The organism is Actinomyces sp. Z16 (assembly GCF_003111765.1).
In the GTDB taxonomy this organism is placed as follows: Bacteria; Actinomycetota; Actinomycetes; order Actinomycetales; family Actinomycetaceae; genus Actinomyces; species Actinomyces glycerinitolerans.
Map to the genome: position 1 here is coordinate 2,823,815 of NZ_CP027862.1, position 56,973 is coordinate 2,880,787.

At 67.9% G+C, this 56,973-nt stretch carries 50 protein-coding genes (1 of these 50 running past the window's edge); 20 read left to right on the plus strand and 30 right to left on the minus strand.

Translation table 11 applies throughout. From position 1 onward, the window contains the following. The 6 genes from pta to C3B71_RS15965 all read left to right on the plus strand — a co-directional run. A protein-coding gene (pta, locus tag C3B71_RS11825) for a phosphate acetyltransferase (RefSeq protein WP_108968277.1) crosses the window boundary here: on the plus strand, positions 1–2,020 show its 3' portion. It extends 35 nt beyond the left edge of the window; only the last 2,020 of its 2,055 coding nucleotides appear in the window; its start codon lies beyond the left edge, outside the window; it ends in the stop codon at positions 2,018–2,020. Positions 2,021–2,118: 98 nt separating this feature from the next. Then, entirely contained in the window at positions 2,119–3,303 is a 1,185-nt protein-coding gene (locus C3B71_RS11830; RefSeq protein ID WP_108968279.1) for an acetate/propionate family kinase, read from the plus strand. 246 nt (positions 3,304–3,549) lie between these two features. Beyond that, the gene (locus tag C3B71_RS11835) at positions 3,550–3,924 is read left to right on the plus strand and encodes a hypothetical protein (RefSeq protein ID WP_108968281.1); all 375 of its coding nucleotides are present in this window, start codon (positions 3,550–3,552) and stop codon (positions 3,922–3,924) included. 68 nt (positions 3,925–3,992) lie between these two features. Continuing rightward, on the plus strand, positions 3,993–4,241 hold the full coding sequence (locus tag C3B71_RS11840) for a hypothetical protein (RefSeq protein ID WP_108968283.1): 249 nt from the start codon (positions 3,993–3,995) through the stop codon (positions 4,239–4,241). After that, positions 4,238–5,506: a C2 family cysteine protease gene (locus C3B71_RS11845; RefSeq protein ID WP_108968285.1), complete on the plus strand. Its 1,269-nt coding sequence runs from the start codon at positions 4,238–4,240 to the stop codon at positions 5,504–5,506. Before C3B71_RS11840 ends, C3B71_RS11845 begins: the two co-directional genes overlap by 4 nt. A 727-nt stretch (positions 5,507–6,233) precedes the next feature. Beyond that, on the plus strand, positions 6,234–6,386 hold the full coding sequence (locus C3B71_RS15965) for a hypothetical protein (protein WP_159097687.1): 153 nt from the start codon (positions 6,234–6,236) through the stop codon (positions 6,384–6,386). Positions 6,387–6,944: 558 nt separating this feature from the next. On the opposite strand, the gene C3B71_RS11850 is transcribed toward C3B71_RS15965, so the two are convergent. The 6 genes from C3B71_RS11850 to C3B71_RS11875 all read right to left on the minus strand — a co-directional run bounded on the left by C3B71_RS11850 (position 6,945) and on the right by C3B71_RS11875 (position 14,185). Beyond that, the gene (locus C3B71_RS11850) at positions 6,945–7,544 is read right to left on the minus strand and encodes a ribonuclease H family protein (protein WP_108968288.1); all 600 of its coding nucleotides are present in this window, start codon (positions 7,542–7,544) and stop codon (positions 6,945–6,947) included. A gap of 665 nt (positions 7,545–8,209) precedes the next feature. Beyond that, on the minus strand, positions 8,210–8,476 hold the full coding sequence (locus C3B71_RS11855) for an HPr family phosphocarrier protein (RefSeq protein ID WP_073328472.1): 267 nt from the start codon (positions 8,474–8,476) through the stop codon (positions 8,210–8,212). Positions 8,477–8,632: 156 nt separating this feature from the next. Beyond that, positions 8,633–10,009, minus strand: a complete 1,377-nt coding sequence (locus C3B71_RS11860) for an ABC transporter substrate-binding protein (protein ID WP_108968290.1) — start codon at positions 10,007–10,009, stop codon at positions 8,633–8,635. A gap of 10 nt (positions 10,010–10,019) precedes the next feature. Then, positions 10,020–10,961 carry a carbohydrate ABC transporter permease gene (locus C3B71_RS11865; RefSeq protein ID WP_108968292.1) on the minus strand — a complete coding sequence of 314 codons (942 nt, stop codon included), beginning with the start codon at positions 10,959–10,961 and terminating at the stop codon, positions 10,020–10,022. A gap of 16 nt (positions 10,962–10,977) precedes the next feature. Further along, complete coding sequence (locus C3B71_RS11870; protein ID WP_073328464.1) at positions 10,978–11,886, minus strand: carbohydrate ABC transporter permease; 909 nt, start codon at positions 11,884–11,886, stop codon at positions 10,978–10,980. A gap of 115 nt (positions 11,887–12,001) precedes the next feature. After that, positions 12,002–14,185: an alpha-galactosidase gene (locus C3B71_RS11875; RefSeq protein ID WP_234415898.1), complete on the minus strand. Its 2,184-nt coding sequence runs from the start codon at positions 14,183–14,185 to the stop codon at positions 12,002–12,004. Between the two features lie 322 nt (positions 14,186–14,507). On the opposite strand from C3B71_RS11875, the gene C3B71_RS11880 reads away from it, so the two are divergent. Continuing rightward, positions 14,508–15,164, plus strand: a complete 657-nt coding sequence (locus tag C3B71_RS11880; protein WP_073329255.1) for an HAD-IA family hydrolase — start codon at positions 14,508–14,510, stop codon at positions 15,162–15,164. Positions 15,165–15,388: 224 nt separating this feature from the next. Continuing rightward, entirely contained in the window at positions 15,389–15,994 is a 606-nt protein-coding gene (locus C3B71_RS11885) for a GtrA family protein (protein WP_073328461.1), read from the plus strand. A gap of 70 nt (positions 15,995–16,064) precedes the next feature. Here C3B71_RS11885 and C3B71_RS11890 read toward each other — a convergent pair whose 3' ends face one another. Beyond that, on the minus strand, positions 16,065–16,784 hold the full coding sequence (locus C3B71_RS11890; RefSeq protein WP_108969886.1) for a peptidyl-tRNA hydrolase: 720 nt from the start codon (positions 16,782–16,784) through the stop codon (positions 16,065–16,067). Between the two features lie 85 nt (positions 16,785–16,869). On the opposite strand from C3B71_RS11890, the gene C3B71_RS11895 reads away from it, so the two are divergent. Then, positions 16,870–17,499, plus strand: a complete 630-nt coding sequence (locus C3B71_RS11895; protein ID WP_108968295.1) for an HAD-IA family hydrolase — start codon at positions 16,870–16,872, stop codon at positions 17,497–17,499. A 45-nt stretch (positions 17,500–17,544) separates the two neighbouring features. Here C3B71_RS11895 and C3B71_RS11900 read toward each other — a convergent pair whose 3' ends face one another. The 4 genes from C3B71_RS11900 to C3B71_RS11915 form a co-directional block, all read right to left on the minus strand. Continuing rightward, positions 17,545–18,132: a GNAT family N-acetyltransferase gene (locus C3B71_RS11900; protein ID WP_108968298.1), complete on the minus strand. Its 588-nt coding sequence runs from the start codon at positions 18,130–18,132 to the stop codon at positions 17,545–17,547. Continuing rightward, positions 18,129–18,563, minus strand: coding sequence for a VOC family protein (locus C3B71_RS11905; protein WP_108968300.1), 435 nt, complete (start codon positions 18,561–18,563; stop codon positions 18,129–18,131). Before C3B71_RS11905 ends, C3B71_RS11900 begins: the two co-directional genes overlap by 4 nt. A 111-nt stretch (positions 18,564–18,674) precedes the next feature. Further along, positions 18,675–20,408, minus strand: a complete 1,734-nt coding sequence (locus tag C3B71_RS11910; RefSeq protein ID WP_199912505.1) for an amino acid permease — start codon at positions 20,406–20,408, stop codon at positions 18,675–18,677. 9 nt (positions 20,409–20,417) lie between these two features. Continuing rightward, positions 20,418–21,824 carry a glutamate decarboxylase gene (locus tag C3B71_RS11915; protein ID WP_108968302.1) on the minus strand — a complete coding sequence of 469 codons (1,407 nt, stop codon included), beginning with the start codon at positions 21,822–21,824 and terminating at the stop codon, positions 20,418–20,420. 529 nt (positions 21,825–22,353) lie between these two features. On the opposite strand from C3B71_RS11915, the gene C3B71_RS11920 reads away from it, so the two are divergent. From C3B71_RS11920 to C3B71_RS11930, 3 genes are all read left to right on the plus strand, one after another. Then, the gene (locus tag C3B71_RS11920) at positions 22,354–22,980 is read left to right on the plus strand and encodes an NAD(P)-dependent oxidoreductase (RefSeq protein ID WP_073328446.1); all 627 of its coding nucleotides are present in this window, start codon (positions 22,354–22,356) and stop codon (positions 22,978–22,980) included. Between the two features lie 359 nt (positions 22,981–23,339). After that, on the plus strand, positions 23,340–24,827 hold the full coding sequence (locus tag C3B71_RS11925; RefSeq protein ID WP_146752328.1) for a DUF3824 domain-containing protein: 1,488 nt from the start codon (positions 23,340–23,342) through the stop codon (positions 24,825–24,827). 902 nt (positions 24,828–25,729) lie between these two features. Continuing rightward, positions 25,730–26,935: a hypothetical protein gene (locus tag C3B71_RS11930; protein WP_108968306.1), complete on the plus strand. Its 1,206-nt coding sequence runs from the start codon at positions 25,730–25,732 to the stop codon at positions 26,933–26,935. Between the two features lie 11 nt (positions 26,936–26,946). Here the strand turns inward: C3B71_RS11930 and C3B71_RS11935 are convergent, their stop codons facing one another. From C3B71_RS11935 to C3B71_RS11980, 10 genes are all read right to left on the minus strand, one after another. Next, a complete protein-coding gene (locus C3B71_RS11935) occupies positions 26,947–30,588 on the minus strand; it encodes a DEAD/DEAH box helicase (RefSeq protein WP_108968308.1) in 3,642 nt (1,213 codons plus the stop codon). A 101-nt stretch (positions 30,589–30,689) separates the two neighbouring features. Beyond that, positions 30,690–35,855 (minus strand): DUF4011 domain-containing protein, encoded by a 5,166-nt coding sequence (locus tag C3B71_RS11940; RefSeq protein ID WP_234415899.1) that lies wholly within the window; start codon positions 35,853–35,855, stop codon positions 30,690–30,692. A 162-nt stretch (positions 35,856–36,017) separates the two neighbouring features. Then, positions 36,018–36,233, minus strand: coding sequence for a hypothetical protein (locus C3B71_RS11945; RefSeq protein WP_108968310.1), 216 nt, complete (start codon positions 36,231–36,233; stop codon positions 36,018–36,020). 70 nt (positions 36,234–36,303) lie between these two features. After that, the gene (locus C3B71_RS11950; protein ID WP_108968312.1) at positions 36,304–37,926 is read right to left on the minus strand and encodes a TROVE domain-containing protein; all 1,623 of its coding nucleotides are present in this window, start codon (positions 37,924–37,926) and stop codon (positions 36,304–36,306) included. Positions 37,927–38,844: 918 nt separating this feature from the next. After that, positions 38,845–39,435: a DUF1349 domain-containing protein gene (locus C3B71_RS11955; RefSeq protein ID WP_108968314.1), complete on the minus strand. Its 591-nt coding sequence runs from the start codon at positions 39,433–39,435 to the stop codon at positions 38,845–38,847. Positions 39,436–39,497: 62 nt separating this feature from the next. Continuing rightward, positions 39,498–40,373, minus strand: a complete 876-nt coding sequence (locus C3B71_RS11960) for a DUF5131 family protein (protein ID WP_108968316.1) — start codon at positions 40,371–40,373, stop codon at positions 39,498–39,500. 279 nt (positions 40,374–40,652) lie between these two features. Then, positions 40,653–41,636 carry a hypothetical protein gene (locus C3B71_RS11965; RefSeq protein ID WP_146752327.1) on the minus strand — a complete coding sequence of 328 codons (984 nt, stop codon included), beginning with the start codon at positions 41,634–41,636 and terminating at the stop codon, positions 40,653–40,655. Positions 41,637–41,768: 132 nt separating this feature from the next. Continuing rightward, positions 41,769–42,173, minus strand: a complete 405-nt coding sequence (locus tag C3B71_RS11970) for a type II toxin-antitoxin system VapC family toxin (RefSeq protein ID WP_199912506.1) — start codon at positions 42,171–42,173, stop codon at positions 41,769–41,771. Positions 42,174–42,182: 9 nt separating this feature from the next. Then, complete coding sequence (locus tag C3B71_RS11975; protein WP_108968324.1) at positions 42,183–42,464, minus strand: type II toxin-antitoxin system Phd/YefM family antitoxin; 282 nt, start codon at positions 42,462–42,464, stop codon at positions 42,183–42,185. A 259-nt stretch (positions 42,465–42,723) separates the two neighbouring features. Next, complete coding sequence (locus C3B71_RS11980; RefSeq protein ID WP_108968326.1) at positions 42,724–43,695, minus strand: diaminopimelate dehydrogenase; 972 nt, start codon at positions 43,693–43,695, stop codon at positions 42,724–42,726. Positions 43,696–43,857: 162 nt separating this feature from the next. On the opposite strand from C3B71_RS11980, the gene C3B71_RS11985 reads away from it, so the two are divergent. Beyond that, the gene (locus C3B71_RS11985; protein ID WP_108968328.1) at positions 43,858–44,379 is read left to right on the plus strand and encodes a DUF4256 domain-containing protein; all 522 of its coding nucleotides are present in this window, start codon (positions 43,858–43,860) and stop codon (positions 44,377–44,379) included. Between the two features lie 41 nt (positions 44,380–44,420). Here the strand turns inward: C3B71_RS11985 and C3B71_RS16520 are convergent, their stop codons facing one another. Beyond that, a complete protein-coding gene (locus C3B71_RS16520; protein WP_234415900.1) occupies positions 44,421–45,449 on the minus strand; it encodes a type II toxin-antitoxin system ParD family antitoxin in 1,029 nt (342 codons plus the stop codon). 33 nt (positions 45,450–45,482) lie between these two features. Here C3B71_RS16520 and arfB point away from each other — a divergent pair, with 33 nt between their 5' ends. Then, positions 45,483–45,923: an alternative ribosome rescue aminoacyl-tRNA hydrolase ArfB gene (arfB, locus tag C3B71_RS11995; RefSeq protein ID WP_073328413.1), complete on the plus strand. Its 441-nt coding sequence runs from the start codon at positions 45,483–45,485 to the stop codon at positions 45,921–45,923. 44 nt (positions 45,924–45,967) lie between these two features. Here the strand turns inward: arfB and C3B71_RS12000 are convergent, their stop codons facing one another. Next, complete coding sequence (locus tag C3B71_RS12000; RefSeq protein ID WP_108968330.1) at positions 45,968–46,402, minus strand: GNAT family N-acetyltransferase; 435 nt, start codon at positions 46,400–46,402, stop codon at positions 45,968–45,970. A 262-nt stretch (positions 46,403–46,664) separates the two neighbouring features. Further along, positions 46,665–47,498 (minus strand): MerR family transcriptional regulator, encoded by an 834-nt coding sequence (locus tag C3B71_RS12005; protein ID WP_073328407.1) that lies wholly within the window; start codon positions 47,496–47,498, stop codon positions 46,665–46,667. Positions 47,499–47,611: 113 nt separating this feature from the next. Here C3B71_RS12005 and C3B71_RS12010 point away from each other — a divergent pair, with 113 nt between their 5' ends. Then, complete coding sequence (locus C3B71_RS12010) at positions 47,612–47,845, plus strand: type II toxin-antitoxin system Phd/YefM family antitoxin (protein WP_108968332.1); 234 nt, start codon at positions 47,612–47,614, stop codon at positions 47,843–47,845. A 236-nt stretch (positions 47,846–48,081) separates the two neighbouring features. Here C3B71_RS12010 and C3B71_RS12020 read toward each other — a convergent pair whose 3' ends face one another. Together C3B71_RS12020 and C3B71_RS12025 are read right to left on the minus strand one after the other, a co-directional pair. Further along, positions 48,082–48,819 carry an alpha/beta fold hydrolase gene (locus tag C3B71_RS12020; protein ID WP_159097688.1) on the minus strand — a complete coding sequence of 246 codons (738 nt, stop codon included), beginning with the start codon at positions 48,817–48,819 and terminating at the stop codon, positions 48,082–48,084. 109 nt (positions 48,820–48,928) lie between these two features. Continuing rightward, complete coding sequence (locus C3B71_RS12025; RefSeq protein ID WP_199912507.1) at positions 48,929–49,957, minus strand: NADP-dependent oxidoreductase; 1,029 nt, start codon at positions 49,955–49,957, stop codon at positions 48,929–48,931. Positions 49,958–50,798: 841 nt separating this feature from the next. Between C3B71_RS12025 and C3B71_RS12030 the strand changes: the two genes are divergently transcribed. Then, positions 50,799–51,236, plus strand: coding sequence for a winged helix-turn-helix transcriptional regulator (locus C3B71_RS12030; RefSeq protein WP_108969895.1), 438 nt, complete (start codon positions 50,799–50,801; stop codon positions 51,234–51,236). Positions 51,237–51,261: 25 nt separating this feature from the next. On the opposite strand, the gene C3B71_RS12035 is transcribed toward C3B71_RS12030, so the two are convergent. Both C3B71_RS12035 and C3B71_RS12040 read right to left on the minus strand, forming a co-directional pair. Continuing rightward, a complete protein-coding gene (locus C3B71_RS12035; RefSeq protein WP_108968338.1) occupies positions 51,262–51,561 on the minus strand; it encodes a HigA family addiction module antitoxin in 300 nt (99 codons plus the stop codon). An 8-nt stretch (positions 51,562–51,569) separates the two neighbouring features. Continuing rightward, a complete protein-coding gene (locus C3B71_RS12040) occupies positions 51,570–51,851 on the minus strand; it encodes a type II toxin-antitoxin system RelE/ParE family toxin (RefSeq protein WP_108968340.1) in 282 nt (93 codons plus the stop codon). 158 nt (positions 51,852–52,009) lie between these two features. On the opposite strand from C3B71_RS12040, the gene relB reads away from it, so the two are divergent. Together relB and C3B71_RS12050 are read left to right on the plus strand one after the other, a co-directional pair. After that, positions 52,010–52,216, plus strand: a complete 207-nt coding sequence (gene relB, locus C3B71_RS12045; RefSeq protein ID WP_234416267.1) for a type II toxin-antitoxin system RelB family antitoxin — start codon at positions 52,010–52,012, stop codon at positions 52,214–52,216. Continuing rightward, positions 52,213–52,497 (plus strand): type II toxin-antitoxin system RelE family toxin, encoded by a 285-nt coding sequence (locus tag C3B71_RS12050; RefSeq protein ID WP_108968344.1) that lies wholly within the window; start codon positions 52,213–52,215, stop codon positions 52,495–52,497. The genes relB and C3B71_RS12050 overlap by 4 nt, the downstream gene beginning before the upstream one ends. A 9-nt stretch (positions 52,498–52,506) precedes the next feature. Here C3B71_RS12050 and ychF read toward each other — a convergent pair whose 3' ends face one another. Then, positions 52,507–53,592 carry a redox-regulated ATPase YchF gene (ychF, locus tag C3B71_RS12055; protein ID WP_108969897.1) on the minus strand — a complete coding sequence of 362 codons (1,086 nt, stop codon included), beginning with the start codon at positions 53,590–53,592 and terminating at the stop codon, positions 52,507–52,509. A gap of 69 nt (positions 53,593–53,661) precedes the next feature. Between ychF and C3B71_RS12060 the strand changes: the two genes are divergently transcribed. Beyond that, the gene (locus tag C3B71_RS12060) at positions 53,662–54,978 is read left to right on the plus strand and encodes a DNA recombination protein RmuC (RefSeq protein ID WP_108968347.1); all 1,317 of its coding nucleotides are present in this window, start codon (positions 53,662–53,664) and stop codon (positions 54,976–54,978) included. Positions 54,979–55,138: 160 nt separating this feature from the next. Further along, positions 55,139–55,798: a hypothetical protein gene (locus C3B71_RS12065; RefSeq protein ID WP_108968349.1), complete on the plus strand. Its 660-nt coding sequence runs from the start codon at positions 55,139–55,141 to the stop codon at positions 55,796–55,798. A 79-nt stretch (positions 55,799–55,877) separates the two neighbouring features. Here the strand turns inward: C3B71_RS12065 and C3B71_RS12070 are convergent, their stop codons facing one another. Further along, complete coding sequence (locus C3B71_RS12070; RefSeq protein ID WP_181574796.1) at positions 55,878–56,921, minus strand: 4-hydroxy-3-methylbut-2-enyl diphosphate reductase; 1,044 nt, start codon at positions 56,919–56,921, stop codon at positions 55,878–55,880. Positions 56,922–56,973 lie beyond the last annotated feature (52 nt).

The window sequence follows — 56,973 nt, forward strand, 5'->3', positions numbered from 1 at the left end:
CGGTACCGGCAAGTCGACCGTGGCCCTGGGCCTGGTCGCCTCCCTGACGAAAGTCGTGGCGAAGGTGGGTGTGTTCCGCCCCTTCGTCGCCTCCCGTGACAACGAGCCCTTCCTCGACCTGCTGCTGCGCCGCTGCGGCTCCACCACCCCGGCCGCGCAGTGCATCGGCGTCACCTGGGACGAGTTCCACGCCGACCCCGACGAGTCCTTGTCCCGCATCGTGGACGCCTACCGGGCCGTCGCGCGCGATCACGACGTCATCATCATCGACGGCTCGGACTTCTCCGACGTCGTCGGGAATCCCGAGCTGGAGCTCAACGCCCGCGTAGCCGCGAACATCGGCGTGCCCGTGCTGCTGGTGGTCTCCGGGCAGGGCGACCCCGAGGATGTGCGCGGCAGCGTGGAGGTCTCCATGGCCGAGATCGCCGACAACCACGCCCGCACCGTCGCCGTCGTGGCCAACAAGTGCCCGGCGGACACGCGCGCCGATGTGGCCGCCGCCCTGGCCGACCTGGAGGGCGTGACCACCACGACCCTGCCCGAGGTGCCTCTGCTGAGCGCCCCCTCCGTACGCGAGGTGATGAACGCAATCGACGGCACTCTCATCAGTGGTGACGAGGCCCTGCTCGACCGCGAGGCGGAGGGCGTACTGATCGCCGCCATGGATGTCTCCCACGTGCTGGAGCGCCTGGATGAGGGGCAGGTGGTGATCGTCCCCGCCGACCGCTCCGCCGCCCTGATCTCGCTGGCGGCCGCGCAGGCCTCCGCCGGCTTCCCCAACCTTTCCGGCCTGGTCCTCAACGGCGGCTTCAAGGTGGCTCCGCACGCGCTGCGCCTGATCAAGGGCCTGCGCCTGCCGCTGCCGGTTATGACCTCGCCGCTGGACACCTTCGCGGCCGCCTCCGTTGCCGGCCCCCTGCAGGGCGGGCTGGGCCAGGCATCGTCCCGCAAGCTCGACGTCGCCGTGACCACCTTCGAGCAGGAGGCCGACGTCGACGGCCTGCTGGCCGCCCTGGAGGTGGAGCCCAGCGAGGTGGTCACCCCCATCATGTTCCAGGCGGAGCTGATCGAACGCTCCCGCGGCGACCGCAAGACCATCGTGCTGCCCGAGCCCGACGACGACCGCATCCTGCGTGCCGCCGACGTCATCGCCCGCCGCGGCATCGCCGACCTGATCCTGCTGGGTGACGAGGCCACGGTGCGGGAACGCGCCGCCGAACTGGGTCTGGACATCTCCGCGGCCCGCGTCGTATCCACCACCGACCCCGAGCTGCTGGAGAAGTACGCCGTCGAGTTCGCCCGCCTGCGCGCCAAGAAGGGCGTCACCCTGGAGCAGGCGCGCGACCGGGTGCAGGACGTGTCCTACTTCGGCACCATGATGGTGCACATGGGCGACGCCGACGGCATGGTCTCCGGGGCGGCCCACACCACCGCCCACACGATCGTGCCGTCCTTCCAGATCATCAAGACCAAGCCGGGCACGTCCATCGTGTCCTCGGTGTTCCTGATGCTGCTGGAGGACCGGGTGCTGGTGTACGGCGACTGCGCCGTCAACCCCGACCCGACCGCCGAGCAGCTGGCCGATATCGCCATCTCCTCCGCGGAGACCGCCCGCCAGTTCGGGGTGGAGCCTCGGGTGGCCATGCTGTCCTTCTCCACCGGTACCTCCGGCAAGGGCGCCGATGTGGACAAGGTGCGCGAGGCCACCGAGATCGTGCGGGCGAAGGCCCCCGAGCTCGCCGTGGAGGGCCCCATCCAGTACGACGCCGCCATCGACCCGACCGTGGCCGCCAAGAAGGCCCCCGGTTCGGAGGTGGCCGGCCGCGCCAACGTGTTCATCTTCCCCGACCTGTCCAGCGGCAACATCGGCTACAAGGCCGTGCAGCGCTCCTCCGGCGCCGTCGCCATCGGCCCGGTGCTGCAGGGCCTGAACAAGCCGGTCAATGACCTGTCCCGCGGCGCGCTGGTGGAGGACATCGTCAACACCGTGGCCATCACCGCCGTCCAGGCGCAGGCCTGACCCAGTGCCCCGGCGACCCCGCCGGGGCACTGCCGGCTTCGGCCGGATCCCATCCCGTTTCCCCGTCCGTCAGAACCCGACCGTATGAAAGGCTCATTGTGACCACCCGGACCGTCCTCGTCATCAACTCCGGCTCCTCCTCCATCAAGTACCAGCTCGTCGACCCGGACTCCGGCCAGTCCCTGGCCTCGGGCCTGGTGGAGCGCATCGGTGAGGAGACCGGCACGATCATTCACCGGCACGCCGGGGAGAAGACCCAGTTGGACGAGCCGGTGCCCGACCACGGCTACGGCCTGTCCGAGGTGCTGCGCCTGTTCGACGAGAAGGGCCCGACCCTGTCCGAGGCGAACATCGTGGCCGTGGGCCACCGCGTGGTCCAGGGCGGCCGCTACTTCTCCGGCCCGGCCCTGGTGGACGAGGACGTGATCGCCAAGATCAGCGAACTGGTGCCGCTGGGCCCGCTGCACAACCCCGCCCACCTCAAGGGCATCGAGGTGGGCCTGGAGCTGCTGTCCGACGTGCCGCACGTGGCCGTATTCGACACCGCCTTCTTCCAGGACCTGCCGGAGGAGGCCGCCCGCTACGCCCTTAAGCGCGAGGTCGCCGACAAGTACTCGATCCGCCGCTACGGCGCGCACGGCACCAGCCACCAGTTCGTCTCCGGTGAGGTGTCACGCATGCTGGGGCGCGACGACCTCAAGCAGATCGTGCTGCACCTGGGCAACGGCGCCTCCGCCTCCGCCGTCGTGGCCGGACGCGCCGTGGACACCTCCATGGGGCTGACCCCCCTGGAGGGCCTGGTCATGGGCGGGCGCACCGGTGACATCGACCCGGCGGCGGTGTTCCACCTGGGCCGCGTGGCCGGCATGAGCGTGGACGAGATCGACTACCTGTTCAACCGCGAGTCCGGCATGAAGGGCCTGGCCGGGGACAACGACATGCGCGAGGTGTGGAAGCGCATCGACGCCGGCGAGCAGGACGCCCGCGACGCCATGGACATCTACCTGCATCGTCTGGTCAAGTACGTGGGCGCTTACACCGCCGTCATGGGCGGCCTGGACGCGCTGACCTTCACCGCCGGCATCGGCGAGAACGACGACCGGCTGCGCGCCGAGCTGGTGGAGCGCCTGGGATTCATGGGGATGCGGATCGACGCCGACAAGAACTCTGTCCGCTCCGGCGACGGACGTATCATCTCCACCCCGGACTCGGCCATCGCCGTGCTCGTCTACCCCACCAACGAGGAGCTGGCCATCGCCCGCCAGGCCATGACGCTCATCTGAACGCATGCCTCGCCGATCCGGCTGGAGACAAGGACGGCCCGTTCCCGGCCCAGTGGCCGGGAACGGGCCGTTTACTGCCGTCCGCCCACGGACCAGCTTGGGGCGATCCCGGCAAGGCCCAGACGGAGTCATGACAGAACACTGTCGGCAACAATTCGACGCTACACTGCGACCGTATCGAGACCAATCGGCTTGACGGTGCGTCCTTCTGGCCGTGCCCCTGTTCCGACGCGATGGAGGTTCCTGATGGTGTTGCAGGTTGTTCCTGAGGAGCTGGGGCGTGTGCGGGGGTTTCTGGAGAAGTGTGAGGCGTCGTTGGGGCGGGTTTACGTGAACACCGGTGGTGAGGGTGCTTTTGGTGTGCCGGTGCTGGTGTGTGCGGCGGCACGGTTCGCCTACCATTTCGAGGACCGGGCGACCCAGGGCGCGTCCCGCGCGGTTGAGCTGGCCGACGGGTTGGTGGTGGCTCAACGGAACTTTACGAACACCGATGACGAGGCCGCCGACGGTGCGCGAGCCCTTGGCGAGTCCTCGCACCGGTTCGGTCACGCTCGCTCCAACGGCATCGTGATCGATCGCGGCACCGGGCGCGTGGTCAGCTACCACGGCCTGACCCACTGAGCCCTAAACCCCCTTGCAGCGCGCGGCCGTGCGCGCCCGCCCTGCCAAGCGTGAAGGATCCTTGCCCCATGAGTCCCTTGTCCATGTCCTCACCGGCCACCGGGCCGGTCTCGACCGCCGCCGCCATGGGAATCGGCGGCATCCTGGTGGGGCAGGTGCCGGGCGATCCGGCGGTTGTTCGTGCCGTTGCCACCGACTGGAAGCAGACCGCCCACAGGTTCTGGGAGGCGGCGGACCTGTCGGACTACGCCCGTGGTGCCGCGCCGTCATTCCAGGGGTTACGGCCGATGCCTTCAGGCGTGGTGCTCGGGAGTTGACCGGTGCGTTGGAGCGGGACGCGCTGGACCTTGAGGCCGGCGTGGCTCATTTGGAAGCCTACGCCCGCGTCCTTGACCGTGCCAGTGCCGCGGCCGACCAACTGCGGGAGTTCGCTGGCCGGACCGTGCTGGCCGCCTTGGGGACCCCGGCGGCCGGGATCGTGGCCGCAGCGGTCGTACCCGCCATCGCCCAGGCCTGGGCCGGCATCCTCGCCGAAGTCAACCTCGCCGCCACCCACACCGCAGCATCCCTGAACACGGCCTCGAGTGCGGGCGTGGACGCGCGAGGTTCAGGGCTGCTGTCCCAGGGCGGCAAGAACAAAGCTGACGATGTCGACTATACGAAAGACAAGACCGAGCTGACTGATACCGATATTGAGCGGATTAAGCGGCAGTTGGACGGCAGCGAGGACTGGAACGACGTTGACCAAGGGTTGCTCAGTGACTGCTATCTCATGGCTACGCTCCAGGCCTATTCATGGACCGATGAGGGCAAGCAGGTTCTGCGCGAGAACGTCAGATGGGATGAGGCCAGGCAGGCGTTCATTGTTACGCTCTACGACGACGGCGAGAAGGTGGAGGTGGAAGTCACCGATGTTTACACCAACGGGAATGGGAGGACTGACCTCATCGCCGTGTATGAGCGCGCCTACGGCAAGCACTTCGGGGACGAGGCAATCAGGTCTGGTGGGCGCCCGGAAGACGCAATCGGAGCCATTTCAGGAAATGAGTCAGAAACCGTGACAACCGCTGGTCGGAGATGGGGAATCGCCCCTCAACAGCAACATGAATACACAGGCGACGAGTGGAGAACGATCGAAGAGGCCGTTGAGGCTGGCAAACCTGTCGTTGCAGGAACTTCGGGCGGCGACTTCAGTGACGGCGATCAGGTTGACGCCTGGGCGGACACGGACGATGATGGCGTGATCCTCAGGGAAGACGAGGACGAGGGCGTCACCGTCGGCGAGGGGAAGAGAAGTTGGCGACCGGACGTCACCCCGGGCGCAGAGCCGGATGAGGAAGGCCAATACCGAGTCGTCGGCGGAGACTACGAGGGAGAAGGAAAGCGGTCCGCTCACGCGTACACCGTGGTTGCTATCGACGACGAGACTGTAACACTATATAACCCGTGGGACCGCAACGACGCCGCTAGTGACTACTCCACACCACCCGAAGACCTCGGAGACGGCTACATGCGGATATCCAGAGAGGACTACGAGAAGTACTTCGATGCTACGACAATAGAGAAAGGTGAGAGCAACTAGTGTCATACAAATTATCGTTATTGACAATCTAGTAGCGTGCGCATTCAGCTTCTTCTTGCGGGCGACAGTTTCTTACGCCGTCTTCAAATTCAAGCACGAAGTAAATCCTGTTTCCGCCGCCGAGTTTCCCCTCGATCCCAGGTACCCAAGTCAGTCTGTTCGTGTCAATTAGTGGAGCGGGATCAACCCGCACTAGTGTCATACGCCCCAAGCCCTCCACATCAACCGACTCCCCTAGCCGCAGCTCGTAGACATGCTCAACGCGTTCCAAATCAGTCCAGCGTAGACGGGCAACCCACTCATGCCGTTCCGAGCGTAATCCGGCCGACCTCACTGAACCTGTGGTCGTGAACACCGCATCAAGTGAGCCTCCTTGTACCATGACCTGGTCCGGCTCAGTTCCATCTGGTAAAGGTACGGAGCGTAGTGCGGGTCTGGTCCACCAAATCCACCCGCCCGTCAGCGCGGCGGCTACCAGTAACAGTGCTACCACGGCCATCAGGACGCGCTTCTTGGGCATCATGGGCCTTCTTGCCATGAGGGTGCCTCCGGGTTGTTACCAGTCAGTTCTGATGTCCTCATAATAGCGCATCCTGTTGTGCTACTCGCACTCGCCGTCTAGCAATGGCATCTCGATAATATCCGTTGTGCGCCGACCGCGCCCGGTCGATCATGTTCGCCGTGCCAAGTAGTCATATGAACGGTAGTAGCCATCTACGACGAAACCGTGACCCTACATAACCCGTGGGCGCACAATAAGACCGTCGGCGACTACTCCACACCGCCCGAAGACCTCGGAGACGGCTACATGCGGATATCCAGAGAGGACTACGAGAAGTACTTCGACACCACGACTATAGAGAAGGACGAGGAAGACTAGATGCCGTGCAGATAATCGATGCCAACAGCTTAGTAGTGACCGCAATCTATTTCTTCCCGGGGCTGCATTCTCTAACGCTGTCTTCAAGTTCAAGTACGAAGTGTATCCTGCTCCCGCCGCCGATATTCTGTTCTACGCCAGGCAGCCAAGAAAACTTGTTCGGATCAATAAGCGGAGCAGGATCAACCCGCACTAGCGTCATGCGCCCCAAGCCCTCCACGTCAACCGACTCCCCGAGTCGCAGCTCGTATACATGCTCAACGCGCTCCAAATCCGTCCACCTCAAACTCGCAACCCACTCGTGATACTCGGAACGTATCCCAGCCGACCTGACCGTACCGGCGTTAGTGTGCAAGCTTGGCAATGACGGGCCAACCACCATGTATTGTCCCTTCGGGCCAGGGAACCGATCGCAGTGCGGGTCTGGTCCACCAGATCCACCGCTGATCAGCAGCGCCGCTGCGATCAGCACCGCTACGGCACCTGTCAGGATAGGCTTTTAGACACCTCTCGCCCCCATCACATTCGAAACGAATGCCCTTCTGTGCTGTCCTCTGCTCAGAAGAGCAGTGCGTTGCCCGCGGGATTCCGCCGCTCACGCTCGGCCTCCTGGCCGCCAGTCTTGGACACGGGCTGTGCCGATTCAGCGCTTTCTCCCGCACCAGGAACGGGCGCATTCCCGCCGGGACGGGTCCAGCCGGGGCCTGTCGGCACACTGGCGCCCCGCTGATAGGCGGTGGCGGCGGCGCGGGCGCGCTGGTCGGCGGCCTCGTTCAGGGGGTGGCCGACATGCCCGCGTACCCACTCGAAGCGCACCTTGCGTCCGCGCATGGCCGCGTCCAACTGCTTCATGAGGTCGTCGTTGAGGACCGGCTTACCGTCGCCCTTGCGCCAGCCACGTTTCTTCCAGCCATGAATCCACTTGGTCAGGGAGTTGATGACGTACTGGGAGTCGGCCTGGATGAGCAGTTCCTCGCCTGCCAGGCCTGCCTGCGCCGTCGCATGCAGCAGCTCCAGCACGGCGGTCAGCTCGCCGCGATTGTTGGTGGAGTTCTCCCAGCCGCCCGCGGCCCAGCAGTCCTCATCCACATACCAGGCCCAGCCGGCCGGGCCGGGATTTCCCAGGGCGGAGCCGTCCGCCGCAGCAATGATCGTCATGGGCGCACCCTACCGGCTCGGTCCACCTTCCTCTCTCTCACCTCACTGCGGCAGGCCGGCCGAATGCCGAGGTACATCGATATGGCGAGTTATCGGCGCAAACATGTGTGCAGGATCAAGGTTCTTCGTTGACTTGGCGGGGAAAGTCGGAGCCAATTAACAGTGGGGCATGATTCAGCACGCCTCGCACTAACACAGGCCGCGTTTTGCACGACCTCGGGCCGCGTTCCACGACCTTGGTGCCTGTTGCACGACCACCCCGGGGTCGTGGAAAGCGCACCAGGGTCGTGCAGTGTCGCCCAGGGTCGTGCAAAGCCACCCCGGCCCCCGACGCCGAACACCACCACCCACACAAAACCCCGGCCGAACGAACCAGTCGGCAGACCACAACACGCCCCAACCACACACATCCGCGCCGATAACCCGGCCTCCCCACGACACGCCGGCCTACAGCACCGCATTCGCGCCGATAACCCACACTCACACCGACAATCCCCTGCCGGCGGTACGGGACCGGCGAAATGAGCGAAGCCCCCGGGACCTTGTGGGTCCCGAGGGCCATCGCCGTGGCTCTTACCGGCGCCGTCCCGCTGCAAAGGACGCGCCACCTGCGAACCCGTCTCAGGGAGGCGGGCGCAGGTGGCGCGTCTTGTGCGGTTAGTGCGTCAGGCGTCGAGGTCGGTCTCGAGCAGGGCCTTGAGCTCCTCCAGAGCACCGTCGGCACCGTCGGCGTCGGAGGCGAGGGTGACGACGTCGCCGAAGCCGGCACCGAGCGTCATGACGCCCAGGATGGAGGAGGCGTCAACGGGAGCGCCGCCCTCCTTGGCGATGGTGACGGGAACACCCTTCTCGGCGACTGCCTTGACGAAGGTCGCGGCGGGGCGGGCGTGGAGGCCGACCTTGGAGGCGATAGTGGCGGTGACCTGGGCCATGTGTACTCCTTTGAGAAAACCGGGTTCGGCGTCCGCGGTGCGGGACTGCACCTGTACGCCGATGCGAGCCAGCGCGATGGCTGGTGTCGGGTTCACACTACCCGACTTCGCCTGCCTACGGCAGCGAATATCGCCACGAATACGAGCGCGGGACGCTCAGTTGCCGTGGGCCGAGGTCTCGAACAACAGATTGACCTGATCGTTGTACCCGGTCAGTGTCGACGCCGACACCCGATCCACCCAGACCGCGTCGACCGCGGGCGTGATGATCGCGTTGACGTCGGCCCCAAAGTAGGTCAGCGGGAAGAAGAAGGTCTGCCCACCCTCCTCCAGGTGCACAGTGAACGGGTCAGTTGACAGTCCGGTCTCCTCGAACACCTCGATGGCCTTCTCCGTGGAGGAGGAGATCGCCGGGAACACAATCCCATAGGAGGCGACAATGTCCTGCGCCTCGGCCGTGCCCAGGAACGCGACCCACTGCGCAGCCAAGTCGATCTTGTCGGAGTCCTTGACAATCGAGTCGCCCAGGCCGTTGAACAGGGAGGCGCGGTTGCCATTGGGACCGATCGGGGTGGGCGCGATGCCCACGTTGACATCCAGGCCCGCAAAGGTGTTGAACATCCAGGCCCCATGAATCGCCATGGCGATGGACCCCGAGCCGAGCTGAATGTCGGTGCTGGTGGCGTCGGAGAAGGCCCCGTTGGGGTTCAGGTAGCCCTTGTCCACCAGTCCGAAGTACCAGTCCAGCGTGCGCTGGAACTCTTCCTCATCATAGCGGTAATGGGTGCCCCAGGTCTCCTTGTCCGCGTAGTGCCAGTTCCCCACCGTGGCGGTGAAGGGGCTCCACTGGGTCTGACCGTCGTTGGACCCGGAGTTCTGAATGCCGAGGCCATACACCTTCACGTGCTTAGGGTCGAAGCCCTCCTCATCACCGCGCACATTGTTTTGGTCGATGGTCAGGCGGGCCAGGATCCGCTCGAAGCTACCGCCGTCCTCGAGGTTCCAGTCGCAGTTCTGGATCTCCTCCTCGGAGATACCGGCGTCGGCGAGCATGTCCTTGTTGTAGAACAGCGCCACGGTGTCCCAGTCCTTGGGGCAGCCGTACTGGTGGCCGTCGTCGCCCTTCCACAGGTCCAGCAGTCCCTCCTGGAAGGCGGACTCGTCAACCCCGGACCAGGCCGGCTGCTCATCAAGCGGTACGAGCACGTCCAGGTCGACGAACTGGGCGAATCTGGCGATGTGGTCGACGAATACGTCCGGGCCAGTGCCTGCGATGAATCCGGCCGTCAGCTTGGTCCAATAATCGTTCCAGCCGATCTGGGTGATGTTGACGGTGATACCCGTCTTCTCCTTAAAGCGCTCCGCGCAAGCCTGATACGCGGGCTCCTGGCTGGCGTCCCACAGCCAGTAGTCGATTGTCTGGGACGCAGAGTCGTCGTCGCCGTGAGAGCAGGCCGCGAGCGTCAGCGCCGTGGCGCCGGCGAGCGCGCCGGTCAGCAGGCTCCGGCGAGTGAGCATGAGCTTGTTGTTCATCTCGCGTTCCTCACTTGATTCCGGTGAAGCCGATGGAGTTGACGATGCGCTTGGCCGCCACCATGAACAGCAGCAGCATCGGGAGGGCCGCCACGAGCGTGGCGGCCATGAGTCCGGACCAGTCGGTGCCGGAGGTGGGCGCCTGGGACCGGAAGACAGCCACGGCCACCGTCAGCACGCGGGAGGAGTCCGTGTAGGACACCAGCAGGGGCCAGAAGTAGTCGTTCCAGGCGGTGATGTAGGTGATGATCGCCAGGGTGGAGATCGGTGCGCTGGCCATCGGCAGGATCAGCTGGAAGAACACCCGGATCTTGGAGGCGCCGTCGAGCAGGGCGGCCTCCTCCAGTTCTCGGGGGATGTTCATGAAGAACTGGCGCAGGAAGAACACCGCGAACGGCGTCATGAACATGGTCGGCAACGCCACGCCCAGCAGGTTGTCGATGAGTCCGATCTGCTTGACCAGCACGAAGTTGGGCAACAGCGTGAAGATCGAGGGCACCATCAGGGCTGCCAGGAACAGGGTGAACACCGCGTCCCGGCCGCGCCAGCGCAGGCGGGCGAAGGAGTATGCGGCCATGGCGGAGAAGAACACCTGGCCGGCGGTGACCAGCGTTGCCACGATCACCGAGTTGCGCAGGTAGATCCAGAAGTTCATGGAGGCGCCGGAGCCGCCGTCGGCCAGGGCCTCCTCGGTGGACTGCATGCCGAACACGCGGGCGAAGCCGCGCAGGTTGAAGTCAACCGGCAGGATCGAGGTGGGGTCGGAGGTGATCCCGGCGTTGGAGGACAGGGCGGTGCGCAGCACCCAATAGAAGGGCAGGATCGTAATGACGATGATCAGGGCCATGAAGATCCAGGCGATCACCCGCCCCACGGAGATGCCGTTCTTGCGGGTGCGGCGGCTCTCGGCTGCGGGGCTCGCATCGGGGGCGGTGGTGGTCAAAGCGCTCATGCTTGCTCGTCTCCTCTCAGTCCAGGTCCGTCTCGCCCGCACGGGTCATGCGGTACTGGAGAATGGTGATGGCCGCCAACACGATGAGCAGCCCCACCGCCATGGCGGAGGCGTAGCCGAACTGGAAGCGGCTGAAGGCCATGTCGTAGATGTAGTACTGCAGCACGCGGCTGGCGTTGACCGGGCCGCCCTGGGTGGTCACCGAGACGGTGTCGAAGACCTGGAAGGAGCCGATCATCGTCATGATCAGCACCAGCGCCAGGATGGGGCGCAGCAGCGGCACCGTGATCTTCCAGAACATGGTCCACTCGCTGGCGCCATCCATCTTGCCGGCCTCGTAGACCGTCTCCGGAATGGACTGGAGCCCCGCGAAGATCAGCAGGGCGGTATAGCCCACGTGGCGCCACACGTTGATCAGGGCGATGGTGGGGATGGCCAGGGCGGAGGAGAAGAAGTTGACGCTCTCCCCGGTGATGGCGGAGATGATCTCGTTGGAGATGCCCAGCGTGTTGTCCAGGATCCACAGCCAGAGCATGGCGACGACGACGTTGGACACCAGGTAGGGGGTCAGCACGATCGAGCGCACCAGCGTCGACTGGGTCAGCCGCTGCATGAGCACGGCGATCACCAGCGCGAGGATGGTCTGGAGGCCGATGTTGATCAGCACGTACTCCAGCGTCACCTTGACGGCGTTCCAGAAGATGGAGTCGCCGATCATGCGCTGGTAGTTGCTCAGGCCAATGAACTGCTCCGGGGTCAGCAGGTTGTACTCGGTGAAGGACAGCCAGATGCCCCGGATCAGGGGCCAGATGTAGAAGGCGACCAGGCCGATGCCGGCGGGAATGATGAAGGCGATGCCGAGTAGGCGGTCATCCTTCGGTTTCCTGCGCAGCGCCGGTCCTGCGGCGGCGGTCGCTGTGGACATGGGCGATACTCCGTTCCTGGCGGGATTTGGATCGGGAAATACAGGTTGGTGGTCAATCGCTCCGGTGCGACGACGCAGCCAGGGTCAGGCGGCGCGCCCTTGGGCGCGGGGCGGCTCAGACGGCGGTGACGCGCACGAACAGCATGTGGTCGGGGTGGATGACGGGCAATGACAGGCCGTTGTTCACCAGGTACGAGCCCGGCAGGACCACCCCCTCGGGGCGGGTCCAGGCGGCCTGGTAGACGTGGCCCGCGTACAGGGGCGCAGCCAGTTGCACCCGGTAGGTGCGCTGCGGGTCAAGGCCGGGCAGGGGCCGGGGAGCACCGGGCCAGGTGAGCGCCTGTCCCAGGCTGGTCAGTCCGAACAGGGCGTCGGAGCGGTCCGGGGCGACGACGCCCTGAATGCGTACGACATCGTCCTCGTCGACGTCGGCGTGGACGACGGTGCCGGAGTGCAGCAGGGGGCGCAACTGCTTGTGCATGCCGATCAGCTCCGCCAGGCCCTGCTTGTCGGCGTCGCTGGCGCTCAGCAGGTCCCACTCCACGCCCATGTGCCCCCACAGGGCGGTGGCCGCACGGAAGGAGATGTCCAGGCTGCGCAGCGTGGTGTGGTCGCGCCCGGAGCCGACGTGGGTGCCGATCAGTTCGGGCGGAAGTAGCAGCATGGTGCCGCGGTTGATGTTGGCCCGGTCGTGGGCGTCGTTGCAGTCGGAGGTCCACACGCGCTGGGTGTGCTCGATGATCCCCAGGTCGATGCGGCCGCCGCCGCCGCAGCAGGACTCGATCTCCAGGTTCGGGAAGCGCTCGTGGAGGGCGTCCAGTAGCCGGTAGAGGGCGAGGGTCTGGTCGTGGATGGCCGGGGCGCCGTAGCGGGTGCCGAGTGCGGCGTTGGGGGCCATGTGCCCGGCGGCAAGCACCGTGGAGTTGTGGTCCCACTTGATGTAGGCCAGGTCCAGGCGCTCCACCAGGTCGCTGATGGCACCGAACAGGTAGTCCCAGGCGCCCGGGGCGGTCAGGTCCAGCACCCGCTGGTGGCGGTGCTCGACGGCGCCGCCGGCCCCGTCGGACAGGATCCAGTCGGGGTGGGTGCGCGCCAGCTCGGAGTCGCGGTTGATCATCTCTGGCTCGAACCACAGTCCCAGCTCCATGCCCAACTCGCGCACGTGCTGCGCCAGCGGCTCCAGCCCGGTGGGCCAGACCTCCGGGGAGACCTGCCAGTCGCCCAGGCCGGAGGTGTCGTCGCGGCGCGAGCCGAACCAGCCGTCGTCGACGACGAAGCGTTCGATGCCGATGGCGGCGGCCTCGTCGGCCAGGGCCTTGAGCTTGTCCAGATCGTGGTTGAAGTAGACGGCCTCCCAGATGTTCAGCAGCACGGGTCGCGGGCGGGCGGGGTAGGAGGGCAGGGCCCGCACGTGGGCGTGCGCCCGGGCGGCGAGTGCATCCAGGCCCTCCCCCCAGGAGCCGACCACCCACGGGCTGGTGTAGCTCTGGCCGGGGCCGAGCACGATCTCACCGGGGTGGAGCAGCTCCCCGGCCCCCAGTAGCCGATAGCCCTGGGCGGGGTGGGCGGCCAGGGCACGGGTGTTGCCGGACCAGGCGAGGTGTACGGCGTGGACGCGGCCGCGGCGCCATCCGAAGCCGGCGGTGCCGGCGACCAGCCAGGTGACGGCGTCGTGACCGGTGCGGCCCTCCCAGGACTCGCGCAGGCGGGTGCCAGGGGTGAAGGGTGTGCGCACCGGCTGCCGTTCGAAGGCGTGGTGGCCGGTGAAGTCGAGCAGCTCGGTGGCGTCGGCGGGCACCGGCAGGAGCGGGGTGAGTTCGTCGACCTCGAGGGGTGCGGCGTCGGGGCCGGCCGCGTCGGCGACCTCGGCGCGCAGGCGCACTAGGCCGGAGGGCTCCAGACGCAACACTGTGGTCAGGACAATGCCGTGGACCGGGTCGGTGGCGGTGGAGGTGACCTGATCGGCCTGGCCGCCGGGGGCGTCGACCGCCTCGACCGTGTGGGTGATGTTCTCGGGGTGGATGGAGAAGGCCGAGCCGTCGGCGCGGTGCAGCAGAACGGCGGGGCGGGCGGACCAGCCCAAGTGTGGCAGCGGCAGCACAGGCAGATCCGGGGTGGTCCAGGTCTGGTTGGAGCCGGTAGCCGTGTTCTGGGCGATGCCGACGTCGGCGAGGGCCGCACCATCGAGCTCACCCAGGTCCTCGCCCCAGTGCCGCACGACCGGGTGCCGGTCGGGCATCAGGTCCAGGACCAGTGAGGTGCCGGCCCGGCGCAGGTGGACGATACGAGAGTGGGACACGGGGTCTCCTTCGACTTATGTGGGATCTGCGGCTGGGATTGCGGACTGTTGCCCGTGGGCCCGGCCGCCGCGGCGCGGCCGGACTGATGCATAGCGATTATTTTCTAGTCGAAGAAATGCGTGACGTCAACCACCGACGCCGTGTCCCCGTCGGGTTATCCACAACCGGGCAGCGACGAGCGCAGCTACGGCCCGGGCACCCCAGACCCGAGACCGCCGACGCTCACTTGGGCCACCCGCGCCCGGCTGGATCCTTGCCCGCTTTCACCCCCTCCCTGGCGTACTGCTGGCGAAACCGGCGATCATGCGCCACGATCGCTTCATGACGCCGGCCCCCTCACCCGCCCCGCCCGAAATACCCGCGCTCGGAACCAGCCCGGTACGCGCCGTGCTGCTCGACGCCGACGGCGTTTTGCAGCTGATCGGCACGCCCTGGGATCAGGCGCTGACCAACGGCGGCGGGGAGCGCTTCTGCCGTCGCCTGCTCGCCGAGGAGGGCCCCGCTCTGAGGGGAGACGAGGATCTGCGCACCCTGCTTGAGCGGCTGGTAGACGAGTTACGGCTCGGCGCGAGCGTGGAAGAACTGCTCGACCTGTGGTGGCGGGCCACGCCGGACCCGGCCGCCTGGCAGGCGGTCCGCGAGCTGCGGGCCGCCGGCTACACCACGGTGCTGGCCACCAATCAGCAGCACGAGCGTCGCGCCTGGATGCGCTCGGCACTCGGGTACGACGGACTGTGCGACGTGGATGCCTACTCCTGCACGCTCGGCGTGGCCAAGCCCAGCGCCGAGTACTTCCGCACGGTGCTGGACCTGGTTGGCGTGGCTCCACAGGAGGCGCTGTTCGTGGATGACAGCGCGACCAATGTGTCCGCGGCGGCGACGCTCGGCATCCGCACGGTGCACCACCCGGCGGACGCGGGCGGGGACCTGCTGCGCCGCGAGATCGTCGCCGTGCTCGACGGCACCGCAGCGGCCTGAGTCGCCTCCGCCGGGTAATACGGCGTTCTGTCGTCTCCTCGGTCGGCGCTGCACGCAGCCGACCGGGCCCGACTCAGCGCTCTCCTCCTGCGGGAGGACGAGGTACCCGGCTTTTCTCATACTTTCGGAACCCAGACTTCATCCGCACGGACTTGCCAGGCATCGGCGGTGGTACAAAACTCAAGCCTGTGAGCGCAGCGGGTGCGGCGCCTGGAAGGATCACCATGACGAGCATTACGACGTCCGGAAATGTGCGGGAGCAGCGTCAATCCTCTCCTGCGGCCCGCACGTCGGATGCCGTGAGGGCCACAGCCGCCGCCCGTCGTCGTTTCGATGCTCGCCTGCAGGATCCGGCGCGACGTGCTCCGCGCGTATTCCGGCACCTCATCGACCGCATTCACCGGCTGCTGCCGGGGTTCCTGCGCCGCCGAGTACCGGTGACCTTCATCGGCTACGCGCTCATCAACGGCTCCGGATTCGTCATCGACATCAGCTTCCTGACGCTGTTCTACGAGCAGTTGCACTGGTTCTACCCCCTGGCCGTCACCGTGGGCTATGCGATCGCGGGCGTGTACTCGTTGCTGCTCAACCGCTGGTTGAACTTCCAGTCGCACGGCTCGCTGGTCTCGCAGGGGTCGCGCTACGCCGTCGGCCTGGTCTCACAGTACGTGATCTTCATTCTGGGCCTGTCCAGCCTGCTGCACCTGGTGGGGGTGAACGCGGAGCTGGCGCGGCTGATCTCGGCCTGCTGCGAGGGGATCTACCTGTACGCACTGATGCGCCTGTGGGTGTTCCGCGGCACGCCCGAGCCCGTCGGCGAAGCCGCCTGAGCCCGCCCGCGTAAGCGCGGACGGGCGGCGACTGCAGGCCGGTCGCCGTCGCCGCCCGCTTACCCGCCGTTCACCAGCAGGCGCGTGTGGTCTCCGTGGGCCCGTCCAGCTCGGTGAAACCCGCATCTACCACCGACACCGGCCGCGGGCGGTTCCGCCAAGAGGCCTCCGATGGGAAGACGACGCGTACCCGGTAGCCCTGCGCGGCCCAGCGCTCCCGCAGGTCGGCGGGCAGCTGCGGGCTCTCCCAGGCGAGCTGGGCGGCGTGGGCGACCTGCGCGCACAGCTTCCCGCTGGTCATCTCCTCCAGCGGAGTGACTTCAACCGTTACCGGGGCCTGCTGCGAGGCCGAGTCACTGGTGAGCACGATCCCGCGGGCGGCGGCGGGGTCCTTGGCGACGGCGGCCGTGATCGCGGCGGGCGGCGGGGGCAGCTCGCCCCCGTGCGGGAAGTGGGTGCCCTCCACCTGGGTCTTGGCCAGCGCGGGCGGCAGTGGACGGACGGGCCCGGGCACGATCGCGCGCGCCTCGGCCCTCCCCCAGCCCGCCGGTCCGTCCTGGGCGACGGTGACGCCCGGCAGCTCCTGAATCTCATCCCAGCGCCGACCGCGAGCGCGGCGCACCAACTTGCGGATGCGCCCGTCACGCCAGTACTCCACGGCGTCGTGCCAGGGGCCGCCGGGGGCGGACTCGGGGGCGGCGAGCAGGGCCACGACGGCGCGGGCGCTGGCCTCCGCGACGTCGATGCGGCGGGGCGGGTGGACCTTGTCGTAGTGGACGGCGATTTGCATGGCCCAGGGAACGGGGTGGTCGGCATGGGCGGATGGGGAGGGCGAATCGGCCGCACCGGGGACGTTTTGCGGGGACAATGGCTGCATGCGTCACATTATCTGGGACATGGGCGGCACCCTGGTAGACACCTACCCGGAGGTCGACCGGGTGCTGTGCGAGGCGGCCTTCGGCGACGCCGACCCCGCCCACCTGCATCACGTGACCGAACTGACCCGTCACTCCATCGCCCATGCGATCGCCACGCTCAGCGAGGAGCGGCGCCTCGACCCCCACGGGCTGGAAGAGGCATACGACGATCTGAAGAAGCGGTGGCACACGCAACCCGCGCCGGTCATGGACGGGGCGCGGGAAGTGATGGCGCGGGTACGGTCCCTGGGCGGGTTGAACCTGCTGGCCACACACCGGGACCGCGACTCCGCCACCGCCCTGCTGCAGGGGCTGCACTTGAAGATGGATGACATCGTCTGCGCCCCGGACGGGGTGGCCCGCAAGCCCAGCCCGGACATGAACCTGCTGCTGGCCGAACGCCACCGGCTCGACCCGGCGGAGGTGCTATGCGTCGGCGACCGACCGATCGACGTGGTGGCAGCCCGGGAGGCGGGTATGCCCGCGGCGCTGCTGGTGCGCCCGGGGACGTCGGTGACTCTGCCGGATGATGCTCCCGGAGCGCTGGTGGTCGCCAGCCTGCGGGACCTGCTCCCCCTGCTGGACTGAGCCCCTCGGACCGAGGGGCTTGCCCTCGGACTCCGCACCCGTCGCTTAGACCGTCGTGCCCGGCAGGCGCATCAGCAGGGCGTCGCCGTCGAAGACGAGGCCCGCGTAGCCGTCCACGTGGGCGGCCTCCTGGAAGCCGGCGGCAAGGTGAGCGGCGACGGAGGCGTGGTTGGCGGTCTCGACAACACTGAACAGGTCCTCCCCCGGATCGATCTCCTGCACGGCGGCGCCCACCGCGGCCAGCAGGGCACGGCCGATGCCGCGGCTGCGGGCGCCGGGATCGACGATCAGACCGGAAACCATCCAGCGCTCCGGGCGGTCATCCTCCAGGTCCCCGGGCAGGATAAACGCACCGGACAGGGCGACCGGGGCGGCCGTGTCATCAGCTTCGGCCGCGTGGGCTACCGCATCGACCTCGGCCGACCGTGCGGCCGCGCCTCCGGCCCCGGTGGGCTCGGCGTCGTCGGCGGGGAGGGAGGCCAGCAGCAGCACCGGTAGGGCGGCAATCATGCGCGGCGCCTGTTCCACCGCCTCCTCCACGGTGATCCCGCGCAGGGCCAGCAGGCGGGCAACCCGCGCCTCGTCGTCGGGACGGGCGGGACGAATGGTCACGCCCGACGGCGCCGCGGTCATGCCCGTTCCCCCTCTGCGTCGGCGGGGTCGGTCGGCGGGCTACCCGCCTGCCCGTCGTATGAAGCCAGTTCCACGAGGTTGCCGTCCGGGTCGCGCAGGTAGACGCTGTGCATGGACCCTCGGGCTCCGGAGCGGGCGACCGGGCCGAGCTCGATCTCGGTTCCCGTCCGGGCCAGGTGCGCGACGACGTCGTCGAGCGGCGCGTCGACGACCAGGCACAGGTCGGCGCTGCCAACGGTGGGGGCGGCGGCCTCGGGGGTGAGGCGCCCGTCGGCGGGACGCAGGTTGAGTTTCTGGTTCCCCAGCCGCAGTGCGACCCGGCCGCCGTCGAAGGCGAAGGCCTCCAGGCCAAGTACGCGCGTGTAGAAGTCGACCGCGGCGGGGACCGAGGCGACGGTGAGTACGAGGTGGTCGATGCCGGTGACGCGCATGGGAGCCATCATGCACCCGTGGGCCCCGGCGCCGCCTGTACGACAACGCCGGGGCCCACGCAGAGGCCGACAACCCGGGCGGTTCATCCCGAGCCGTTTACCGGGCTCCCGCTACGAGGCCCGCCCCAGCGGGTGAGTTCCGGGGTGCCGGGAGACGGCCCGCACCTCGTGCCGGGGAGTGTGCGGCCCGCTCGCGGCCCAGTCGGCGCGCGGATGCGGCGGGTTGACCAGGATGGCGTCACCGGTGGCGTGGTCGGGCTCCAGCTGCCAGCTGGGCCGGCGCAGCGCGTAGAAGATCAGCGGCGGCACCCCCAGACCCACGATCACCAGCCCCACCACCAGGGCGTAGCCGACGGTGCTCAGTCCGGTGAAACCGGACGGACGCACGAAGGACAGCACGAAGGCAACCGCACAGGCCACGAAGCCGACGCCGGCCACCAGCCCCATCGCGGGTGTGCGATAGGTGCGCTGCACCTGCGGGCGGGTGGCGCGCAGACGCAGGGCGGCGGCGAACAGCATCATGTACATGATCAGGTATAGGGCGGCGGCCATGTCGATCAGCGTGACGAAGGCGGTGTTGCCGTTGGGGATCACCACGAACAGCAGCGCCAGAATCGTCACGATGACGCCCTGCAGCAGCAGGATCGAACGCTGCACGCCGGCGCCGTTGCGCCGCTGTAGCGCCGGAGGCAGCAGACCGGTGCGGGCGGCGGCGAGCAGGCCCTTGGACGGGCCGGCGATCCAGGTGACCACGGAGGCGAAGGCGCCCAGCGCGATCAGCAGCGAGATCACCGGTGTGCCCCAGGCCAGGTGCCAGTGGTCGAAGAAGGTCTTGAAGGCCAGGTTGATGCCGTCGACTACTCCGAGGCCGGCCTTGGGCACGGCGACCGCGATCGCCAGGGTCGGCAGGATGAAGATCGCCAGGATCACCACCGCCGAGATCAGGACAGTGCGCGGATAGCCGCGGCCGGGGTCGGCCAGGTCGTTGGCATGCACCGCGTTGACCTCCATGCCCGCGTAGGCGAGCACGTTGGACACGATCAGCACGATGGAGGCCAGGCCCGTCCAGGGCGGCAGGATCGCCGACGTCGTCAGCTCCGTCTGGGAGGGCGTGCCGGAGATCAGCCAGGCGGCGCCGAAGATGATCAGCAGCGCGGCCGGGAAGAGCGTGCCGATGATGCCGCTCCACGAGCCGACCTTGGCGAACAGGTTGCCGCCGGCCAGGGTGATGAGGGTGGATACCCAGTACAGGACGATGATGACACCGGCCACGTACACGCCATTGTTCGCCAGCGTGCCACGGCCCAGCACGTAGGACAGGCTCACGGCGATGAAGGCGATTTGAGTGGGGTACCAGACCACGTTCTGCACCCATTGCAGCCAGATGGCCACGAAGCCCCAGCGCTCCCCGAAGGCCTCGCGCACCCAGATGAACACGCCGCCCTTCCAGCCGGTGGCCAGCTCCGCGGCCACCAGCGCCGTCGGCACCATGAACAGCACCGCCGGGATGATGTACAGCACCACCGAGGACAGGCCGTAGCCGGCCATGGCGGGCAGGGAGCGCAGCGAGGCCACGGCCACCACCGTGAGCATGGCCAGGTTGAATACGCTCATTGAGGCGGGCGGGCGGACCGCGTCCTGGCTCGGCCCAACGGCGGCGGGTGCGGCAGGAGCGGCAGCCCCGGGCGCGGGCAGGTCCCCGAGCGTCCCGGCGGGTGGGTGGCCGGAGCGGGCACCGCGAAAGGCGGATGTGCCAGACGAGGCGGGTGCGTTAGCGGTGCTGGCGCGAGCGCCGTCGTCGGGGAAGGAGGTTCCGGCAGCACTGCCGGTGGTTTTGACGGACATTTCGACCCCTCAGTGGTGGAAGGCGGTGGGGCGGTTCGACTCGTGGGGCAGCGGCCCGTCGAGCCGGTCGAGGTAGGCGACCTCGGCGCGCATGTCCTCCAGGAGGGCGTCGGCCATGTCGTGGCTGAGCCCGTTGCGGACGACGATCCGCTGTACGGTGACGTCGGTGAGGTCATCGGGCATCGGGTAGGCGGGGACCAGCCAGCCCTTCATGCGCAGCCGGTCGGACAGGTCGTACAGGTTCCACTTGTCGGCGTGGTCGGCGCGCAGCCGCCACGCGAACACGGGGATGTCCGAACCGTCGTTCCACAGTTCGAATGGCCCCATGGCGGCGACCTGGTCGGCCAGGTAGCGGGCGACGTCGCGGCTGTTGGACTGCACCCGGCGGTAGCCGTCGAAGCCGAGCCGCAGGAACATGTAGTACTGCAGCAGCACCTGGGCGCCGGGGCGGGAGAAGTTGAGCGCGAAGGTGGGCATCTGCCCGCCGAGGTAGGAGACCTCGAAGATCAGCTCCTCGGGGAGGGCGGCCTCCTCGCGCCACACCACCCAGCCGATGCCGGGGTAGACCAGACCGTACTTGTGGCCGGAGGTGGAGATGGAGGCCACCCGATCGATGCGGAAGTCCCACTCCAGTTCCGGCTGGATGAAGGGGGCGATCATGGCCCCGGAGGCGCCGTCGACGTGGATCGGGATGTCCAGGCCGGTGCGCTCTTGGATGGCGTCCAGCGCCTGGGCGATCTTCGCGACCGGCTCGTACATGCCGGTGTAGGTCACCCCCATGATGGCCACGACGCCGATGGTGTTCTCGTCGACGTAGTCCTCCAGCCGGTAGCCGTCCAAGACCTTGTGCTCCTCGGTGATGGGCACGTACCGGGGCTCGACGTCGAAGTAGTTGCAGAACTTCTCCCAGCACACCTGCACGGCGCTGGACATGATCAGATTCGGGCGGTCGGTGGGCTTGCCGGCGGCGCGGCGGGCGTTGCGCCAGCGGCGCTTGAGCGCCAACCCGCCCAGCATGCAGGCCTCCGAGGAGCCGATGGTCGAGGTGCCGATGGCGCGGCGCGGGTCCGGCGCGTGCCACAGGTCCGCGAGCATGGTCCAGCAGCGGGTCTCGATCTCCGCGGTGCGCGGGTACTCGTCCTTGTCGATCATGTTCTTGTCGGCCGCCTCCAGGTACAGGCGGTTGGCGCGTTCGTCCATCCAGGTGCCGACGAAGGTGGCGAGGTTGAGCCGGGCGTTGCCGTCCAGCATCGCCTCGTCGTGGACCACCTGGTAGGCGGTCTCGGGCAGCGCCTCCCCGCTGGGGAAGCGGAACTTCGGCAGGTCATAGGCCTCGCCGGGGCGGGCGAACAGCGGGTTGAGCTCACTGCTGCCCGGATCCGGGGCGGAAGAACCGTCGAATACTGGCCGCGACATGTCGGATTCTCCTTTCGGTTGGCAACGATTGACATAGGAATATCACCACGCCGTGCTTGCCACCACACACACCAGACAATAAGGCCGCATTTGCAATTTACCACGGATATTCCTCCCAGCTTTCCGAAACAATTGCTACACCTGCCAGCATTCTTCAAGCTTTTCTTTCTAGCCGACGTCGCCAGGAGTCACTTGAAAAGCACCAGAAAGCAGGCTGGAAATAGTCGCACAAATTCATGCAAGCGCGCAGGCGCGCCGCGTACACCCGCAATTTGAACAGCACCTGAAAGCGTCCACGGAAAAGCCTGAACCGGCCGCCGGATTTGTGCCCACACGGACTGCGACAAGACGGGCTCTCCATGTTCGAAGGCGCGCTGGGGTCGTGAAATACACCCCGGGCACGCTCCCCAGCACCGCCGCCAGCCTAGATCGCGGTTCATGCAGGGACTGCGACGGTGTGGTCCGATAGGCTGCGAGCAATCCACGCATTGACAGCTCCCTGCCTCACGGCCCAACTGGAAGGCACACCATGAAACTGCTTGTCCTCGGCTCCACCGGCCCCACCGGCATGCACGTCCTGTCCCACGCGCTGGACCACGGTGACGACGTGAGCGTCCTGGTGCGTAGCCCGGAGAAACTGGGGAAGCAGTCGGGCCGCATTGCCGTCACCGTCGGGGATGCACGCAACGCCGACGATCTATCCCACTCAATGGTCGGCTGCGACGCCGTAGTCTCGGCGCTGGGCCGCGGCGCCTCTCCCCGCAACGGCGGATTGTTCACCGATGCGGCCGAAGCCGTCATTGAGGCCGCGCACACCACCGGTGTCAGACGCTTGGTCTGGCTGTCCTCCTTCGGGGTCGGGGATACGATCCGCACCGCGACGCCGCCACAACGCTTCCTCTACCGCAGCTTCCTGCGCGGCATCTACGCGAACAAGGCCGCAGCGGAGAAGTTGCTGCGTGACTCCGATTTGGACTGGACGCTCGTCTACCCGACGACGCTTACCAACGGCCCCGCCCAGGGGCGGTATCGGATCGGAGAGTCACTGGTGATGCGCGGCAGGGAGCGCATCGCCCGTGCCGATGTAGGCGCTTTCATGCATGAGGAGGCGCACGCGGACCGCTGGGTGCGGCGGGGTGTCGTCATCTCCGACTGAGCCTGCGACCCTGCCTCGAGTCGGCTGCAACGACTCCGGTTCTTTCGGTTTGTGGTCACCCACATCCGCACTGACCATGTCATGCCGGTTCGCCGTGCCCGCGGCGGTTGCCGACATCCCCGCGCCCGGAGGCGGTGCCACCTGCTACGCCACTTCACCGTCTGCAACGCCACTTCGGGGTTAACAACGCCTGTTAACGGTCTGCTGAAGGGCTCCGAGGTATACAGCAGACCGTTAAGTAGCGTTGTTAACGTCGGACCCGCGTAGCAGACACCCCCACCCACCCCGCCCCAAGCACGAAGAGCCATGAATCCGGCCGAAGCCACCGTCGGTTGACTTGTTCGTGACATTATGGCTGTGTGAGTTCCCCGAATCAGTTCCAGCCCGGCCCATACAGCACGCCGCCCTACGGGTACGTGCCGCAACCCGGCGGCTACCCGCAGTCGGCCGCCCAGCCGGGCGCCTGGCAGCCGCCGCAGACCTTGGCCGCTGGGCAGTATCCGCCCGCACAGCAGAGCCCGTCTGGTTTCCCCGCATATCCGAACGCGCAGCAGCCGACACCCTACGGGTACATTGCCACACCACCCACTCCTTATCCGGTACGGCCGAGGCGGAAGCAAGTGGCGCTCATATCCGCGCTGGCGGTCGTCCTCGTACTGGCCATCACGGGCTCCATCGTCCTCGTCTTACGGGGACGCGGCACCGACGACGTCCCTGAGAACAGCCTCTGGTCGCAGGCCTGGGTGGATGGCTTCGAGGAGGCCTGGTCCCTCGAGGCTCCCGCAGACTTCCATGGACAGGAGATGTCGACGCGCGTCCACGACAACCGCCTGGTGAGGATTACCAGCACGTCCACGACTGCTACCGTCACCGTTTTCGACATCTCCGGAGATAGCCCCGAGCAACTGTGGGAGACCCAGCAAGAGGTTACCGAAGTCGTCGACAGGACAAGGCTCTGGGACCGTCAGATCATCGTCGAGAACACGCTGATAGACATCGACTCCCAAGCACGCAGCGCCGCCCCCTGGGACGCGGAGGCCAGGGTAAGCGTCACGTCAGCGGGTGCGATCGCCTGTGTCGAAACCACCTGCCGGTGCTGGTCGAGTCCCTCCGAAATGCTGTGGGAGACCGACTTCGCCACGGATAGCCCGATGACTGTGCTGTCGTACGCAATCGTGGACGGGCATGTACTCGCCAGCTCATCCGATTACGACTACTTCGTGGTCGACTTGAACACCGGCGCCACAAACCAGCTGGACGCGGACAAGTACACCATCCAGCAGCCACTCGCCGACGGCTGGCTGGTTCACACCAGCGGCGACTTACATGCCGACGCAACCATCGACCTGTACGAGGCCGACGGCACCCTCAGCGAATCGTTCAAGTTCAACCGTAACACGTCGTTCTCCGCCTACCCATGGTCACCTACGCCTTTCACGCGGGAACAAGCCCGCCTTTGGCTGGAGAGCTTCGACACCTCCTGGGCTCCATCAACCTACACCATCTCAGAAGCCGACCACGATTGTCAGTCGATCACCATCAACGGCAACGACGTCGTGCTCGGCGAGCCTAACTCCCTGGTCCAGGCGAGACGCGGGGGAGCATGCACCTCCACCAGCGCCCTTCAGGCCCTGTATCACTCCGGACAGGGACAGGTACAGAGCTTCAACAAGACGGACGGAGACGAACAATTCCTGGTGCTGGTGGACATGGTTACTGGACGCAGCTCGGAGCCGATTCCCCTTGGCACGAGGGAAGAATTCGCAGGTTATACACCTCTCGGAGACATGCTCATTGTCGAACTCGAATCCGGTGAAATCCTCGCCTACCGGCCCACCACATCATAATCCGGCTCTTCTGGTTTGAGAGTGTGGTGGGCTGACGGGTCGGTTCGCCGGGCTGCTGGTTGGCGTGCGCGTCCCGGCGGCGTGATGCGTGGCGCGTTGGGCAGGGCTGCAGGGTGGCTCACGGTGGATCAGGCGCGTCGGATCGTATGTTCGGGTCGGCGGTTCGTGCGAACCGTCCGCCCCACCATACGCCGGCCCCACTGGCCCGGCACAGCGAGCTCTTAGAGCCGGCCTGGCCCCGCCGACGACGTCCTCATCGGCCCGAACACGGCCTCCCACACCCGAACGTAACCACCGCGCAACTGCCGCCGGGACCGAGCCACCACACCGACATGCACGAACAGCCCGTCATCAAACCCCGCGCCGCGACGTCATCATCTTGGCCTGAGTCTGCGGTCAAGCGTCGAACCGACCACATATGAACCGCGCCAAACAGTACCGACAGGTGGCCTATTCGTGACATTATCGGCGACATGACTGAGCCTGGCCAACCCCAGCCCAACCGGAACAACATGCCTTCCCCGCAGGCTCAAGCCGGCGGTTTCCAACAGCCACAAAACCAACCCGGAGCCTGGCAGCAGCAACCGCAATACCCACCGCCGGTGCAGTACCCGGCCGCGCAGGGCTCTCCCCAGTACCCGGCCGCACAGGGCTCTCCCCAGTACCCCGCCGCACAGGGTTACCCCCAGAATCCGGCCGCACAGGGTTATCCCCAGTACCCGCCCCAGCAGCAGCCGGCGGGAGCCTACGGGTACCTCGCCACACCCCCACAGGCCACGCCGACGCAGTACCCGGCCGCACAGAGTTATCCCCCATACCCGCCCCAGCAGCAGCCGGCGGGAGCCTACGGGTACCTCGCCACACCCCCACAGGCCACGCCGACGTGGTCGAAGCGGAGGCGAGTGGCGCTCGTGGCCACGTTGGTGGTCGTACTCGTGCTGACCATTGGAGGCGTCACCCTGTTCATCCGGAACCGAGGCACCGACGACCCCTGGTCACAGGCCTGGCTGGATGGCTTCGAAGAAGCCTGGGCCCTGAAAGCGCCAACCGATTCCGACGGCCAGACGTTGTCCACAGCCCTCCTTGAGGATCGACTGGTGCGTGTAGCCAGCACATCCAGCACCGCAACCATCACCGTGTACGACGTCTCCGGAGACACCCCCGAGCAACTGTGGGAGACCACGCAGGACATTACCAACACCGTTGTCTGGCCGGCGCTCTGGGACCGCCAAATCATCATCGAGAACACGTTCATAGACATTGATTCTCAAGCGCGCAGCGACGCCCCCTGGGACGCCGACGCCCGCGTAACGATCATGTCAAACGGCGCGGTCGCCTGCGTTGACACCACCTGTCAGTTCTGGTCGAGCCCCTCCAAGAAGCTGTGGGAGGTAGAATTTCCTACCAACACCGCAGTGGAAATGTGGTATTCGCTCACCGACGACTATTCAATCGTCAGCTCAATTGAATATGAGGACTACTTCGTGGTCGATTTGAAGACCGGGAACATGAACCGACTTGACGGCAAGAAGTACGTATTCCCATATAAACTGAATGACGGCTGGTTAACATACGAGGGCGACGCTTCAACGGAGCCCACGACTTATCACCTGTACGAGCTCGACGGCACCCCCAGCGAATCATTCGAATCCGACCACCAGTACGACTTCTCCGAGTATCCTTGGTCACCAACGCCTTTCACTCGGGAACAGGCCCGGCTGTGGCTGGAAGACCTCGACCTCTCTTGGGCTCCCGCCACCTATACGGTCTCGCAGACAGACTCGGACTGCGACTCAATCACTATCAACGGCAATGACGTCGAACTCGGCGAGACCAATGCCCTGACCAATGCAGAATCTGGTGGCGAGTGCACGGGAACCTTCCCCGTGCAGGCGCTGACCTACGCCGGCTACGGCCAGGTCCAAAGCTTCAACATACAGGATGGCGATAAGCGCTACCTGATGCTGGTGGACATGCTCACCGGGCGCTCATCAGAGCTGATTTCTCTCGGTTCGTTCGATGATTTCGCGAGCTATCGCTTGTACGAAGACCTGCTCCTCGTCACCTATCAGTCCGGCGAAGTCGTCGCCTACCAGCCGAACTCCTAGCCGGACCTCGATCAACTCGCATCAAGCAGGTCACGGATCTCCTGGGCGGTCAGGCGGGCACGGCTCGCCGCCGCACGGGTGCCAGCTGCTCCCCCGCCGACAGCCTCGCGGGCTACCCCGTCCGCGGCGTCGTCGGCAGAGCCCTCCACCACGCGGTCGAAGAGCTCGGCCTTCTTCTCCTTCAGGTCCATGACCTTCTCCTCGATGGTCCCGGCGGACACCAGCCGGTAGACCATGACAGGCCGGTCCTGGCCGATGCGGTGGGTGCGATCCACTGCCTGCTCCTCGGCCTGCGGGTTCCACCACGGATCCAGCAGGAACACGTAGTCGGCCTCCGTCAGCGTCAGCCCGAAGCCGCCCGCCTTCAGCGAGATTAGGAAGACATCGGCGTCCCCGGCCCGGAAGGCGTCGATGACCTGTTGCCGGTTGGTGGTGGTGCCGTCGAGGTAGGCGGTGCGCATGCCGGCGGTCTCGAGCGCCTCGCGCACTCCACTCAGGTAGCGAGTGAACTGGCTGAAAACCAGGGCCCGGTGTCCCTCGGCGACCACCGGCTGCAGCGTCTCCAGCAGCACCTCAACCTTGGCGGTGGGCTTGCGCCGTCGGCCGGTCTTAGAACTCCCAGCGGCGGTGTCGGTGCCCTCCACCAGTGCCGGGTCGAGCGCCATCTGCCGCAGGATCGTCAGTGATTTCAAGGCGGTAAATCGAGACTGGGCGGTGTCCTCCTCCAGCAGCCCCAGTACCTTCTGCCGTTCACGCGCTAGCCGCCGGTCGTAGGCACGCCGATGTGCAGGAGGCAATTCCACCGCCAGGATCTGCTCGTTCTTGGCGGGCAGGTCGGCGGCGACGTCCTCCTTGGTGCGGCGCAGCATGAAGGGGTGGATGCGAGCGCGCAGTGCCGCCAGGGCGGCGTCGTCCCCGTGCTCGATGGGCCGCCGATACAGCTCGGTGAAGCGGTCCGGGCCGGGCAGCAGCCCGGGCGCGGTGATGGACAGCAGGCTCCACAGGTCCATCAGCGAGTTCTCCAGCGGCGTGCCGGTGATCGCCACCATCGACGGCGTGCGCAGGCACCGCACGGCCCTGTAGGTGACCGCGTTGTGGTTCTTGACGAACTGGGCCTCATCGAGTACTACCCACGCCCAGTCGACGGCGGTGAAGTCCTCCTCCTCGATCCGGGCGATGGTGTAGCTGGTGACCACCAGGTCGGCGCCGGAGCGGATTGCTTCCAGGTCCTCCCCCCGCTTGCCGCGGGTGCGGGTGACGGTGCGCACGCGCAGCTCGGGACAGAAGCGGGCGGCCTGCTCCGCCCAGGCGCCGACGACGCTCGTAGGCGCGACCACCAGCACCGGGGCCGCCGCGGGTGGCGCGGCAGGCTCGGTCCCGTGCGGCTCCGCCCGGGCACCACCGGCGGCCAGGCCGGCCGCGGCCCGCCGCTCCACCATGCGCTGAACCACGGCGAGCACCTGGAGGGTCTTGCCCAGCCCCATGTCGTCGGCGAGGATGCCGCCGAGCCCGGTGGACTGCAGCAGGGCGAGCCAGCGGTAGCCCTCCAGCTGGTAGGGCCGCAGCTCGGCTTGCAGTCCCGCGGGCGCCGGCGCATCCACGATGTCGACGGCGTGCTGCCCTTCAGCGTCGCCCACTGCGCCGTCCCCCTCGGCGCCGTCGACCGTGGCCGTCACCGCCAGGAGCCGTTCGACGCCTTCGCGCCAGCGCCGAGTCGCCTCCCCGATAACGCCCAACTGCTCCAGTTCGGCGTACAGGCCCGCCTGGAAAGGCGTGACCGACAAGTCGCCGGCGCTGCGGGAGCGCGGATCACGCAGGTCACGTCCCTCCTCCATGAGCCGGGCCAGGCGCACGATCTCGGGACGGTTGGCGAGGTTGATCCACTTGCCGGAGTCGAGCAGTACCTCGTCCGCGCCGGCGGCGACCGCCGTCATCAGCCGTTCGATGGGCGCGTCCTCGTCACCGACCTTTACGCGCACCCGCAGGGAGAACCAGTCCGGCCGGTCGTCGTCGTCCTCGACGTCGGTGGTGATCAGCGGGGCGTCCTCGGCCTCCCGGTAGTCGGGCACCTGCCCGTCCACCTCGACGACGACGCCGTCGATCGCCTCCAGCGCGGGCACGGCCCGGGTGATGAGGCGAGCGGTGTCCATGCCGGTGAAGCGGCCCGGCTGCCACAGTGGGCCGTGGGTGGGGGCCAGCGGCGTACAGGCGTCGATGATGCGGCGGGCCAGACGGTCCTCGGCCTGGGCGTCGCGCGCCGAGGGGGCCTGCCGGGATTGGCTTCCAGAGCCCGTGCCGCTCACCGCGGCCGCGCCGTCGTAACCCGTCTGTACAGCGCCGGTGGAGCGGTCCCAGTCCGGAGGCGCGGACCCGATGATGAGTTCCGCCAGGCTGCCGACGGCGACCTCGCCGCGACTGGCGCCGGACGCCGTCTCGTAGCGAATGGACCAGGAGATCTCGGCGCGGTGCTTGGAGCCGTCCATGCTCACGCGGAGCACGGCGACGGGTGCGCCCAGGTCCGGCACGGTCAGGGTGGGATCGAGGTCGACGATGGGCACGGCCGTGGCGAGCCTCCCCAGGTGGTCACGCTCGAAGCGGTCCACGTCCACGGCGGGAATGGTGAGGTGCTCGTTGCGCGCCAGTACCCGCCCCAGCACCTCATCCGGGGGTGGCTCCAGCGGCATGAGGTTGAGGGCGCCGTCGGCACCCGTGAGCGCGTAGGCGTGGGTGGGGTTGCCCAGCGGCCGGTTTTCAGCGAGTTGCCCCTCGCCGAGGGTGAGCCCCTCGACGGCGTCGAGGTCCAATGCGGGGGCGATCAGGGCGGTGCCGTCGGGCTGACGGGTAACTGCGAGGCCGGCGCGCAGGCCGGACAGGATGCGTACCGGGTTGCCGCCGTGCTGGGCCGTCGTCAGCGTCACCCCGGCGGCGACGGCGCGCCGCAGCGCGTCCCAGACGCGGGCCGGCAGCGCGCCCAGATCGATGACGGAGTTGCTGTAGTAGAAGTCGCCGTAGGGGTCCATGACCGCCAACTCGGTCAGGGCGGCCAGTACATCCGGGGCCACCTCACCGGTCAGGTCCCCGTTCGTGAGGCCGCGCCAGGAGATGCCCTGCTTGACCCAGCCACGCTTGCCGGCGACCAGCGGGCGCAGGTGCAGGCGGCCCGGCCGGGCGGATCCGGATCCGAAGCGGCCGGTGCGGCGGGAGCCGGCGCCGTGCTGAGCGGCCCCGGTATCTACCACCTCAATGGCGACGGCCCGGCGTGCGGTCTGCCGCGTGTGCAGCAGTTGGGCCAGGCGGCGTTCCCAATCGGCGTCGCCGGGCGGCGCGGAGGCCGCATGCGCCAGGTGGCGGGCGGTCAGCACCAGGGCGGCCGTGTGCTTGCAGTTTCCGCCCACCGGGCAGGAGCAGGTGCCGGACCACTTCACGCGCTCACCGGAGATGCGCGCATAGACCATGGTCTGATAGATCCGCCCCTGCGCGCCGCGCACCGCGGCGGCAAGAATCTCGCCGTTGCCCGACATGGAGAGGTTGGCTACCCGCCCCTGCTCCGCGTAGCGGCGTCCGCGGCCGAAGGCCGGCGCACCGACCACGGCCGCGATCTCGGCGTCGGCTACTCGTGCCGGCCAATCCTCGGGGGTGATCTTTCGGGCCATGCCCCCACCATACGGGCGGGGTCCGACACGTATCGAACCGACTCAGCGCAGTGGCGGGCCGCGCAGAAGCACAAACCTCCGAGTCCCTCAGCCCCGCCGTGCTACCACCCGTCGTCCTCCCGCTCGACCTGCGCCAGCGCATCGGTCAGGGCATCCTTTACTCCGCTGGCGCTGAGCCTGCGCTTCTTGACGCTGAGCCGTTTGAGCGCCTGATTGCAAAGATCCTCGGTAGATACCCATCCGGCTGAGCCAGCACGGAGTTCACGCATCAGGGCCTGCAGTTCACGGGGGTGGATCTCCTCGATGGAGTCCACGTGATCCAGCGCATGACGCCGGTAGTGCACGGGCAACCGGGCGGCGTCCACGCTCCGCCACACGAAGCCCTCGCCATCGGTGTAGGCGAATGCGTCGCCCAGCAGCTCATCTACCTTCTGCTCCCGTGACTTCACCACCCGGGTGAGTCCATAGGCGCGGCAGAGCTTGACGATCAGCCGGTGCCGGGTGAGTGGGGACTCGACATCGCAGATGGCGCGAGCTGTTTCAACCACCTGTGCGCGTTCCGGCGAGTCCTTGTCCTGGGCGCGATCGAGCACCTCGATTGGCTGCACGCCCTCGGGCCGCCACTGCCGGTACTCCGTAGCAGTCCGTGGTGCGGCCTCCGGGGCGGCCGCACCAGCCGCCGCCGCGGCCTGCGTCTGCTCGGGCCGGGGCGCGGACGCCACGTCCTCCTCCGGCGCCGTTGTCGCCTGTGTCTCCGGCGCCGTCGGCCGTGGCTGAGAGGGCGCCGTCGACGGCGAGGCTGGAGACGCCGCGGGCGGGGCAGAGGCTGCAGCCTTTGTGCCTGCCGGCTCCAGCGCACCTCCGGAGGCGGCGAGCAGGCGCGCGACCACGGCATCCGCATCAGCCACCCATGTGGGCATCCAGACGCGCTCAATCCGCTCCCACCCCATGGAATGCAGCACATCGACCGGCAGCAGGTCACGGTCCGTGGCACTCGCCCGCCGGTTCCAGCCGGGCCCGTCCAGCAGCACCGCTACACGCGTTCCCCCGGCCCCGGTGACCACCAGGTCGATCTCGAAGTCCGAGTGCCCGACGCCGGACATCACCTCGACGCCCGCCTCCCGCAAGCGCTCGGCGATCTGATCTCGGTGCAGGTCCACGGAGGCGACCGAGCGCGGCCGACCGTGCGGCGCGATACCGCTGCGGGCCCGCCCCAGGTACTCGCGCAGGTCCTTCACCCCCTGGTGGGTGGAGCGCTCGGCGTGCAGATCCTCAGGATCGAAGCTGGAGAATACGACCACCTGCCTGCGAGCCCGAGTGATCGCCACATTCAGCCGTCGCTGACCGCCGGCGTGGCTCACGGAGCCGAAGTTGAGCGGCAGGTCTCCGCGCTCGTTGGCTGAGAAGGTCACCGACACCAGGATCGTGTCGCGCTCCTCCCCCTGAACATTGTTCAGGTTGCGCACGAACAGCCCATCGCGCGCATCCAGCGCGTCAATGATGCGCTTCCGGCCGCTGTTCCGCAGCTCGGCCTCGATCAACTCGCACTGGTGGTTGTTGAAGGTGATGATTCCCAGCGACGGCGTGGCCTGCGGCGATGCCTCAAAGCGCCTGCCGACCTCGTCTACGATCTGCCGAGCCTCCACCGGATTGGTGTTGGGCCTGATACCGCGATGCTTGGCCGTTTCTGCGCGGTAGTAGGTGCCGTTGACGCGCCGCAACGAGATGCCGTAGCCGTCCGGCCCATCGTCCGGAGCTGCAGCCATCATCAGCGGGCTCGGGAAGGACAACAGTCTTCCGTCGTAGTAGTGCCGGTTGGAGAAGGCGATGAGTGACTCGACCCGGCTGCGGTAGTGCCAGGTCAGGCGGCGGGTTGGGAGGCCTAGTGCCAGGCAGCGATCGAGGATCGAGTCCGCGCCGTCCTCCCCGGAGGCGCTACGACCAGTTGCGGCCGCCGTGCCCGGCGAGGGCGTGGGTGGCATCTGCTTGGGGTCCCCCACCACCACTGCGGTGCAGCCCCGCCCCAGGGCTCCGACGGCGTCGGCGACGGTGATCTGGGAGGCCTCGTCGAAGACCACCATATCCACGTAACGCCTGTTCGCCGGGAAGAAACGGGCCACCGAGTCCGGGGACACCAGGATGCAGGGGGTGATCGCAGTGATCAGGTCCCAGTAGGAGTCGACCAGAGCACGGACATTCAAAGTGCCCTTCCGGCGCTCGAGCTCGCGGCGCAGCGCCTCGGCGCGGTCCCCGGACTCGCGCAGCACACGGTCACGACGCCTCAGGACCACATCGAGCAGCTCCGGCGCCAGCCGTCCGCGCAGGCTCGCCTGCAACCGCCGGTACTCGTCCAGCCGCGCCTCGTGCTGGTCCGCGTCGAATCCGTCCAGCCCGCTACGGGCCGCGCAGGCGTTGAAGAGTTCCTGCGCATGCGCCGCCGCGGACGCGTCCGCACCCATGGCCTCCACCAGTTCCTGGCGAGCCGCATAGTAGGACTTGCCCTCCTGTCCCGGCGCGTGCAGGTGCTCGCGATACACCTCCAGCTCGCCGCGCGAGTCCGCCAGCTGCCGGCGCAGTCTCGCCATCGCTGCGGCGTCGTGAGCGGGCGCCTGCAGCTCCAGCGCCCTGCGTAGCGCCTCACGGACCTGGGCGGGTCGCATGCCGTTATCGTGCAGGTTGAGCAGCAGGTCCCCGATGCCGGTCTCCTCGCCCAGGCGCCGGGCGACGACGTCGAGCGCGGACTGCTTCTCCGCCACGAACATGACGGTGCGCCCCAGCGCCAGGGAGCGGAAGATGAGGTTGGCGACCGTCTGGGACTTCCCCGTGCCGGGAGGCCCCTCGACCACCAGGCTGCACCCGGAAACGGCGTCGGCGATCACTCGCGCCTGGGCGGAGTCCGCCACCAGGGGCAGGTTCTCCACCACTTCATCGAGATCCGTCGGGGCTCCGGCCGCCTGATCCGCAGTGCCGGCGCCGGGCGTGCCGCCCAGCAGGCGCGCCACCAGCGGGTTGGTGGTTATGGTCGGCCAGTCCTCCGCGAGGTCCCGCCACATGCGGTAAGTGGAGAAGCGGAACAGCCCGAGGTGGACGGTGGACTCGACGCGGTCGCGGCGACCTGCGGCACGCAGCTGCTGACGCAGCTTGTCCAATGTGGCCTCAACATTGACGCCGTGGTCGTCGTATTCGGGCTCGCGCAGCGCCGTCAGCTCGATGCCCGTATCCGCCTGGAAGCGCGCGAGCAGGGAATAGTTGGGGGTGGACACGCCGGCCTCATCCAGCGACACAATGAACGTGTCACCCTCCCGTTCCAGCTTCACGGGAACCAGGATCAGGGGAGAGCGCACACGCTGGCCGTCGGTGTACCAGCCGAGCGTACCGATCGCGAGGTACAGGTTGTTCGCCCCGGTCTCCTCCAGAGTGGTGCGAGCGGATGCGGCCAGGTTCTGCAGGCGCCGCACGTACTCCTTGCTTCCAAGAACCGCACCCACGGTGTGCGCCTTCAGCAACTCCGTGGCGTCATCCGCCGCCTGCGCGACGCCCCGGGCGGGCCTGCCGCCGAAGCCCGCTGCGGCTCTGAGGGCCAGGTTGTCGCGCTTGTTGACGATGTCCTCGAAGTCGCCGACGAGTTCCGGCGGCACCCTGAGCTCGATCGCTGAGCGCGCGGTGCGGTCGATCAGCGGGTTGCGCAGGGACAGGTCTAGCAGGGCCCGTTTCCACTCCTCCACGCGCGCCGGTGCCGCACCCGCCGCCCGGTCGGTGCCCGGCTCGGGCGTCGGAGCGGGCAGGCCCGCAGCATCCTGTTCCGCCCAGGTGGCGGACGGGGACAGCTCCACGACGACGTCGTCCTCGTCGCGTTCAAGCGCGGGCTGCGGCAACGCCCCGCCGGAGCGTGCGGCAGCGACCGGAACCACCAGGGTCAGTTCTGCGAGGGCGGCCTCCACGATCTGCTGGGCCGCGCCACCCGGCGCGTGTAGTACCCCTGCGGGCGAGCGCAGCGCGGCAACCGGGTCTATCAGCCCGATGCCGCCCTGCCGCACCCCTGCGGCGAAGGCCTCCGGGGAGCCATGCGTGCTCGCCGCGTCATTCCTGGCGTAGCCGAGCAGCACCGAGGCGGGCGTCAGCGCCAGCACCGGGTGGCCCCCGAGCCGTTCCAGGATGCCGGCCAGCAGGACTGCGACGTCGAGCGCGCTGCCGGAACGCGCATCCATGACCTCGCCCGCGGTGCGGACCGTAAGCGGATCCCGCCCCCGAGAACCATCCCCATCCGCCGCCAGGCCGCGACTGCGCAGTAGGGCGCAGGCCGCGTCGGCAACGTCGTCAGGTGCGGAGGCGGCTGTACTCAGGCCGGCGCGCAAGCGCGCCTGCGCTGCCAGCGCCTGAACCGCAGGCTGATCGGGCTGGACGAAGGTCGCCAGTGCCGGGCCGGCCCAGCAGTCGCCTCCGGCCTGCTGCCACTGGCGCGGGGGCAATGCGGACAGGGCATCAATCCGCCGGACCAGCTTCGCGCCCTCCCGAGTGCGCAGCTCCACGCGCACGTGAGCAGGACCCGGCTGATCGACCTGTGCCAGGTTGTCCCGGTTCAGTTTCAAGGCCCTGCTGGTGTGCAGTTCGCGCTGCGCGCCCGCGTCCCAGGTGAACCGCCACGGCTCGACCAGCTCGTGGCCGCCGTCGTCCTCAATAATGGTCACGGTCGCCTCGACGGGGCCCGGGACGACTGCCGCAGAGTCGGGAAGGCTCAGGGCAACGGATACCTCCGCCTCCAGGCCTGCGACCGCGTGCGCGTAGCCGATCACGGGCACGCACTCGACCTTGATGTCGACGGCGTCCAGCGGGCCGCGGCGTGCGCCCCGGCCGTCGTCGATGCTGCCTATGAGCTCGCGTATCTGCGCCCGTCCCGTCTCGGCGCCGATGAGCCGCAGCAGCTCGCTTACGGCGACGAGCGCGGCCAGAGTCTTATCGGCATCGAAGCGAGCACCGTGTACCGCCTCGTTGCGGAACCGACGCACCTCGTGCAGTTTGCTCCCCGCGCCCGGCGGCAGGGGCAACAGGTAGCGCCCATCGGCGCCGCGCGCGGTGAGGATGCGGATCTGGGTGGATAGGTCTGACAAGTCGGGGAAGTCCGTAACCGGTCCCGATCCGGCGAGCAGAGCTCGCAGCGTTTCAGGTGTGCAACGATCCCCCAGGGCGTTGCGGACATAGCGCTCCAGGTGGGGAGGGAGAACGCGGAGCAGTCCGCGTAGGACCAGATCGTGGTTGTCGAGCTTCATCGATACTCGGTTCGGAGTTGGTTTCGCCCTGTGCTCCCGGGCGTATCGAGAAGTTCCGACACGCTCCGGCTGACGGTCCGACCGGGCGGGGGCGGACCGACGCGTGCAGGCTACCGCCTCCTTGTGACATCAATTGCCAGTGGTTTGCTCCGCGGACGGTAATCAGCGCCGTCGACGCACGATCTGTGCGATCAGTTCCCGGCTGCAGCCGAGTGCCTGGGCGAGGGCGGTGTAGGACCAGCGCTTCGGCTCGGCCTCGCGGAGCCGGTCGATAATCTCGTCCCGCTCGGCCCGGTAGCGGGCGGCCAGGGCGTCGGCCTGGAGTGCCTGGGCGTGCAGCTCGGCGGCCCGCGCCGCCAACGGATCGGATACTCCCATTGAGCGTGCCGGAGGGCGGCCGTCCCCGTCTGGGACGGCCGCCCTCCGGTTGCGCACTGTGCGCAGCGGGTCAGAGCCCACCTGAGAGCCCCCGTGAGAACTCCGTGATCAGGTTCGGCACCGCGGTGTCGAAGCCGACGACGTCGAGCATGCCGGCGTCGTCCGGGTCGGCGATGGAAAAGCCCGTGGAGGTCATTCCCACCACGACGAGCCTGGCGGGGATGCCGCTGTGCTCGCGGTAGCGGCGCAGCGCCTGGAACGGGTGGATGTCACCGGCCCAGGTCTCGTTATCGGTGTAGATGACGAAGGTGTCCACTTCCAGGTCGTGCTCGGCGGCGTACAGCATGGGCAGTGCGCAGTCCGTGCCGCCGAAGGGCATTGCGTCCACCGCCTTCAGCGCGTCGTCGAGACGGCGACGGGGGCTGATGTCCAGCGGGGCCATGGCGGCCGGCCGCCAGTATCCCGGGCGAGCGCTGGAGAAGGCGAAGGCGGCGGAACCCGGCTCGGTGGCCAGTTGCACCAGCGCCAGCGCGGCCGCCGCCTCGCGGGCGGTCAGGGCCATGCCGGAGATCGGCATACCCATGGAGCCGGACACGTCGACGGCCAGCATGGTGCGCTTACCCGCACTCTCCGCGGCACCGAAGGCCGCGTAGAAGGCGGCGTCCAGGGCGTCGGCGACCTTCGTCGTCGGCGTCCAGGCGCTCTTGCCGCGCCGGGAGAACCCGGAGGCGTAGGTGCGCTGGGCGATCAGCGCGGACACCGGGTGCACGCGGGCGGCGCGCAGACGCTCGGTGTCGGTCAACTGCGCGCAGACCTCATCGGTGCGCCCACCCATCGCGGGCAGCAGCCCCAGTCGGGTCAGGCGCGGCAGCTGGCGAATGAGTGCGGTCAGCGGCACCCCGGCGTCGAGCAGCGCCTCCCAGACCTCCGGCCGGGCCAGCGCCGCATCCGGCAGCATCTCCCAGGTCAGGCGGTAGTCGCGGACGATCCGCGCCCAGGTGGCATCGGCGTCGGCCCGAGCGGCATCCACTTCCTGAGCCTTGACGAAACCCTCGATCAGGGAGGGCACCTCCTCCCCGACGGTGCCGTGGGCGATCCAGTCGAGGGTGGCGCGCATGTCGGCCTCCGCGGCGGCCGGGTGAGCCAGGCGCAGCAGGTCGCGGTGTGTCCAGCCGTCGCGCTGGCGGTACTTGACCGCCTGGTAGGCGAGCTGCTCGGCGGTCTTGGTCGTGTACCAGGCACCGACGGCACGGCGCAGGCCGCGCCCCCATCCACGGAACTGCTCGACGTAGGTGGCGAAGGTGAACAGGTGCGTCCCGGTGCGGGCCACACGCGGCAGCGCCGCGAGCGCGGCGTCACGGGCCTGCGGCACGGAGGCGGCGTACGCCAGGGCGAACAGGGCCGGGTTCTGCTTCGGCGCAGCACCGGCGGTGGAGACCTCGGTGATCGTGTTCACCAGCCCCTGCGGGTCGGCGACCGCCATGCGGTGCAGGACCTCGGCGTTCTCAAGCGCCAGCGTGCGGGAGTCGGTGTAGTAGGTGCCGCCGTCCACACCAAGGATCAGGAAGCGACGCAGGCGGGCGGCGTCATCGAGCGCGAAGCCGTAGCCGCCGGCGGCGTTACGCACCTGGCCGGTTCGAGCCGGCTCACGCTGCGGCGTACGCCGAGTGCTGATGCCCTTCAAGAAATCCATTTCTTCTTCCCTCTCCTTTCCTGCTTCCAGGGATATGAGATGTGCCGGGGTGGCGGCGGGCGTGTTCTTGCCCGCCGGACAAGCGGTGTCAACCGCGCTGTTGGAGAGCGATAACCGACCGGCTTCGGCCCGCCGCCACCCCGCACGAGCACAGATGTGCGCCCGTATTCCGGCTGCACGAACGGCGGAGGCGGGCGTGTGTTCGGCCTCCGGATCCTCCGAGGAGGGTTGGGGTCGAACCAACTAATACCGATAACCGAAGACCTTCCGGCCCGCCGGCGCACCGTTCGCGCATATCGGCCGTGGCCGACTCGCAGTAGTGTAGACCCCTACACACCTGGAACTCAATCCATCCCCGCCGGTGATGTTTGTGAGGTGACGCACCCGTCCGACCACGCCGCCCGCCAGAACCGGGCCCCTACCAGCACGCGGAACCACCTCAGAGCCCTCCGGCTCCGGGCCGCGGCTCGTACACGAGTTCTCTGCAAAGACACGAGTTTTGGAGCTTCGCGTGCGCTGGGCACATGCAAACCTCCGGAACTCGTGTATCTGACGCAAACTCGTGTTCCTGCCACCGCGCCGATTCCCACGCCCCCACGTCATCGGTCCCGGGCACATGTACGCGAGCAAGTGTGAACCTGGTGGACCGTCCGAGCGGGCGTGGCACGATGACCGGAGCCGACCGCTCTACCCTTGAGCTACCGGCGAAGCGCCGACGAGGACTCGAACCCCGAACCGCCGGTCCGATAACCGACCATCTCCGGCCCGCCCGAACGCTTGTACCGTAAGCGCTCGCCCGGTACTCCGTCAACCGCCCGAGCCGGAGTCAATAGGTCCGAGTTCGCTCGACATCCCTCACGGCCTCTGCGGCGCGAGGATCCGTCCTTCCGCAGGCGAACATCCCCTCGCCAGGGGAAGTCAGTGAAGGGAGATGTCCGCGTCCGTGACCCGCCAGGCGTGGAAGGGCACGGTCAGCCCGGCTCGACTGGGAGCACACAGGAATGGGCCGGCCTCGGCTACGGCGTCCTCCGGGAAGGGCAGCAGACGCACCATGCGCAGGGCGGCAGTGCCGTCGGGCGAAATGAGCCCCGCACGCATGGTGATCGCATCGCCCGCGCGACTGAGTCGCACACGCACGCGCTTGCCCTGCCAGTCGGGCACGGGTGCCACCGACCAGTCGGAGTTGCCGGCAGTGACGACGGCGCCGAGCTGGCAGGCGCCGTCGGAGAACTCCACCCCGGCCTTGACCCAGTTCTCGGTGTCGACGCGCACCATGACGCCGGCCTGGTCGAAGTTCTCGGTGAAGGCGGCGGTCATGTCCACCTCGACCGCGGTGTTCTGCTCGAAGGGGGCCAGCAGGGCATGGGCGGTGTCGACGATGAAGCCGTAGCTGGTGCGCCGCCACGCATCCGACTTCTCGACGGCGGTGACCAGCAGGTCTCCGTCCCTCTCCTCGACTGCGGCGGGCGGGTTCAGCCAGTGTCCTGCGGACCAGGGAAGCGTCGTCATGATCCGAGCCTAGCCGCGGTTGCCCCGACTGTCGCGCGCTTGGCGCCGGGAAACGAAGCGCCTCAGGCGCAGCGCCCCCGATACAGGCCGTTGCAGATGGGGCGGGAGCCGCAGTTCAGGCAGTCGCCGTCGAATTGGGGCACGTGCAGTTCGGCGGCGGGAATCTCCCAGCCGAGCGGGGCGCGCAGGCGCCAGGGTCGGCGATCCTGCGCGGTGTAGGACAGGCCGGAGCGGTGGGCCTGCACGGACTGGTTGCGCTTGGGGCCCATCCGGTAGGTGCGCCCGTCCTTGATCAGCGTGGAACCGGTCTCAATGAAGGTCATGGACACGTCCGCCTGCTCGCACTGGGCGCGCAGGGAGCGGACCCAGTCGACGTCGAGCGGCCGGGCGCCGCCGTAGTTCTCTCCGCCCACGATCAGTTGCTCGATCTGCCCGTCGGACAGATAGCGCCCCAGTTCGATGGGGCCGATTAGGGGCGCGGCCATGGCGCCCTTGTGCGTGAAGGGCAGGTCGAGCAGCACGGGCAGGCGCTGGTCGGTGCGGCGCTGGTTCTCAATCGACACCGAGAGCATGACGTTGTCCCAGCCGTCGCCCCAGTCACTGGGCAGGCAACGGGCGACGCGGTGGGGGCGCTTGGTGAGCAGGAAGAACTTCACGTCCGGGCGGGCGCGGATGATGTCCCAGGCCTCCTCGCGCCAGGGGTCGGCCTGGCGCAGGAAGAAGTCGCTGGTCATGCACACGCGCAGCATCTCGCCGGCGCGGACCTTGTAGGCGCCGGTGCGGTCGACGGCGAGCGGGTAGCGGAAACCATCGTCGCCTACGCGGCGGATGAGCTCGCCGTCGACGCCTCGCGAGGCGTCTTGGAACATCATGAAGCAGTTGTCGCAGCCCTCGGAGACGCGGCGGCAGCCGTGCCAGGGGTTCCAGGTATCGTGCACGCCCCTCCTCTCATGTCGACACGAGCCGAAGCAGGCCGACTCACATCGAATCGATGTTAACCGATTTCTCGCGCGCTCGCCTATCCGCGGACCGCGGAATTGCGAAACGCCACGAGTGTTCAGCCGCGCGTCCGCGCAAGTGGCGGGTCTTGCCGCGCCGCTTGGTAGCGTCGAAGCGTGCGGACGGCTCCAACAGACCTCACAACGACGACGCGCCCCTCGCCTGAATACGGCGAGGGGCGCACGCCAACGCGCGCGGACGAGGCCCGACAGCGAACCTTAGGCCTGCGACTGCCCGGAATCCGGGTTCTGCGGGCCAGCCGACTGCTGCGGCTGCTGTGACGCCGAGTAACCCTGCGGCGCCTGCGGCTGAGGAGTCGGTACCTGCGGCTGCTGAGGCACCGAGTAACCCTGCTGAGCCTGATGGGCCTGTGGGAACTGCTGCTGCGGGGCAGCGTAAGGCTGCGGACCGGCGGGCGGCTGAGCCTGGTTGGCCTGCCACTGCTGAGGCGCCGGGTAACCCTGCTGAGCCTGATGGGCCTGTGGGAACTGCTGCGGGCCCCCATAGGCGGGGAACGCCGAAGCGGCGGCGGGTTCCTTCTTGACGAGGGACATGATCGAGTAGATGGCGATTGCGATGAACAGGAGCGCGTCAATCAGGACCATGAAGTAGCCGAAACCGCGTGAGGCTCCGTAGTCGAAGACCTCGTTGTTACCGAGCGCCTCACCGAACCCCATCAGAGCGCCGACGATGGCAACACTCGGGATGACCCACATGACCCCCTTGGCGACCTTGTCCTGCAGGAAGACAAGAACCGTGGCGGCGATCGTGCCAATGAGCAGGATCCAGAAGAAGGCTCCGTCCCGGCTCCCAGCCAGTGACATCGAGTTGGAGTAACCCCACACGGAAATGGATACGAACGGGGTGAACATGGCCAGGAGCGTGACAACCACGGTGGCCGCGGACAAGCCGCCGAGAATATTGCGCACATTCGTCGGGAAATGCGGGCTCGGTTTGGCCAGCAGGTTCTGGAACTGCGCCTGGGCCTGTTGTTGGAAGCCCGGTTGGGCGGAGGGCGGCGCGGCGGATTGCTGCGGTGCCGCATAGGCCTGCTGCGGTAGCTGAGCGGACTGGTAGGCGGGCGACTGCGGCACACCCGCCTGAGCCGAGGATGCCGGATCGGAGCCGGCCGGTGCGCCACTCTGGGCGTTGGAGTCGCTCGGGATGCCGTTCTGAGGCTCCGGAGACACGGGGTTACTCATGGGCTCACCCTACGTCGGCTCAGTCGCAAGCCGCATGGGAGGTACGACACGGTGAAGTTACAGGTCACCGCGGAGGCGAGTCTCGCGCGGGAGCTCAGGTTGTGCCGCTACGGCGACAGGCCACTCAGACGCTCATGCGGCACCGGCCGCCCCGGGCGCGATGACCGCCAGCCCCAGAGCTCTGGCAGCTTCGCCAAATCTGTGGTCGTACGTGAGTACCGCGTCTACATTTAGCCTGATCGCAGCCTCAAGGTGCAATGCATCCAGGGTGCGCAGATATGGCATCGGCAATAAACCCGCATTGCGGAAGACCGCCCGGTCGAGGGACGCGAACGACACTCCTTCAAGGAGCCGCGTCACGTCGTCCTGATTAAGACTCTCTCGGACCGCAATACGACGCAACTCAACCTCAAGCAGATCACTGGAGACCAGCGTGCTTGGCGTCCGATCGAGCCAGTCGAGCAGCGCAGGACTCTCGGGTTGATCAACCAGCAGCGCACCTAAGGCAGAGGTATCGACGTATACGACTTCGTTCACCACGGCGCACTACCCGCGATCCGAGCGCAGGTCATCGAGCGATTGCAGGAAGTCCTGCGCGGATTCCCTCCGCTCGATCCCGAGTTTCGCCCAGCCGCCCCGCCGCCGCGCCGGACGAGTCACCGGCAGCGCAGGAGCAAGCTCGTTCAATGGCACTATCCGCGCCACCGGGACACCACTGTTGGTTATCACGAAGGACCGCCCCTCTCCCACCTCACGCAGCACCCGAGCGGACTCGTTGCGCAACTCACGCTGAGACAGCCTCTCGATCGGCGGCTCGACGGTCACCATGGTTGCACTGTAGCACGGATGCGACGCGTGTGTCTGGCGCGAGCACCGACATCCTGCTCGTCACCGCTCACCCCGAAGTACGTCCGCCTCCCAAGCGGCCACGGCGGCCAACTCCCGCGGCGCACTCTCACCCCAGAGGCTCACGGCTCCGAGGCCTAACTCCCCGTGTACCCGCTCGTCCGTCACAAGAACAGCGTACTGATGCGGCCGCGCCGGCGCCGTCGTCCGAGCGACGACGACGCCAGCGAGCCGGCCACCGTCACAGGTAGTGGGCGCGCAGGTCCTGCGAGGTCTTGGCGGACAGGTCCGCCAGCGTCACGTCGAAGACGGTGCGTGCGCCGGACTCGCCGCGGGCGGCCAGCCTCACCGCCGCCCGCCCCATGGCGGCCACGACGGAGCCGGTGAACTCCGGGTTGGAGTCGAGTTGCAGCTCGAAGTTAACGGTCTCGGCGACGCCGTCGGAGGTGTGTCCACGGCGAACCACGGTGCCGCCGTGCGGGATGCCGGCGTGCTCGGCGGCCAGTTCCTCGGCGGTGATGAAGTTGACGGTGGTGTCGTAGTCGGCGAAGTAGTTGGGCATCTCCTTGATCTCCCGCTCGATGCGGGCCAGGTCGGCACCCTCCTCGGCCACCACGTAGCAGTCGCGCGTGTGCATGGAGCGGGTGGTCAGTTCGACGTCGTCGCCGGCCTTGACCGCGGCGACGGTCGCCTCGACCGGGCGGGTGTACTGCTTGGCGTCCACGACGCCGTCGATGCGGCGCAGGGCGTCGGAGTGCCCCTGGGAGACGCCGGGGCCCCAGAAGGTGGTGGTGGCGCCGTCGGGCAGGACGGCCTCGCCCAGGACCCGCAGCATGGAGAACAGGCCCGGGTCCCAGCCGGTGGAGATCAGGGCGACGTGCCCAGAAGCCTTGGCGGCCGCGTCGACGGCGGCGAAGTGCTCGGGGATGCGGGCGTGGGTGTCGAAGGAGTCGACCGTGTTGAACAGCGCGGCGGCGGCCGGGGTCTGTTCGATCAGGTCGGTGGCCGAGCCGCCGCAGTTGAGGCAGACGTCGACCTTGTCCGCCCAGGCGGGCATGTCGTCGACGTGGGCGACGGGCGCGCCCTGAGTGGTGACCGTGGTCGGGTCGCGCCGGGTGAAGACGACGACGAGTTCCATGTCCTCGTTCTTGGTGATTGCCTGCTCGGTGCCGCGCCCGAGGTTGCCGTATCCGTTGATCGCTACCCTGATCATGCTTCCTCCTGGTGTGTTTGCTATGGGGCGATCCTAGAGACCGGGCGTGTTGCCGCCGTGTGACGTGTCGGGGAGCGGTACCTGCAGCATCGTTCGCCACTCCGGCGAGGCATAGGGGACAATGCGCCCGGACGTTGGGGTAACACATACGGAGGAGACGACATGCTCGACGTACTCAGGGCCCGATTCGAGGCGCATCCGCACCGACATCAGGGCATCTCCTGGGACGCGGTCGCCGCCCGCCTGGCCGCGCATCCCGAGGCGCTGATCGCGCTCGGGCGCATGGAGGACACGGGCGGGGAGCCCGACGTCGTCGCCTATGACGCGCAGGCGGACGAATTCGTCTTCTACGACTGTTCGGCCGAGACCCCCGCCGCTCGACGCAGCCTGTGCCTTGACGACGAGGCCCTGCGCTCCCGCAAGCGGAACCCGCCGCGGGGCAGCGCCGCGGGCGAGGCGGCGGCGATCGGCGTCGAGCTCATGGGCGAGGCGGACTACCACCACCTGCAGAGCCTGGGCGAGTTCGATCGGAAGACCTCGACCTGGCTGGCGACGCCGGCGGATGTCCGGGCGCTGGGAGGCGCACTGTTCGGCGACCGGCGCTTCGGCCGGGTCTTCGTCTACCACAACGGCGCCGACTCCTACTACGGGGCGCGCGGCTGGCGCGGCGTGCTGCGGGTTTAGCGGCCGGGGTCAGCGCGCAGCCGGCGTCAGCCGGTAGGCAGTCATGCCGTCTTCGGTGTTTTGGAGGAGATGAAGGCATCGAAGTCGAAGGGCTCCGCGGGGCCGCTCGCTTCGCCTGCTGCAAGCGCCTCGCGCAGTGCCGTCGGCCCCGCCGCGCGGCGTGCAATGGCTGCTGCCCGAGGATCGTCGGGCAGCACGACGAGCCCATCGGTGACGCCGGGCCAGTGCAGGGGCGGGGAGAAGCCGGCACGTGCGAGCGCCGTGCGGATGGCGGCGGCTTGGGGGTGGGCGATCACCGGCTCGTAGGCGGCCCCGGGGTTGATGACGTCCAGATCGGCGACGGCGGCGTGTAGGCGCGCCAGGCGGGCGCGACGCCGGGTGAGCTCGGCGCCTAGCCCCGGGGCGGCGAGCCGGGCACGGTAAGTGCCCGGCATGGGCGCGGGCGCCCAGGCGAGGTCGAGCAGGTCCTCGACGGCGTCCATGAGTACGGGCACATCCCGGTGGCGCTCGGCGATCGCGGCGACGGCGGCCAGGTCCGCGTTCAGCTCGTCCCGGGTCGGCGCCGTCGACCGGGCGAGCCCGTGGACCACGCCGCCGAGCGGGATGGGCAGCAGCTTGCGCAGGCTCGCCACCAGGAAGTCGACGTCGTTGAGGTGAGCGGCACCGGCCCCGGGTTCGGCGCCTGCCAGCAGTTCTTCGGAACGTTCCAGCGCCGTGTGGGTGGCGTCGACGACGGTGCGCGCCCCGGTCGAGCGGGCGGCGGCGAGCACGGCGCGGAGTACGCCGTCGGCCCGGTTGCCGAAGGTCTCGGCGTGCAGGATCAGTGGCGGCCGGTCGCAGGCCGCAAGCGCGGCGGCGAGGGCGCCGGGGTCGAGCAGGCCGGATGGGGCACAGTCGACGTCGGTGACGTGCAGGCCCTCGAGTTCGAAGGGGGTGGTCATGGCGGTGCAGCGCACGCGGGGCGCCAGGACCTCGCGGACGCCGTCGGCGAGGGCCTCGCGGGCCACCAGGGCCAGCGCGTGCCTGCCCGCGGCGGTGAACACGGGCGATGCCGGCTGGGACGTAGGCATGCGCCCAGGGTAGGCCCGGCGCACACTGTTCGCATGAAGGACCTGTCGATCCCGCCCGGCCCCGGCTGCCCGCGGGGGCTGACGGTGCCGGCGGCGGAGCTGAGCGAGCAGTTCACGCATGCCTCCGGCCCCGGCGGCCAAGGCGTAAACACCGCCGACTCCCGCGTCCAGCTGAGCCTGGACCTGGCGACGACGACGGCGCTTGACGAGCGGCAGCGCCAGCGGGCCCTGCAGAACCTGAACGAGCGCCTGACCGGGACGGTGCTCACGGTTACCGCGGCCGAGCACCGCTCCCAGTACCGCAATCGGATGGCGGCGCGGGAGCGCCTGGCGGCGTTGCTGCGGGGTGCGCTCGCGCCGCCGGTGGCGCGCCGGGCAACCAAGCCCACCCGTGGTTCCCAGCGTCGTCGTCTGGCGGCCAAGCGACGGCGCGCGGAGCTTAAGGGCCTGCGGCGCAGACCGTCCGCCGAGTAGAGCCGCGGGCGCTTGCCGGACGGCAGGGATGTGGGCGAGCGGTCTCAGAGACCCGCGAGCGTCTTTGAAGCTCCTCCGCTCATAATCGCGCGGGGGTTGCGCAGGCCCGCGCCGGCCAGGCGCGCGAAGCCGAGCTTCTCGTAGTACGGCAGCATTCCCGGATCACAGCACAGATCGACGGCGTACATGTCGTCGAGCTGGGCTAGCAGTCGACGCACCAGTTCCGCGCCGATCCCCCGGCCCTGGTAGTCGGGGTGGACCTCGAGCCAGGGGATGAAGGCGTTGAGCACGCCGTCGCTGATGGCGTTGATGTAGCCGATGACGCGGTCGCCGTCGAGCGCCCAGACGCGCCGGTAACTGCCGTCCATGACCGCCACCAGCTGCTGCGGGGAGGGAGGAGACGGCCAGCCGACGAACATGCCCTCGATCTGTCCGGGAGCGACGGCGCCGCGGCCGGTGAGGTAGGTCAGCTCGTCCATGGCGGGGATCCTACGGCGGAATTGCTCCCAGCAACGTATGTCACTCAGCCCTGGGCTGCGCCACTTCACCGTCTGCAACGCCACTTCGGGGTTAACAACGCCGGTTAACCGTCTGCTGAAAGCTCCTGGGGTATACAGCAGAACGTTAAGTAGCGTTGTTAACGTCCAACCGGCGCAGCAGACACCTCGGCCCCGATGCAATCACCACACACCCAAACCGGAAGAACCGGTAACACCGCAGACGTCGCACACGGGCGCGCGGTCACTCCTCGATGATCGGGAAGCACGCATCCGTAACCCAGGTGGACGGGTCGGGGTTGTGCGCCGGGCCGACCCGGTAGATGTTGAGCATGGGTCCCGTGCGAAGGTTGTGGGCCGCGATGTAACTGCCGATCGCCGCGGTGACCTCCGGCATGCCGTCATATCCGCCATGTAGCGTGGCGGCCACGACGTCGCGCGCAGGCACCTCACGGCATTCCAACGGCGCTACCGGTGTGAAGGGTTCCGGGACTCTGATCCAAACCTCGAGCTCTACATCAGTCTCCCTGTACTCCGGGTCTAGGTAGGTCGCCCCACCCAGCCCTTCGTCATGACTGGGCAGTTCCAGGCCGCTGCGCTCCATGAGCGGCACGATCTCCTGCCACAGCCGGCCCTCGTCGTTGTAGGACGGCAGGACGCGGCGCAGGACTGCCACGGTCATGGCAGGCATGTGAATCTGGCGGACATCGATATCCATGGTCGACTCCTTGAGATAGGCGTTGATATGTTCAAACGCGGCGCTCATGCGTTCCAGACGTTCCCGCTCGGCATCCAAGCGGTCGCCGTGGGCGGACATGATGGCGCGCACACGCGTCGGATCACCACGGTTGGCCATAATCTCGGCGATCTCGCCGACCGGCATTCCGGCGTCACGCAGTCGCACGATCCAATGCGCGTCAGTGAGCTGAGAGGGCGCATAGGACCGGTGCCCGGTGAATGGGTCAATGGCGGCGGGCTCGAGTACACGCTGCTCCTGGTAGTAGCGCAGCATCCTCACGCTGATCGCCGTGAGCCTGGAAAACAGACCGATACGCAGCAGTCCCTCGTCGTGATCCATGCCTCCATGGAACATCCTCACACCGTGTCAGATGCAAGGGGGCGCGTCATCCCCTCGCACGGGCTATACACCCGACATAACGTAGGGTATGTAGCTACACAGGAGGTGTTGACATGCCCTCGATCACCGCTCGCGACTTCAACCACGATGTCAGTGCCGCCAAGCGGGCGGCCAATGAGGGACCGGTCATCATCACGGACCGAGGCAAGCCGGCTTACGTTTTACTGACCATCAACGACTACCACCGACTCGGGGAGACGGGCGCCTCGCTCGTGGACAGGCTGAGCATGGATGACGACGTCGAGTTCGAGCCGGCCTCTATCGGTCTGAAGGTTCCGGAGTTATGAGCTACCTGTTGGATACCAATGTAGTCAGCGAGCTCCGCAAGCCCGCCGCGCCGCACACCTGCATGTCCCCGACCCGCGGCCGGAGCGCGACGCACTGATCGCGGCCACCGCCGCGGTCCACGGCCTGACCGTCGTGACGCGCAACGTCAAGGACTTCGCACCGCTGGAGGTAGCGGTCGTCAATCCGTGGGAGGGCACGCCCCGATGAGCAAAGCTGTGCAGGCAACACAGTTCCGTCAGTCCAGGAAGGCGCGGACCTGTGAGGCGAAGAGGTCCGGCTCCTGGAAGATGGCGCCGTGGCCGGCGCCGGGGTAGAGCTCCTCGAGCCTGGCGGCGGGTAGGCGCCGCCCCAGGTCCAGGGTGTTGGGACTGGGAACCATGAGGTCGTTGTCGCCGTTCACCACCAGGACCGGGTGTTCGATCCGGGACAGGTCCTGCGGCTCCTGCCGCCCCCAGCCGCGCACGGCCCTGAGCTGGCGCAGGAGTCCGGGCACCCGCGCGGCCGTGTCCGGATGCTTGAAGGCCGCCACGCGGCCCAGGAACTCATCCGCCCTGTCCCAGGCGGTCACGGGGAAGAACAGGTAGTGACGGGGGTCCTTCCGGGTCAGCGCCGCCTTCGCCATGGCCCAGAAGGTCAGGCCCGGCACCCTGGTGATGCCCGCGCCTCCCGCCGGGCCGGTTCCGGCCAGCACGGCCATGCGGAACCGCTGCGGATGGGTCAGCAGCAGCTGCTGGGTGACGAAGCCGCCCAGCGAGAGCCCGAGCACGTCTACCCGCTCCGGCCGTGCGGCGTCCAGGAACTCGATCACGCCGTCGGCCATACCCGCAACCGTGGTGGGCGCCGAGCCGGACGAGCCGCCCATGCCGCGGTAATCCACCGCTATGACCGGGCGGTCCTGCGCCAACCGGTCGACCAGCAGCGGGTCCCAGCCGTCGAGGGTGGCCGCCAGGTGGTTCAGGAGCAGCAGGGGCACCCCGCCGCCGGAACCGGCCGCCCGGTACGCGAAATGCGCCCCTTGGGGTACACGGTCATGCGCTCGACCGGCGCGTCCGCGTATGGGCCGTCGAAGTACTTCACGGCGCTCACTCCCTTACCTCCACGACGATCTTGCCCGGGCGAGCCCTCCCGGAGGCGGACAGCTCCATGGCCTGTTCCAGCTCGTCCAACCGGAAGGTGTGTCCCACCAGCGGCTTGATGCTGCCGCCCTCAATGGCGGGGGCGAGTTGCGCCAGTCGGCCGCCGTCGGCACGCATGAAGAGGAACTTGTACGCGGCTCCCCGCTGCTTGGCGGCGCGGCGCGCGTCGCGACTCATCAGCCACATGACCGGCTTCAGGATCGGCTTGCCCAGCTGTGCCGCGAACTCAGGGTCGGGCGCACCGACGACCGAGACCATGGTGCCTCCCGGTCGCAGCACCTGCATGGAGCGCAGGGTCTCGTCCTTTCCCAGGGTGTCCAGGACGACGTCGTAGTCCTTGACATGGTCCTCATACCTCTGGGTGCGGTAGTCCACGACGACGTCGGCGCCCAGCTCGCGGGCCAAGTCGACGTTCTTGGTGCTCACGGTGGTCGCAACCGTGGCGCCAAGGTGCTTGGCCACCTGGATGGCGATTGAGCCGAGGCCACCGGTACCACCCTGGATGAAGACCTTGTCCCCCGGCTTGACTCGCGCCTTCTCCATGAAGGCCTGCGCGGCCGTAAGCAGCACCAGCGGCAGGGAGGCCGCCTCGGTGAAGCCGAGCCCGGCGGGCATGGGGGCGAGGTCGGCGGCGTCGACGGCGATGGCCCGCGTGAAGGTGCCGATCCGGTTGATGCCCGGGCGCCCGAACACGTGGTCACCCACCGCAAGGTCCTCCACGCCGGGGCCAACCTCGGTGACGACGCCGGCGAGCTCCTGCCCCAGCACCTGCGGCAGCCGGTAGGGAATAAGCTGCCGGAACTGCCCGGCGGCGATCATGCGATCCAGCGGGTTGAGGCCGGCCGCACGGATCTCAACCACCACCTGCCCTGGACCGGCCGCCGGCTCGGGTACGTCCAGCCACTCGAGCGTCCCACCGTTGCGGTAGGAGGTAAGGGCGTAGGCCTTCATCACGTCTGCTCCTGTCTCTGTCATGCTCCCATCGGGATACGACCCGGCAGGCGACAACCATCTAAGTCCAGATCGCGAACTTAGCCTGCGCCGGCTGCGCTGTCAACCGGACAGTCCAGCCGACACCGCCTGCTTCATGCACGGCCTTCATAGGTTCTTCGCGTTTGCGGGGTGCGGCGGGCCGGCGGTCGGCGTGCGTGTTTGGAATGCTGGACACGTACGCCCGGGGGCGTCTTGAGTTCGTCACCAATGCGGCTGGCATTCACAGCCAAGAGGCCGCGGCCTCGAGCCGGCGCCCACATGACTTCAATGGCTCCAACGAATCCTCCGCCGGCCACCAACACCGTCGATCCGAGAACGACCCCGCCAACCCGAGAACGACCTCTTTGGCCCGAGTACGACCCGGGTTCGGCCAATACGTCCTCGCCAACCCGAAACCCTCCACATTCGGGAGGGTTTGGGGCCGCCGAGGTCGTATTCGGCAGACCGGCACTTACCGAGAGCGACTCCGCCAACCCGAGAACGACCTCTTTGGCCCGAGTACGACCTCGCCGAGCCGAAACCGACCACCGCATCACAAACCCAGCCCAAACCGCCACACCCACAAACACGGAGAACCCCTGCACACCCCGGTCGCGAGCCGTGGAGCTCAGTGCTACGCTCCCTGGGTATCAAAAGCGGACTCAGAGATGCGCCGGGCTCGCAGGCGACGAGCGTACGCGGGTGCGACGCGCATGCACGGATGCGGCCACACCTGCAGGCGAGCCGACGAGCCTGTTCCGCCCGCATCGACGCCGCATATACACGCATCCAGGAGACCGCGGCGCCATCGGCAGCCGCAACGGATCAGGGAGTGTCAGAGACCATGACGGGACCACAAACCACCTGCCCCATCGCCGCCAGCCTGGAACTGCTGGGCGAGAAGTGGACTCTACTGATCCTTCGCGATATTCACCGGGGTATATGCCGGTTCAGCGACCTGGAGGAGAGTCTCGGATGCCCGCGCTCGGTACTGTCGGCGCGACTGAGGAAACTCGTCGAACACGACATCCTGCGGGCCGAGCCCTACCGGGAGCCCGGCCGCAGGCAGCGACACGCCTACACCCTCAGCACCAAGGGACGCGATCTTGTCCTCGTGCTGGCGGCGCTACAGCAGTGGGGACTCAAGCATCTGCCGGACGTGGCACCGATTGCGCCGGAGCCGGTTCACCTGGGTTGTGGCAGCCCCATCGAGGCGCGCCTGTCCTGTCGCCAGGGCCACCACGTCGACGCCGAGGACGTCGGCCTTCCGAAATGGTCGTAAGCCACCGCCATCGCACCGTCGGCACTCAGGCGGCTTGGATGGGCTTGATGGCGTCGAGCTCAGCGGCGATGCGGCCCTCCGCCAGTTCCAGCTCGTACCGCGACTGCAGGTTGAGCCAGAACTGCGGCTCAACGCCGAAGTAACGCCCCAGGCGCAGCGCCGTGTCCGCGGTAATCGCCCGCTTGCCATGCACGATCTCGTTGATCCGACGCGGAGGCACACCGATCGACACCGCGAGCTTGTGCTGCGTAACGCCGAAGGCATTGATGAAATCCTCCATCAGGACCTCGCCCGGATGGATCGGCGCGTAGAGCTTGTCAGTCATGGTGCACCTCAGTGGTAGTCCTCGATGATCACGTTCTCGGGTCCGGCGGCGGTCCACACAAAACAGATCCGCCACTGGTCATTGATCCGGATGCTGTACTGACCTCTGCGATCACCCTTCAAAGCTTCGAGGTGATTCCCGGGCGGGACTCGAAGCGAGTTGAGCGACACAACGGCATCAAGCTGACGCAGTTTCCGGTTTGCCGTCCGATGAATCCGTGGGTCGATCCGCCGGGCCGGCTCACGCAGCCACACGCACTCCGTATCCCGATCACCGAGGGACCTGATCACTCACCCAGAGTGATACACATGACGCACCACGTCAATAACGTCACCGGACTCGTCCCGACCATTCTCATCCAGGATCTCAGCGTCCAGCGCCTTGCCCGCGGCGGCGGCCTGAATACAATGTATTCACGAACCACGAGAAGGAGCCGACCGTGAGCACCATGACAGTGCGCATGAACGAGCAGGATGCCGAACTCGTCCGCAAGTTCGCCCGGTTCGAGGGCGTAACCGTCTCCGATTTCGCCCGTACCGCGATCCTGGAGAAGATCGAGGATTCCTACGATCTACAGGAGCTGCGCGAGGCGATCGCGCACGATTCCGGCGAGCGTTTCAGCATCGACGAGGTCCTGTCCGAACTCACCTCATGACCGCGCAGACCAGCCCGTACCGCGTCGAGCTGACCATGCGGGCCCGCAAACAACTGAAGAAGATGGACCGGTTTGACGCCAGGATCCTCGCCACCTGGATCAAGAACAACCTCGATGGGTGCGCCGACCCCCGCGCCTTCGGCAAGGGGCTGACCACGAACCGCTCGGGCGAATGGCGTTACCGCGTGGGCTCTTACCGGATCCTCGCGCTCATCCACGACGACATCGTCACGATCGAGGTCTTCTCCATCGGACGTCGCGACAAGGTGTACAACGACTAAGCCGACTCGCTACACATTGAATCTGAACTCGACCACGTCGCCGTCGGCCATGACGTAGTCCTTGCCCTCCATGCGGACCCGCCCGTGCGCGCGGACCTCGGCCATCGAGCCGTACTCCATGAGGTCGTCGTAGGAGACGATCTCCGCCTTGATGAAGCCCTTCTCGAAGTCGGTGTGGATCACACCCGCCGCCTGCGGGGCGGTCCAGCCCTTGTGGATCGTCCAGGCGCGCGACTCCTTCTCCCCCGCCGTCAGGAAGGTCTGCAGGCCGAGCGTGTCGAAGCCGACCCGCGCCAGCTTGTCCAGACCGGACTCGTCCTGGCCGTTCTCGTGCAGCATCTCGGCGGCCTCATCGGGCTCCAGCTCCACCAGCTCGGCCTCGAACTGGGCGTCCAGGAACACGGCCTCCGCCGGGGCCACCAGGGCGCCGAGCTCCTGCTGTCGGGCGGCGTCGTGCATGCCGGCGTCGTCCAGGTTGAACACGTAGATGAAGGGCTTGGTGGTCATCAGCTGGAACTCGCGCAGGATCTCCTCATCCAGTGCCTTGCCCGCCGCGGCGGCCGACAGCAGCTCGCCCGCCTCCAGCACCTTCAGCGCGGCCCGCGCCACCTCCAGCACGGCGGCGTCGGTCTTCTTGCCGCGCACCTCCTTCTCCAGACGCGGGATCGTCTTCTCCAGGGTCTGCATGTCGGCCAGGATCAGCTCGGTGGCAATGGTCTCAATGTCCGAGGCGGGGTCGACCTTGCCGGCCACGTGGACCACGTCGGGGTCGTCGAAGGCGCGGGTGACGATGCAGATGGCGTCGGCCTCGCGGATGTTGGCGAGGAACTGGTTTCCCAGTCCCTCCCCCTCGCTGGCGCCGCGCACGATCCCGGCGATATCCACGAAGGAGACGGTGGCGGGCACGATCTTCTGGGAGTGGAACATCTTGGCCAGCGCGTCCAGCCGCGCATCCGGCAGGGGCACCACACCGACGTTCGGCTCGATCGTGGCGAAGGGGTAGTTCGCCGCGAGAACGGTCGCCCGGGTCAGGGCGTTGAACAGGGTCGACTTGCCGACGTTGGGCAGTCCAACAATTCCGATAGTGAGTGCCACGGGGCGAGTGTAGCGGCCCGCCGCTAAGCGCCCGGAATTCATGTCGGCGCCCCGTGTCATGGTGGCCCCATGTCCACAGCGCTTCCCATCCTGCTACTGCTCATCGGCCTGCTCGTCGGGGCGGTGGCCGGTTACGCCCTGGCGGTGGCCCGCTCGGCTACCGCCCGTGCCGGCGGTCGCGACGACGCCGCCGCCCTGCGCTCCGAGGCGGCCCAGTGGCGGGCTCGCGCCGAGGAGCTGACCGCCCGCACCGCCGCGGCCGAGGAACGCGCCGAGCGCGACGGCTCCGTGCTGCGCGCCCTCGCGCCGGTCCGCTCCCAGTTGGAGCAGGTCGGCGCCCGGGTCGAACGGATGGAGCAGCAGCGCGCCGCCGAGCACGCCACGCTCACCGAACAGCTGCGCGCGGGAGCCGAGTCCGATCGCGAGCTGCGGCGCACAACGACGGCGCTCGAGGGCGCCCTGCGCTCGCGCTCCTCGCGTGGGCTGTGGGGTGAGGTCGAGCTCGCCCGCGTGCTCGAAGCCTCCGGGATGATGCGGCATATCGACTTCTCCGAGCAGCGCTCGGTGGCCTCCGTGGTCGGTCGCCGCAACGGCGCCGGCGGCAGCGGGGGCGCCAGCGGCAAGTCGCGGCCCGACGTCGTCGTGCACCTGCCCGGCAACGGATTCCTGGCGCTGGACGCCAAGGTGCCATTGGACTCCTACCTGAAGGCCTGCGCCGTCGGAGCAGATCCCGACGGCGCCACTACCGACGGTGCCGCCGCGCCCAGTCCCGCCTCACCCGGCGGGCCCACTACCGACGGCACCCTCTCCGGGCACGGCGCCCACTTCGGGACCGCCACGCAGGAGCGCCGGGCCCGGCTGCTGGCAGAGCACGCCAAGGCGCTGCGCGCTCACGTCGACGCCCTGGCCGAGCGTCACTATGCGCGCACGCTCCAGGACTCCCCGGAACTGGTGGTGCTGTTCGTGCCGGCCGAACCGATCCTGGCCGCGGCTCTGGAGGCCGATCCCACGCTCATGGAGCACGCACTCGACCACGGGGTCGCCCTGGCCACGCCCGCTTCACTGCTGGCGCTGCTGCGAACCTGCGCGACCGCATGGGCGCGCACCGCCGTCAACGACGACGCACGCGAGTTGGTAGAGCTCGGGCGCACGCTTTACGAGCGCCTCGGCACGGTCGCCAGACATCTCGACACCCTGGGCTCCGCCCTGACGCGCTCCGTGACCGCGTACAACCAGGCGGTCGGGTCCATGGAGTCGCGACTACTGGTCACGGCCCGCTCCTTCGAGACCTTCGGCGACGGTCTGACCACGCCACGGCAGGTTTCCCCGGATAACGCGCAGGTTCGGCGCTTCGCCAGCGCCGAGTTGGCGGCGGACTCCGAGTAGCGGCAGGGCTCCGCAGAGACGGCGATTCGCAACGATGGGGTTACATATGCGCTTTCATTCACATAAACTAGTTACACGCGATATCTCACAGCAACCTTCCAGGTGCGCCCCCTAGCGTACCTGGCGAACTTTGAATCTACCTTGTGGAGGTTCTTCCTACATGGCAGCCCCAACCACCAGCAGCCCCCCATCCAGCGCCAACGCCACTCGTGGCGAAGCCTCATCCGCGCGCGATGAAGTACTCGACCACCTGGACACCCTCGCCTCCAAGCAGCAGGAGCTGCAGGAGCAGCTCAGCACGCTGCGCGACGAGCGCGACAGCCTCATCCTGCGCGGGCTCGCCAATGGCCTGAGTTCCACCGAGCTGGCCGAGACAGCCCACCTGACCGGGGCGCGAGTACGCGCCATCGCCGATGCCGCGGCGGACTCCTCCGCCCGCGAGCGCATCTCGCGGGCCATGTCCATACTGGTCGCCCACCGCCCCCCGATCTGCACCACCTACGGCGCGCTCGCAGAAGCCGTGGGCATCGGCTCGGCGAAGGGCGTGGCCTCCTCGCTGGCCACCAACCCCGAGGTCCCGGCCCGCGCCGGCGCGCGCGTACTCCTGCTGCGCTGGGCGAATCCGGCGCTGGGCGGCTACGTCATTCCCAGCGAGGAACCCTCATGGCAGACCCAGGGCGACGACACCGCCTCACGCCTGGACTGCCTTCAGGCCGAGCACCTGGTGGTGCAGGTCGACTCCCCGAACGGACCGGTGTGGCTGGTTCCCTTCGATCGGGTTGTGGCCGACGCCGATACCCTGGCAGGCATCATCGGCTGAGCCTCGCGCTCCGCGGGTCCCGAACCGTGCACAGACAGCGAGCTGTCGGCCGCGCCCCAACCGGTGCGCGGCCGACAGTTCAACGGGTGTGGTCGTGCGCGGGGCGGTCACGCTCCGGGGCGCGGCCGCCGGCGGCGGTCTTGAGGTCGGCGCGCAGGTTCTTCGGCAGGGAGAAGGCGATCTTCTCCGTCGCGGTACGCACCTGCTCGACGTCGGTGAACCCCAGCTCCCCCAGTCGCTCGATCACCTCGCGCACCAGAATCTCCGGCACCGAGGCCCCGGAGGTCAGGCCCACGGTGTTCGCGCCGTCGAACCAGGAGGGATCCAGCTCGCGGGCGTAGTCGACCCGGTGGGCGGCGGGCGCGCCGGCCTCCAGGGCAACCTCCTTCAGTCGCACGGAGTTGGAGGAGTTGCCGGAGCCGACCACGATCATCACGTCCACCTGCGAGGCGATGGTCTTGACGGCCCCCTGCCGGTTCTGAGTGGCGTAGCAGATGTCGTCACCGGGCGGGTCACTCAGGCCCGGAAAGCGCTCCCGCAGGCGCCGCACCGTCTCCATGGTCTCGTCCACGGACAGGGTGGTCTGGCTGATCCACACCACCTTGCTCGGGTCGCGCACCTGTACGGAGTCGACCTCGTCGGGGCCGTTGACCACCTGAATATGGTCGGGTGCCTCCCCCTGGGTCCCCTCGACCTCCTCGTGGCCCGAGTGACCGACCAGGATGATGTCGTAGTCGTCCTTGGCGAAACGAATCGCCTGCTTGTGTACCTTCGTCACCAGCGGGCAGGTCGCGTCGATCGTCTGCAGGTGGCGTGCGGCCGCCTGCGCGTGCACGGCCGGGGACACGCCGTGGGCTGAGAAGACCACGCGCGCCCCCTCGGGCACCTGATCGGTCTCCGAGACGAACACCGCGCCCCGCTTCGAGAGCGCCTCGACCACGTACTTGTTGTGCACGATCTCCTTGCGCACGTAAATCGGTGCCCCATAGAGGGCCAGGGCCTGTTCCACGGCGTCGACGGCGCGATCCACGCCGGCGCAGTAGCCGCGTGGGGAGGCCAGCAGGATGCGCTTTCCGGGCCGGCCGGCGGCATCCGGCGCACCCGCAACTTGAGCAATCGTCACGCCCCCACTGTGCCACACCACCCGGTCGGGCGAACACGCCCCGGCGGCGTTT

Excerpts from the sequence above, each read along its gene's own strand:
- C3B71_RS11895 (WP_108968295.1), top strand. The coding sequence starts at position 16,870 with ATGCGTCACATTATCTGGGACATGGGCGGCACCCTGGTAGACACCTAC.
- C3B71_RS12000 (WP_108968330.1), bottom strand. The coding sequence starts at position 46,402 with ATGGACGAGCTGACCTACCTCACCGGCCGCGGCGCCGTCGCTCCCGGA.
- C3B71_RS12005 (WP_073328407.1), bottom strand. The coding sequence starts at position 47,498 with ATGGATCACGACGAGGGACTGCTGCGTATCGGTCTGTTTTCCAGGCTC.
- C3B71_RS11885 (WP_073328461.1), top strand. The coding sequence starts at position 15,389 with ATGACGAGCATTACGACGTCCGGAAATGTGCGGGAGCAGCGTCAATCC.
- C3B71_RS11945 (WP_108968310.1), bottom strand. The coding sequence starts at position 36,233 with ATGGGAGTATCCGATCCGTTGGCGGCGCGGGCCGCCGAGCTGCACGCC.
- C3B71_RS11920 (WP_073328446.1), top strand. The coding sequence starts at position 22,354 with ATGAAACTGCTTGTCCTCGGCTCCACCGGCCCCACCGGCATGCACGTC.
- C3B71_RS12065 (WP_108968349.1), top strand. The coding sequence starts at position 55,139 with ATGGCAGCCCCAACCACCAGCAGCCCCCCATCCAGCGCCAACGCCACT.
- C3B71_RS11900 (WP_108968298.1), bottom strand. The coding sequence starts at position 18,132 with ATGACCGCGGCGCCGTCGGGCGTGACCATTCGTCCCGCCCGTCCCGAC.
- C3B71_RS11835 (WP_108968281.1), top strand. The coding sequence starts at position 3,550 with ATGGTGTTGCAGGTTGTTCCTGAGGAGCTGGGGCGTGTGCGGGGGTTT.
- C3B71_RS11915 (WP_108968302.1), bottom strand. The coding sequence starts at position 21,824 with ATGTCGCGGCCAGTATTCGACGGTTCTTCCGCCCCGGATCCGGGCAGC.
- C3B71_RS11965 (WP_146752327.1), bottom strand. The coding sequence starts at position 41,636 with ATGAGTAACCCCGTGTCTCCGGAGCCTCAGAACGGCATCCCGAGCGAC.
- C3B71_RS12060 (WP_108968347.1), top strand. The coding sequence starts at position 53,662 with ATGTCCACAGCGCTTCCCATCCTGCTACTGCTCATCGGCCTGCTCGTC.
- C3B71_RS11955 (WP_108968314.1), bottom strand. The coding sequence starts at position 39,435 with ATGACGACGCTTCCCTGGTCCGCAGGACACTGGCTGAACCCGCCCGCC.
- C3B71_RS12050 (WP_108968344.1), top strand. The coding sequence starts at position 52,213 with ATGACCGCGCAGACCAGCCCGTACCGCGTCGAGCTGACCATGCGGGCC.
- C3B71_RS11985 (WP_108968328.1), top strand. The coding sequence starts at position 43,858 with ATGCTCGACGTACTCAGGGCCCGATTCGAGGCGCATCCGCACCGACAT.
- C3B71_RS11880 (WP_073329255.1), top strand. The coding sequence starts at position 14,508 with ATGACGCCGGCCCCCTCACCCGCCCCGCCCGAAATACCCGCGCTCGGA.
- C3B71_RS16520 (WP_234415900.1), bottom strand. The coding sequence starts at position 45,449 with ATGCCTACGTCCCAGCCGGCATCGCCCGTGTTCACCGCCGCGGGCAGG.
- C3B71_RS11870 (WP_073328464.1), bottom strand. The coding sequence starts at position 11,886 with ATGTCCACAGCGACCGCCGCCGCAGGACCGGCGCTGCGCAGGAAACCG.
- C3B71_RS11860 (WP_108968290.1), bottom strand. The coding sequence starts at position 10,009 with ATGAACAACAAGCTCATGCTCACTCGCCGGAGCCTGCTGACCGGCGCG.
- C3B71_RS11980 (WP_108968326.1), bottom strand. The coding sequence starts at position 43,695 with ATGATCAGGGTAGCGATCAACGGATACGGCAACCTCGGGCGCGGCACC.
- C3B71_RS11905 (WP_108968300.1), bottom strand. The coding sequence starts at position 18,563 with ATGCGCGTCACCGGCATCGACCACCTCGTACTCACCGTCGCCTCGGTC.
- C3B71_RS11975 (WP_108968324.1), bottom strand. The coding sequence starts at position 42,464 with ATGGTGACCGTCGAGCCGCCGATCGAGAGGCTGTCTCAGCGTGAGTTG.
- C3B71_RS11850 (WP_108968288.1), bottom strand. The coding sequence starts at position 7,544 with ATGACGATCATTGCTGCGGCGGACGGCTCCGCCCTGGGAAATCCCGGC.
- relB (WP_234416267.1), top strand. The coding sequence starts at position 52,010 with ATGACAGTGCGCATGAACGAGCAGGATGCCGAACTCGTCCGCAAGTTC.
- C3B71_RS11865 (WP_108968292.1), bottom strand. The coding sequence starts at position 10,961 with ATGAGCGCTTTGACCACCACCGCCCCCGATGCGAGCCCCGCAGCCGAG.
- C3B71_RS11940 (WP_234415899.1), bottom strand. The coding sequence starts at position 35,855 with ATGAAGCTCGACAACCACGATCTGGTCCTACGCGGACTGCTCCGCGTT.
- C3B71_RS12025 (WP_199912507.1), bottom strand. The coding sequence starts at position 49,957 with ATGACAGAGACAGGAGCAGACGTGATGAAGGCCTACGCCCTTACCTCC.
- C3B71_RS11950 (WP_108968312.1), bottom strand. The coding sequence starts at position 37,926 with ATGGATTTCTTGAAGGGCATCAGCACTCGGCGTACGCCGCAGCGTGAG.
- C3B71_RS11855 (WP_073328472.1), bottom strand. The coding sequence starts at position 8,476 with ATGGCCCAGGTCACCGCCACTATCGCCTCCAAGGTCGGCCTCCACGCC.
- C3B71_RS12030 (WP_108969895.1), top strand. The coding sequence starts at position 50,799 with ATGACGGGACCACAAACCACCTGCCCCATCGCCGCCAGCCTGGAACTG.
- C3B71_RS11935 (WP_108968308.1), bottom strand. The coding sequence starts at position 30,588 with ATGGCCCGAAAGATCACCCCCGAGGATTGGCCGGCACGAGTAGCCGAC.
- C3B71_RS11910 (WP_199912505.1), bottom strand. The coding sequence starts at position 20,408 with ATGTCCGTCAAAACCACCGGCAGTGCTGCCGGAACCTCCTTCCCCGAC.
- arfB (WP_073328413.1), top strand. The coding sequence starts at position 45,483 with ATGAAGGACCTGTCGATCCCGCCCGGCCCCGGCTGCCCGCGGGGGCTG.
- C3B71_RS11890 (WP_108969886.1), bottom strand. The coding sequence starts at position 16,784 with ATGCAAATCGCCGTCCACTACGACAAGGTCCACCCGCCCCGCCGCATC.
- C3B71_RS12035 (WP_108968338.1), bottom strand. The coding sequence starts at position 51,561 with ATGACTGACAAGCTCTACGCGCCGATCCATCCGGGCGAGGTCCTGATG.
- C3B71_RS11840 (WP_108968283.1), top strand. The coding sequence starts at position 3,993 with ATGAGTCCCTTGTCCATGTCCTCACCGGCCACCGGGCCGGTCTCGACC.
- C3B71_RS12010 (WP_108968332.1), top strand. The coding sequence starts at position 47,612 with ATGCCCTCGATCACCGCTCGCGACTTCAACCACGATGTCAGTGCCGCC.